Consider the following 57166-nt stretch of genomic DNA (forward strand, 5'->3'; position numbering starts at 1 on the left):
CGGTTCAGCGAAGCCATCGTGGTCACCACGTCGTTGTGCACCTCGGTGGCGACGCCGCCGAGGCCGACGACGACGGCCGCGCCCAGCTGGGGGTCGCGGCGTGCGCCCACCAGGATCTCCAGGCCGCGCACCTGCTGCTGCATCACCAGGGGGAAGGCGCCCTCGCCGAGGCGGGCGACCATGTCCTCCGCGGAGTCGGTCACCGCAGCGATGCTGCGCAGGCCGAGTACGACGCCGCCGGCGTCGGTCTTGTGCAGCAGGCCACCGGCCTTCAGCACGATCGGCGTGGTCCCGAGACCGGCGAAGGCGCCCGGGACCTCGTCGAGCGCGGCGACCGACGCGCTGCGGGCCTGCGGGATGCCCGCGCCCTCGAGGAGAGCGGTGACCTGGGCGGGGGGCAGAGCCTGAGGCTGCACGTCGGTTCTCTTTCCGTGACCGGGGGAGGATGCGGCGTAATCGACATTCTATACAGTGTGGCAATGCCGGGAAGCCAGTCAGCTTCGGACGAATCCGTTCCGTTACGGGTGGTGCCGGACGCTCGGTCGGTGACCGTGCTCTTCGACCGGCCGGACCGGCGCAACGCCCTGACCGTCGAGATGAGCCGGGCCCTCGCCGCGGTGCTCGAGCAGCACGCCGCGACGCCGCGGCCGCTCGTCCTCCGCAGCGCCACCCCGGGCATGTTCGTGGCCGGCACGGACGTGGCGTCGCTCAAGGCGCGCACCGTCGAGGACAGCCTGGGCCGGATCAACAGCGGGCTGTTCCAGCGTCTGCACGACCACCCGTGGCCCACGGTCGCCGTCGTCGACGGCGCGGCGCTCGGAGGCGGGTGCGAGCTGGCGCTCGCCTGCGATTTCCGGCTCACCACCGAGGACGCGCAGTGGGGGCTGCCCGAGGTACGGCTGGGCATCATCCCCAGTGCCGGGGCGCTCACCCGGCTGGCGGCGCTGGTGGGCACCGGGCCCGCCACCGACCTGGTGCTCACCGGGCGACGGATCCGGGGTCGCGAGGCCGGCCCTCTGGGGCTCGCCTCGCGCGTGACCACCCCTGACGGGCTGGACGGCGCGCTCGATGCCCTGCTCACCGACCTGGCTGCCGCGGCGCCCCTGGCCCAGCGGCTGGCCAAGGAGGCCATGCGGGTGGACGGCGACCGCCACCGCCTCGTCGACGCCGCTGCTCAGGCTCTCTGCCTCGGCACCGAGGACGCCCAACGCCGCCTGCAGGCACTGGTCGACCGAACCGGCTGACGCCGCGTCAGCGGCTCGGGCGAGGGAGACTCACGACGGCGGCGCCGAGGCGGGCGGCGGCGTGAGTGCGGTCGACGCGCTCGGCGGCGGGGTCAGCAGCAGGTCGTAGTCGTCGGCGGTCAGTGGCTCCGGGGTCAGTTCCCCCGAGGGCAGTGGAGCCTCCACGCGCTGCCCGTCCATGGTGAGGACGACGGCGCCGATGCCGGGCACGCTGGTCGCCGAGAGCACGATCTGGGCCACCGCCCGCCGGCCGGCCAGCCCGGTCGGCGCCTCCGACGAGCCGCTGATGTCGACGGTCGCCGTCCCGCCGGAGAACGCGGTGACCGACAACTCGACCTCGGGGGGCAGCGCGGTCGACAGCTGGAGGTCCCGCTCGGCCGTCGTCGGCCCGGCCGCCAGCTCCCCCAGCAGCGCGCCGAGCCGCTCCTCCGGTGACGAACCGGTCACGTCCCGGGGCTGCGGTAGGAGGACGTCGTCGGGGCCGACCAGGTAGACCCGGCTGGGGTCGAGCACCGGCTCGGGAGCGGCGGTGGTCGTCGGTGTCGGCGCCGGCGAGGCCAGCCCGTACGGGACGTCGGACGCCGGGATCGCGTCGGCGGCACCGCCGGTGGGCACCCCGCACGCGGCCAGCAGGGCGAGCAGCAGCCCGGCGAGCAGCGACGCGCACCGGGCGCTCAACGCGACGCCCCCGGCAATGACAGGCTGAATCGGGCGCCGCCGCCGCGTGCCTCGCTGCACCACGCCGCGCCACCGTGCTGACCCGCGGTCTCCGCCACGATGGCCAGGCCGAGCCCGGCGCCGGGCAGCGACCGGCGGGCCGCCCGCGGCCCCCGGGCGAACCGCTCGAACACCCGCTCCCGGTCCTCGACCGGAACACCGGGCCCGGCGTCGTCCACGCTCAGGACCACCGTCCCCTCCCGCCGCTGCACGTGCACGGCGCACGGCCCACCGCCGTGCCGGTCGGCGTTGTCCAGCAGGTTGCGGAGGGCCCGCTCGAGGCTCCTCTTGTCGCCGAGCACCGTCGTCTGCTCGTCGGGGTCGGCGTCGAGCAGCCCGGGGTCCCGGCCGGTGGTGACGAGCACCTCCCTGGCCAGCGCGGTCAGCGGCACGGGGGCCGCCTCCCCGGGAGGTGCGCCGTCGATGCGGGCGAGCTCCAGCAGGTCGTCGAGCATCTGGCGGAAACGGCGCAGTTCCCGCTCCACCAGCGTGAGCGCCTGGTCGGCCCGCGAAGAGAGCTCCTGCCGTCGGGCGGCGAGCACCTCGACGCTGGTGACCACGCCGGTCAGCGGGCTGCGCAGCTCGTGGCTGACGTCACCGACGAACCGCGCGTCGCGGTCGATGCGGGCGGCCAGCGCGTCGACCATGCTGTTGAAGCTGGCCACGATCGCCAGCAGGTCGGGGTCGTCGGTCGCCGGCAGCCGGGTGGTCAGCTCGCCGCCGGCGATCCGGGTGGCGGCGCCGGCGACCTGCTCCAGCGGCTGGACCGCCCGCCGGCTGGCCCACACGCCGAACGCCGCGCCCGCCGCTGTGGCCGCTAGCGCGCCCGCACCCAGGACCGCGGCCAGCGTGCGCAGCACCATCTGCAGCTCGGTGAGCGGGGCCAGCTCGTAGAACTCCACCCCGGCGCTGCTGACCGGGACACCGACGAGCAGTGCCGGGCCGTCCGGGGTCTCGACGCGGGCGGTGCCGGCCGAGCCGCCGGCGACGATCGTCCGGAGCCCGGCGGGGACGTCGCGGGCACCGACGTCCAGGCTGGAGGAGTACCAGGAGTCCCCACTGCGGACGACGACGTCGGCCCCGCCGGAGGGGACCAGCTCGCCCAGCGCGTCGCCGACCTCGGTGCCGGCCGTCGACAGCCGGCTGGCCAGCACGTTGGCGTCGGCGAACGCCTGGCGGGTCAGCGACCGCTCCCGCTGGTCGAGCAGGTAGCCGCGGGCCAGCAGCCAGGTGGTGGTCACCAGGACGATGGAGACCAGCAGCGCACCGACGGCGAACCCCATGACGATCCGCGACCGGAGCCCCCGTGACCCGAGGGCCGCCCTCACTGCGGGTCCAGCCGGTAGCCCAGCCCCCGGACGGTCACCACCAGCCGCGGTGCCCCCGCGTCCAGCTCCACCTTGGTGCGCAGCCGCCGGATGTGGACGTCGACGATCCGCTCGTCGCCGAAGAAGCCGTGCTCCCACACCCGCTCGAGCAGCGCCTGCCGGCTGAACACCCGCCCCGGGGTCGAGGCCAGCTCGCACAGCAGCCGGAACTCGGTCAGGGTCAGCGGGACCTGCTGCTCGCCGCGGTGCACGGTGCCGCGCATCTCCCGCAGCACCAGCGGCGCCGGCGGGTGCCGGTCGAGGACGACCTCGGCCGGCCCGGCATCCGGTGTCCCCGTGCCACCGCTGCCCGCCCCTGCCCGCCGGCGCAGGGCCCGCAGCCGCGCGGTGATCTCCTTGACCTCGAACGGCTTGGTCACGTAGTCGTCGGCGCCCGCCTCCAGAGCGGCCACGATGTCGTGCGTGTCGGCGCGCGCGCTGACGACGATGATGGGCAGGTCGTGGTCGCGCCGGACCTCACGGATCACGGCGAACCCGTCCATCGAGCCGAGCATCAGGTCGACGACCATGAGGTCCGGGGTCGCGACGGCCACGTGGGCGAGGGCGTCCTCCCCGCTCACCGCCTCGGCGACGTCGTAGCCCTCGTCCTCCAGTGCCCAGCGCAGGGCGGTGCGGATGGGGTCGTCGTCCTCCACGACCAGCAGACGCAACGCCACTCGCGCCATGCTGCCACCAGCAATCGCACGTACCGCTCCCTTCACAGGATCGCAAAGCAATCCCCGGCGGTATCGCAATCTGCGCCCAGGACTCTGTCAGTAGCCGCCTGCACGCTCGCACCACTGATGGAGGAGGAACGGGGATGACGATGGCGACCGCACGGCCGAGGCCGGACGTCGAGACGGATGCGGACGTGGTGACGATCCACCTCGACGACGATCTGCTCGCCGACGGCCTGGCCGACGTGCGGTGGCTGCTGCACGACGCGCTGCTGGCCGGTGCCCGCCGTCTGGTCGTCGACCTCTCCGGCGTGCAGTTCCTGTCGAGCTCCGCCGTCGCGAGCTTCCTCTGGGCGCACCGCACCTGCCGGGCCCGTGGGGGCGCGGTGGTGCTGCGCGGCGCCAACCGGAAGACGGAGGAGCTGCTGCACCGCACCGGATTGTGGCGCGTCATCCAGCTCGAACCCGCTCGCGACCGGGCGGTGGCCTGACCCACCGACTCGTCAGGCCGGCCGCGGGCGCCCGTCCGCATACCCTCGGAGGAGGAGAACCATGCTCGGCCTGCTGCTCGTCGCTCTGCTTTCCCTCGGCATCTCCGTCGCCGGCATCGTCGTCGACGGCCTGTTCTGGCTGACCCTCGTCGGCATCGCGCTCTTCCTGGGCAGCGCCGCGCTCGGCGAGGCCAAGGGGCTGAGCCGCGCCCGTGACCGCACCCGCACCACAGCGGCGAGAGGATGACGTGCTCGCACCCCACGACCGGTCCCTGTCCGAGATCGTCGACCGCCGCGCCGGGCTCATCCGGGTGAGCGGTCACCTGACACCACTCGGCGCGGACCTGCTGCGCGGCACGGCCGACGGGCTGCGCGGCCACGGGCACGGGCGGGTGGTGCTGGACCTGCGTGGAGTGCGGGCGGCCGACGCCGCCGGGCTGGACATCCTGCACGAACTGCGCCGGGACTTCGCCGCGGACGGCGTCGAGCTGCGCATCCGGACCTGACCGACCCGAGCGGAGGGCGTGGGATTCGAACCCACGAGGAGCTGTGAACTCCTAGCGGTTTTCAAGACCGCCGCCATCGGCCACTAGGCGAGCCCTCCTGGCGGGTCGAGGCTATCCCGTGGCCAGCCCGGTGGCCGCTCCGGTTCCCCGTGTCGATCATGGGGTTGTTGCCGCGCGCCGCACCGGGACGCGGCGTGTCGGCGTGCAACAGTTCCATGATCACGGAGAGGAGTGGGCCGGCGCTCCATCACGCCGGGACAGGTGATGCGGCGGCGGTCAGGGACCGTGCGACGAACGGCAGGATGCCGCCGTGGCGCAGGTACTTCGCCTCGGTCGCGCTGTCCAACCGGACCCGCACGCGGAAGGTGCGCGTCCCCCGGCCCGACTCCGCGCGGACGGTCACCTCACGCGGCCAGCCGTCCTCGCCCAGGCCGGCCAGCCCCTCGACGGCGAAGGTCTCCCGACCCGTGAGCCCGAGGGTCGCGACGCCGTCGCCGTCCAGGAACTGCAACGGGAGCACGCCCATGCCGATGAGGTTGGCGCGGTGGATCCGCTCGAAGCTCTCGGCCAGGACGGCGCGGACGCCGAGCAGCGCCGTCCCCTTCGCGGCCCAGTCGCGCGAGGATCCGGTGCCGTACTCCGTGCCGGCCAGGACGAGCAGCGGCGTCCCGGCGGCGCGGTAGTGCTCCGCGGCGTCGAACACCGTCCGCTCGCGGCCGTCGAGGTGGTCCAGGGTCCACCCGCCGCGCCGGTGCGGGACCAGCCGGTTGCGCAGCCGCTGGTTGCCGAACGCGCCGCGCAGCATGACCTCGTGGTTGCCCCGCCGCGAAGCGTAGGTGCTGAGGTCGGTCTCGCCGCGGGCACGGAGGAACTCCCCGGCGGGGCTGTCCGCGGGGATGCGCCCCGCCGGGCAGATGTGGTCGGTGGTGACCGAGTCGCCGAGCACGGCGAGGACCCGGGCGCCGGCGATGTCGGCGACCTCGCCCGGGGTGGGTGACAGCCCGTCGAGGAAGGGTGGACGGCGCACGTACGTGGATTCCGGGTCCCAGTCGAAGGTGGCGCTCCCGCCCACCGACAGGTCGGCCCACCGCTCCTCGCCGGTGAAGACGTCGGCGTAGCGCGCGGCGAACATCGCCGGGTCCAGGTGGGCCCGGACGACGTCCTCGACCTCGGCGTCGGAAGGCCACAGGTCGGCCAGGTACACCGGCTCGCCGGACGCGTCCGCCCCCAGGGAGTCGTGCAGCAGGTCGACGTCCATCGACCCGGCCAGGGCGTACGCGACCACGAGCGGCGGCGAGGCCAGGTAGTTCATCGCGACGTCGTTGTTGATGCGCCCGTCGAAGTTGCGGTTGCCGGAGAGGACGGCGGCGACGACGAGGTCCCGGTCGGCGACCTCCCGGACCACCTCGGGGGCCAGCGGCCCGGAGTTGCCGATGCAGGTCATGCAGCCGTAGCCGACGGTGTGGAAGCCGAGCTGCTCGAGCGGGCGGTCCAGGCCGGACCGGGCGAGGTAGTCGGTCACCACCTTCGAACCCGGGGCCAGGCTGGTCCTGACCCACGGCTTGGTCGCCAGGCCCGCCCGGACGGCGTTGCGCGCCAGCAGACCGGCCGCGACCATCACCGCCGGGTTCGAGGTGTTCGTGCAGGAGGTGATGGCGGCGATGGCCACCGCTCCGTGCCGCAGCCCGCCGCCGTCCCGCGGTGGCGGGGCGACCGCGGTCAGCGCCGACGCGTCGCTGGCCGGGAAGGACTCCCGGCCGGCCTCGTCGACGGCGTCGCCCGGCGCGCGGTCGGCGAGCAGCTCGGCCAGCGCGCTCTGGAAGCGGCCACGCGCGCTGGCCAGCGGGACACGGTCCTGCGGACGGCGTGGTCCGGCGAGCGAGGGCTCCACGGTGGAGAGGTCCAGCCGGACCAGCTGGTCGAAGCGGGGGCGGGCGGCCGGGTCGTGCCAGAGCCCCTGCTCCTTGGCATAGCGTTCGACGGCCTGCACGTGGTCGGCCTCCCGGCCGGTGAAGCGCAGGTAGTCGACGGTCACCCGGTCGATCGGGAAGATCGCGCACGTGCTCCCGAACTCGGGGCTCATGTTCGCCAGCGTGGCGCGGTCGGCGAGCGGGACGGCGCCCACCGAGGGCCCGGTGAACTCGACGAAGCAGCCCACGACGCCGCGGGCGCGCAGCATCTCGGCGATGGTCAGCACCAGGTCGGTCGCCGTCACCCCGGGCTGCCGCTCCCCGATCAGCTCCAGCCCGACGACCGGCGGCACCAGGGTGCTCACCGGCAGGCCGAGCATCGCGGCCTCCGCCTCGATGCCGCCGACACCCCAGGCGAGGACGCCCAGGCCGTTGACCATCGTGGTGTGCGAGTCGGTGCCGACCAGGGTGTCGGGAAAGGCCCGCCCGTCCCGCCGGACGACGACGTCGGCGAGGTACTCGAGGTTGATCTGGTGCATGATCCCGGTCCCCGGCGGGACGACGGCCAGCCGGCGGAACTGCTGCTGCCCCCACTTGAGGAACCGGTAGCGCTCCTCGTTGCGCTCGTACTCCCGTGCCACGTTGCGGGTCATGGCGTCCGGGCGCCCGGCCACGTCGGTGACCACCGAGTGGTCGACGGTCAGCTCGGCGGGGATGACCGGGTCGACCGCGTGCGGGTCGCCGCCCAGGTCGCGCACCACCTCGCGCATCGCCGCCAGGTCGGTCAGCACCGGGATGCCGTTGGTGTCGTGCAGGAAGACGCGGGCCGGGGAGAAGGAGACCTCGTCGCCCGTGCCGGCCCCCTGCGCGAGGCACGCGATCGCCTCGGCGGTCACCGTGACGCCGTCCTCGTGGCGCAGCAGGTTCTCCAGCACGATCTTGAGCGAGAAGGGCAGGTCCTCCGCACCGGGGACGGCGTGCACCGACCACGTCTCGGCGGTACCGGACCCCAGGTCGAGCAGCCGCCGGGCACCGAAGCTGTCTGCCTTGGCCATGCCCACCTCCATCGGATTCCTCGCTTATAGGCTACAGCCTGCCAGGACCGGTACAGTCACCGCACGAGTTCTCGGGAATCTCGGGGAGAGGGGGCCGGGTGGCCGCGCCTGTGTCGCGCCCTGCGCTGACCAAGGCGGACTACGCCTACGGCGAGGTCCGCGAGCGGATCATGTCCGGTGCGCTGCCGCAGGGGGCGACCGTGAGCCAGGAGGCCCTGGCCGCCGAGCTCGATGTCAGCACCACCCCGCTGCGCGAGGCGATGCGCCGACTGTCGGCCGAGGGCCTGGTGGTCCTCGACGCGCACCGGGACGCCCGGGTCGCCCCGCTGACCGCGGAGGAGGCGCGCAGCCTGTTCGAGATCCGCCAGCAGCTGGACCCGCTCGCCGTCCGGCTGGCCGCCGAGCGCCGCGACGACACGGACACCGCGCGCATCCGGGAGGCGGCCGCGTCCCTGGAGCCGCTGGACGCCGGCAGCGGCCTGGCCGCTCTGGAGGCGCACCGCGCCTTCCACGCCGCGCTCTACCGCGCCTCCCACAACGACCTGCTCATCGGCCTGCTCGACGGGCTGTGGGACAAGGCCGACCGCTACCGCCGCGCGGCCCTCGAGACCCGCGAGGACTCCCCCGACGACCGCGCCCGCGTGCGCGCCGAGCACCAGGCCATGATGGCCGCCGTGCTCGACGGGGACCCCGACGCGGCCGAGGAGCACATGCACCGCCACGTGGCGGGCAGCCTGGGTCGCCGCGCCATCGCCGTCCTCGGCGGCGACTGAGGGCCTTCCCCTGCCGGGCGCCCCTCTCGACCCCTTCTCGAGTCGATCATGGGCTTCTTGCCGCTCGACCCGCCGGGTCACGGCATGTCCGCGTGCGACAACCCCATGATCAACTCTGGAGGGTGACCGTCGACGTGGCTACGTGAGCGCGACCTCCCCACGGACGACGTGCGCGCCGCCCAGGGGCTCGACGTCCAGTCCGCGCACGGCCAGCACCTCGCCCAGCGCCCGGTTCATCACCTGCTGCACGAGCGCGTCGGCCGCCGCGCCGTGCACCTGCTCGCGGCTCACCCGGTCGTGCTGGCGCCAGCTGACGACGACGCCGTCCAGGGCCGGCTCGGGCGTCAGGCACACGCCGCCGAGCTCGCCGTCCACACCGGACGGGTCGTAGAGGAACAACCCTGCTTCGGCCAACGCCGAGACCACCTCGGCGACCAGGCCGGGGAGCGGGTGCTCGTCGTCCAGGTCGGCGTCCCAGCCCTCGGGCAGCCGGTCGAGCTGCTCGCCGAGGTAGGTCCACCAGGCGCGGTCCTGCGGCGAGGACCGGCGGCGCAGCAGGCCGTCGGCCCGGCGGGCACCGTAGACGGGATGCAGGCCGGCGGGCGCTCCGTCGAGGCCACCCGCGGCCCAGGCCGCCTCGTCGCGGTCGCCGAAGGGCCCGGCGAGGACGAACCCGGGGCCGTCCTCCTCGTCGACGACGAGCCACCAGCCCTGGCGGACCACACCGCCGAGGACGACCTCGCTGAACCGCGTGCCCACGCCGCTCACCGATCACCACCTCCCCCGAGGACGGGCCCGCCGCCGGGGAAGGGCGGCGGTCTCCCGTACGCCGCCGGACGACCGGCGGCGATGAGGCAACCGTAGGTGCCCGAGGCCGTTTCCCCGTGCTCCCGCGAGCGGGTCCCGGCAGCCGCGACGCCGAATCGTTGCCAAGCGCCCCATCGGCCACGGTGACCCGCCTCAGCGGGCAGCCACATGTCGACCGTCCCGAGCGGAGACCCCGCCAGGGGACGGCCGGTCACGTCCCCGGGCGCGGAGCCGGCGGCGTGTCAGACCGCGACGGCGGTGACGAACGTGCAGATCCCCTCGCCGTGCTGCGCCCGCCGCCGCAGGCCGAGCAGCCCGAGCAGGGCCATCTCGACCCGGTAGGCCAGGCGGGTCGCCCCGGTGTAGAAGGTGTCCCCGCCGCGGGTGACCTCGATGCGGTCGAAGCCGGCGAGCCGGATGTGCTCGGTGAGCATCCAGTCCGGGAGGATCGTGATGTGCCCGGGCTCGTGGTAGTGCCGGGGCCCGAAGATGAACGGCGCGCCGCGGAGGAACATCTTCAGCCGCGAGTGCGGGTGGGTGATGTTGGGCGTGCTGACCAGCAGCTTGTCGCCGGGCCGCAGCAGCGAGCGGATCGAGCGCAGTACCTGCCGCGGGTTCTCCACGTGCTCCAGCGTCTCGACGCAGACGACCATGTCGAACGGGCCGCGGGTCTCGTCGGTCCACTCGGGCTCGTCCAGGTCCAGCCGGTGGATCCAGTCGTGCGGCGGGTCCAGGTCGGTGGGGACGACGTCGAAGCCGGCGTCGCGCAGCCGCAGCGCCAGCGCCCCGCACCCGGCGCCGACCTCGAGCAGCCGGCCGCCGTCCGGCAGGGCCGCTCGCACCAGCTCGACGGCGTACTCGTGCACGCCCGGCGCCGCGTGCACGCTGTGCCCCTGGTAGGACCCGTGTGCCGCCGTCCGCCGGCCGCTCTTCTGCTCCACCTCCACCACGCACCCAGCCTGGCACAGCAACCGGCGGTCCGGCCTGGTAAGGGCGTAGCCGCGGAGGTCCGTGCACCTCTGCTGCGTGACGTCCCGGATGCGGCGCCTGTTGGCAGGGGCCTCAGCGCGGGCGGACGGTCCCGAGCAGGTGGTCGGCGCCGCTCGTCGCGTTGCGGACGGCGAGGTCCCAGCCGCCATCGACCTGGGCCGTGGCCAACTGCACAGTCGACGGCAGGAAGAGAGGCTTCCTGAACACCACGTCGACCGTCATCGCCTCGGGCAACCGGCCCGACAGCGCGGCGAGCGCCCGGGCCTTGACCCACATGCCGTGCGCGATGGCCCGCTTGAAGCCGAACGCCTTGGCAGTGAGCGCCGACAGGTGGATCGGGTTCACGTCGCCGGAGACCCTGGCGTAGCGGCGTCCGGCGTCGTCTGGTACTCGCCAGGTGGCGACGGGACGCGCCAGGTCCGCCACCTCGACGGCGAGGTCGGCTTCCGGCGCGCCCTCGGGCGCCCGGGCGCCGCGGGCGAGGTACGTCGACCGCGAGCGCCACACCTCGGCGCCGCCGGTCGACACCGACGCGCACAGGTCGACCGTCGCCCCGCTCCGGTGCCGGGCGAACCGCTCGGCCCACACCTCCAGGTCGAGGACCTCGCCGGCACGGACGGGCCGCAGCGCGTCGACGCGGTTGCGCACGTGCACCATCCCGGGCAGCGCCAGCGGGAACGACCGGTCGCTCATCAGCGCCAGCTGCAGCGGGAAGGTCAACATGTGCGGGTAGGTCGGCGGCAGCGTGTCGGCCAGCGGGAAGCCGCACACCCGGGCGTAGGCGGCGAGGTCGGCGGCGTCGACCTGCACACCGGTCCGGGTCAGCCGGGTGTCGGGCAGGTCGCCACCGCGGCCGCGGGCGGTGACCGCGGCCTTGGCGAACAGCGCCGGCATCGACGGCGCGGCCGTCAGCTCGAGCCGCGCCATCACGCCCCCAGGAAGGACTGGCCGCACACCCGCACGACCTGGCCGTTCACGCCGGCGGCGCTGGGCTGCGCGAGCCAGGCGATCGTCTCGGCGACGTCGACCGGCAGGCCGCCCTGCTGCAGCGAGTTGATCCGGGACCCGATCTCGCGGGTGCCGAAGGGCATCGTCGCCGTCATCTCGGTGACGATGAACCCCGGCGCGACGGCGTTGATCGTCGCGCCGCGCTCGGCGAAGGCCGGCGCCCAGGCGCGGACCATCCCGATCACCCCGGCCTTGGACGCCGCGTAGTTGGTCTGGCCGCGGTTGCCGGCGATGCCCGACTGCGAGCTGACCGCGATCACCCGCGCGCCGGGCCTCAGCACACCCTCGGCGTCCAGCAGCGCCGAGGTGATGTCCAGCTGCGCCTGCAGGTTGACCGCCATGACCGAGTTCCAGCGGGCGGCGTCCATGTTGACCAGCAGCTTGTCGCGGGTGATCCCGGCGTTGTGGACGACGACATCGACCCCGCCGTGCCGCTCGTGCAGGTGCGCGATCAGCCGCTCCGCGGCGTCGGGCGCGGTGATGTCGAGCTGGAACGCCGTCCCGCCGATCTCGTTGGCCACGTCGGCGAGCGACTGCCCGGCGGCCGGGACGTCGACGGCGACGACGTGCGCGCCGTCGCGGGCCATGACCCGCGCGATCGACGCACCGATGCCGCGGGCGGCCCCGGTGACGACGGCGACCTTGCCGGCCAGCGGGCGCTCGTCGTCCTGGTCACCCGGCACGTCGGCCGCGGTCAGCCGAGCGACCTGGCCGTCGACGTAGGCAGAGCGGCCGGAGAGGAAGAACCGCACCGGGCCGGGCACCGACGCCTCCGCGCCGGCCGGCACGAGCAGCAGGTTCGCCGTCCCGCCGTTGCGCAGCTCCTTGGCGATCGAGCGGACCAACCCCTCCAGCGCCTGCCGGGCGGCGACCTGCGCCGGGGAGTCGGCGTCCGACGGTGGGTCGGCCAGCACCAGCACCCGGCCGGAGGCACCGAGCCGCTTGACCGCCGGCGCGAGGAAGTCGTGCGCCGCGGCCAGGTCGGCCGGGCCGGTCACTCCCGTGGCGTCCAGCAGCACGGCGCCCAGGCGCTCGCCGTCCGTGCCGCCGTCCGCAACGACCGGGGAGAGCACGGGGACCCCGGCGTCCTTCAGGACGGCGGTCAGGGTGTCGCGCAGCCGGCTCTCGCCGGCGGAACCGATCACGGCCGGGCCGTCCAGCAGCGGCGCGCCCGGCTCGTAGCGGCGCAGCACGGCCGGGCGGGGCAGTCCGAGCTGCTTGGTGATCGTGTGGCCGACGCCGGAGTTGGCGAAGTCGCGGTACCAGTCACTCATGAGCGCACTCCTGTCTGAGGGGGCCTCTACCGCGACAGAGGCGGAGAGGACCGCCTCTGTCGCGATGAGGGCGGAGGGGTCAGGACTCGAGGACGGCGACGACGCCCTGGCCGCCGGCCGCGCAGACGGAGATCAGGCCGCGCTTGCCCGGACCCGCCTCGTGCAGCGTCTTCGCCAGCGTCGCGACGATGCGCCCGCCGGTCGCGGCGAACGGGTGCCCGGCCGCCAGCGACGAGCCGTTGACGTTCAGCTTCGGCCGGTCGATGGCGCCCAGCGGGGCGTCGAGACCCAGCCGGTCCTTGCAGAACGCCGGGTCCTCCCATGCCTTCATCGTCGAGAGCACCGTCGAGGCGAACGCCTCGTGGATCTCGTAGAAGTCGAAGTCCTGCAGGGCCAGGCCGTTGCGGGCCAGCAGCACCGGCACCGCGTAGACGGGTGCCATGAGCAGGCCCTCGCCGCCGTGCACGTAGTCCACGGCCGCGGTCTGCGCGTCGACGAGGTGGGCCAGCACGGGCAGGCCGCGCTCGGCGGCCCACTCGTCGGAGGCCACCAGGACGGCGGAGGCGCCGTCGGACAGCGGCGTGGAGTTGCCCGCGGTCATGGTGGCGTCGGGGCCGCCCGTGCCGAAGACCGGCTCCAGCGTCGCGAGCTTCTCGACCGTTGAGTCCGGCCGCAGGCTCTCGTCTCGGGTCAGACCGAGATAGGGCGTGACCAGGTCGTCGAAGAAGCCGCGGTCGTAGGCGGCGGCGAGGTTCTGATGGGAGCGGGCGGCGAGCTCGTCCTGCTCCTCCCGGCCGATCTCCCACTCCGTGGCGGTGATCGCGGCGTGCTCGCCCATCGACAGGCCGGTGCGCGGCTCGGCGTTGCGCGGCATCTCGGGAACCAGCTGCCCCGGACGGATCCCGGCCAGCGCCTTCAGCCGCTGCTGCAGCGTCCTGGCGCCGGCCAGCGAGATGAGCACGCGGCGCAGGTCGTCGCCCACGGCGAGCGGAGCGTCGGACGTCGTGTCGACGCCACCGGCGATGCCGGACTCGAGCTGCCCCAGCGCGATCTTGTTCGCGACCAGGATCGCCGCCTCCAGGCCGGTGCCGCAGGCCTGCTGGACGCCGTAGGCCGGGGTGGCGGCCGACAGCCGCGAACCGAGCACCGCCTCGCGGGTCAGGTTGAAGTCGCGCGAGTGCTTGAGGACGGCGCCGGCGACGACCTCCCCGACCTGCTGTCCCTGCAGGCCGAAGCGGGCGACCAGCCCGTCCAACGTCGCGGTGAGCATGTCCTGGTTGGAGGCCTGTGCGTACGCGGAGTTCGAGCGGGCGAAGGGGATGCGGTTGCCGCCGACGATGGCGGCCTTCCGGGTCTGCGGAGCCATCGGGGACCTCCGGTTCTGGGTCACGGGCCGCCTCTTGCTGGCCTTGTCGCGACAGGGCCAGCAAGAGACGGACGGATGTGCGGCACCGACGGTATCAGGTACCGTAGGTGTCGTGAAATCGGAGACGGCGACCTTCCGGCGCGACCGCCGTGACTCCCGGTGGGACGAGCACCGTCGCGCCCGCCGTGAGCAACTCGTCGACGCCACCATCGCCGCCGTCGGCCGGCACGGCGCCGGTGTCGGCATGGACGAGATCGCCGCCGCGGCCGGCACCAGCAAGACCGTCGTCTACCGGCACTTCGCCGACCGCACCGAGCTGCACGTCGCCGTCTGCGCCCGGGTGGCCGGCCACCTGACCGCCAAGCTGCGCGAGGCGATGGCCAGCAGCACCCGTCCCCGGCAGATGGTGGCCGTCGCGGTCGACACCTACCTGGCGTCCCTGGAGGCCGACCCGGAGCTGTACCGGTTCGTCGTCCACGGGCCGCCGGCGGGCCGCCCGGCCGGCCGGGGCCCTGGTAACGCAGACCCGATCGGCACCCTCTCGCACCTCGTCGGCGACCAGGCGGCGGCGCTGGTCGCCGTCGCCCTCGAGCAGGCCGGCCGCGCCCCGTCCGCCGCGCTCCCCTGGGGCCACGGCCTGGTCGGCCTGGTCCGCGCCGCCGGGGACTGGTGGCTGCAGGCCGACCGCCCGATGCCGCGCGCCGACCTCGCCGCGCACCTGACCGATCTCGCCTGGACCGGACTCTCGGCGATCGGGACCCGCAAGGAGGATGAACCGTGACCACGAGCCTGCCGCACGCTGTGGACCCCAGGGCGCTCACCGGGGTGCTCGACGGACGCTGGAGCCACGTGCGTCGCGACGCACGCGAGAACCTGCACGACCCGGAGCTGCTGCCGGTCTACGGCGAGAGCATGGCGGAGGCGCGGCAGCGGGTCACCCGCATGGCGCGGAAGATCGCGGACTCCGGCCGGGTCTCCCTCGGCTTCCCCAAGGAGTACGGCGGCGAGGGCGACGTCGGGGGCTCGGTCACCGCGATCGAGATGCTGGCCTTCACCGACCTCTCGCTCATGGTCAAGGCCGGCGTCCAGTGGGGGCTCTTCGGCGGCGCCGTCCAGGCGCTGGGCACCCAGCGCCACCACGACGCGTACCTGCGCGACATCATGAGCTTCGAGCTGCCCGGCTGCTTCGCGATGACCGAGACCGGGCACGGTTCCGACGTCCAGCAGCTGCGGACGACGTGCACCTACGACCCCGCGACGCAGACCTTCGACCTGCACACGCCGCACGAGGCCGCCCGCAAGGACTACATCGGCAACGCGGCGAAGGACGGCCGGATGGCGGTCGTCTTCGCCCAGCTGGTCACCCAGGGCACGAACCACGGCGTGCACGCCTGGCTGGTGCCCATCCGCGACGAGCAGGGCGACCCGATGCCCGGCGTCACCATCGGCGACGACGGCCCCAAGGCCGGACTCAACGGCGTCGACAACGGCCGGCTGACCTTCGACCACGTTCCCGTGCCGCGCGACATGCTGCTCGACCGGTACGGCCAGGTCGCGCCCGACGGCACCTACACGTCGGACATCGAGAACGAGACCCGCCGCTTCTTCACCATGCTGGGCACGCTGGTGCGCGGCCGGGTCAGCGTCGGCGGCTCGGCGGCGGCGGCGGCCAAGCTGGCCCTCGACATCGTCGTCCGCTACGGCGACACCCGCCGGCAGTTCTCCGCGCCCGGCGCCGACCGCGAGATCCTGCTCAACGACTACCTCGTGCACCAGCGCAAGCTCCTGCCGGCCCTGGCCACCACCTACGCGCTGCACTTCGCGCAGGAGGAGCTGGTCGGGACGATGCACGACGTCCAGGCCGCGGAGGAGCTCGACGAGGGTGCACAGCGGGAGCTGGAGTCCCGCGCCGCCGGGCTCAAGGCCGCCCAGACCTGGCACGCCACCCGCACCATCCAGATGTGCCGGGAGGCCTGCGGGGGTGCGGGCTACCTGCAGGAGAACCGGCTGCCGCACCTCAAGGCCGACACCGACGTGTTCACCACGTTCGAGGGCGACAACACCGTCCTCCTGCAGCTGGTCGCCAAGGGCCTGCTCACCGGTTACCGCGACGCCTTCGGCTCGCTGGACGGCTGGGGCAAGGTGGGGTTCGTCGCCGACATGGTCCGCGAGACCGTGCTCGAGCGGACGGCGGCCCGCGGCCTGATCGCCCGCCTCGTCGACGCCGTCCCCGGCCGGGACGACGAGGTGCCGCTGCTCGACCGCGGCTGGCAGCTGAAGATGCTCGAGGACCGCGAGAAGCACGTGCTGGAGAGTGCGATCCGGCGGCTGCGCGGCGGCGCGGAGGCCGCGTCCTCCCCCGCCCGCCCGGTCCGGCCGTTCGACGTCTTCAACGACGTCCAGGACCACGTGCTGCGGGCGGCACAGGCGCACATCGACCGCATCGTGCTGGAGGCCTTCGTCGCCGGCATCGAGCGGACGACGGACGCCGACGCGCGGGCCCTGCTCGACCGCGTCTGCGACCTCTACGCGCTGTCGACGATCGAGGCCGACCGGGCCTGGTTCCTCGAGCACGGCCGGCTGACCCCGACCCGGGCCAAGGCGCTCATCGCCGCGGTGAACGCCCTGGTGAAGGAGCTGCGCCCGCACATGGTCACGCTGGTCGACGCCTTCGCCATCCCCGAGGAGTGGAAGGGCGCGGCGATCCTCCGCGAGGAGGACGACCGCCAGGAGGCGATGGCCACGCACGACGTGGCCGCCGGCGATGCCGAGCTGCGCCGGGGGACGGCGACCTCGGTGGAGGTCCCGCCCGGCCAGTAATAAGAAGGCCACCCTCTTCCCACGCCTCGCAAGCTCGGCGCGGGACCCTGCAGGGTGGCCGTTCCAGTACGTCACCAGGCTCGCGGCGAGCCTCCGGGCGGAGCCGCGCGGGGCCCTGGAGGGTGGCCGTTCCCCGCGACCGCACCTGACGCACCGGCCTCCCTCAGCTCGAGGCGCCGGCCTCCGGGTGCACCGCGGGCGCCGGCGCGATGCCCGGCGGCACCACCTGCGGGCCGGCCTCGGTCGGGCGCGGGCGGCCCTGCGGGTGCAGCCGCACGGCGAGCAGCGCGACGTCGTCCTCCGCGTCGGGCAGGAAGAGCCGCTCGAGCACCCGGTCGCAGAGGTCGGCCAGCGGCAGGCCGGCGTACTCGCCCAGCACGGCCACCAGCTCGGCGGTGCCGGTGTCGAGGTCGCGGTCGCGGCGCTCGACCAGCCCGTCGGTGTGCAGGAACACCGTGCTGCCCGCCGGGAGGACGGCCACCCGGTCCTGACGCGACGCCGAGGGGTCGACGCCGAGCAGCAGGTCAGGCAGGTCGTCGCCGAGCACCTGCACCTGCCCGTCGGGCCGGAGCAGGACCGGCGGCGGGTGGCCGGCGCTGGACCAGCGCAGCCGGGTGGAGTCGGCGCGCAGGTCGACGTCGTCCTGCTCGAGCCGGGCGACCAGCGCGGTCGCCATCGTGTCCAGCGCCAGTCCGCGGACGGCGCGGTCGAGCTGGGTGAGCACCTGCGCCGGCGGAGCGCCGCTGGAGAAGCTGATCCCGCGCAGCAGGCCGCGCAGCTGCCCCATGGCCGCAGCGGCCCGGCTGTCGTGGCCGACGACGTCGCCGATGGCCAGCACGGTCGCGCCACTCGGCTCGAGGAAGGCGTCGTACCAGTCGCCGCCGATCTCGGCGCCGGCCGCGGCGGGCACGTACCGGACGACGATCTCGCAGTGGTCCGGCTCCGGCGGGGCGGTGAGCATACTGTGCTGCAGCGCGCCGGCGAGCGCCCGCTGCTGGCCGTAGAGCCGGGCGTGGTGCAGGGCCAGCCCGGCCCGGCGGCCCACCTCGACCGCGGTCTCGACCTCGGCCGGCGTGTGCGGCCCCCGCTCGCCGCCGTTGAACAGGCCCAGGGCGCCGAGTGCCTGCCCGCGGGCGACCAACGGGACGATCGCCCCCGAGTCCAGTCCGAGCCGGCCCAGCAGCTCCCGGGTCGCCGGCTCGGGAATGGCCCGCTCGACCCGTTCGGGGTCGATCCGGGGCAGCACCAGCGGTCGGCCGGTGCGGGCGACCACCGGAGCGGCCGCGTCGTCGGTCATCACGCGGACCATCGAGCCCACGTAGAGCTCGAGCTCGGCGCGCAGTGCGGGGTCGCGGTGCGCCGAAGCCAGCTCGTGCAGCCGGCCCTGCTCGTCGGTGACGACCAGCCAGCACCAGTCGGCGAGGGTCGGGACGACGAGGTCGGCGAGCTGCTCGACCTGCCGGGTGACCTCGAGCGTCCCCGACAGCACCCGGCCCGCGTCGGCGAGCAGCTGCAGCCGCGCGGTGGCCTCGGTCATCGCCGCCACCGCGTCGGCGCGCACGGCGTCGGCCTGCAGCCGCGAGGCGGTGAGCGCGATCTGCGCGGTCAGGCCCTCCAGCAGCTCCACGTCGGCGTCGGTGAAGACGCGGTCGGTCGTCCACACCACGATGAAGCTGCCGATCAACCGCCCCTCCACCCGCAGTGGCAGCGCGGCCAGCGCCCGGGTGCCGAGCACCTCGTTGATCTCGGCCATCCGTGGGAAGCGGGCCTCCGCAGCGGCAGCGTCGACGAACAGCAGCGGCTCGCCGTGTCGGGCGACCCACTGGGTGGGCAGCTCGTCGTCCAGCGGTGTCTCCACCCCGTCCGCGGGCAGCTGGACGTCGGCGGCGCTGGCCACGGTGTCGACGATGCGACGGGTGAGGTGCAGGTAGAGCCGGTCGTCGCGCGGGTCGACCACCGCCAGCCCGATCGACTCGGCACCGAGCACGCCGGCGCCGCGGAGCGCGATCTCGGCCAGCTGGGTCATCCGGGTGGCGCCGGCCAGCTCGGCGGCGACCTCGGCGATCGCGGCGGCGCGGCGGACGGCGTCGAGTTCTCGGTCGGCCTGCTCGCGGGTCTCGGTGACGTCGACGACCGTGCCCAGGATGCGCTGCGGTGTGCCGTCCGGGCCCGCCAGCACCCGGCCGCGGCTGACCGTCCAGCGCACCGCGCCGTCGGCGCGGACGACCCGCAGCTCGACGGTGTACTGGGCCAGGTCGTCGATGGCGGCCTGCATCTCCTCCTGCGCCCGCACCCGGTCCTCGGGGTGCACGTGGTCCCCGAACAGCTGGTGCATCCCCATGCGGACGGTGTCGTCGTAGCCGAAGATCGCCGCGCAGCGCTCGTCCCAGTCGATGGTGCCCCGCCGCAGGTCGACCTCCCAGGTGCCCACGGAGCTGGCCTCCAGCGCCAGCTCCAACCGCATCAGGGAGGCGCCCATGGCCGACCGGGCGGCCGACAGCTCGAGCTCGGCGACCACCGAGGCGGCCAGCTGCTCGAGCGAGAGCACCGCGTCGGCCGGCCAGCTGCGCGGGACCTGGTCGAACACCGCGAGCACCCCGGCGACGTGCCCGGACTGAGCGCGCAGGGGGACGCCCAGGTAGGCGACCAGCGCCCCCTCGACGGCCGCCGGCAGGCCGGCCAGCCGCTCGTCCTGCGCCGCGTGCGCGACGGGGACGGGGACGCCGAGCCGTACGGTCACCGCACACGGGGACCCCTCGAGGGGCAGCGGGCCGCTGACGACCGACTCCGGCAGACCGCAGGACCCGACGGGCACCTCGACGTCGGTGACGAGGCAGACCATGGCCACCGGGGCTCCCGTCAGCCGCGCGGCCAGCTCGGCGAGCCGGTCGTGGACGCCGGGGGAGGCCTCGGCGAGCAGCCGCCGGGTGGCGGCGACGCGCCTCGGATCGGAGAGCACGTCAGGCTCCGGGGACGGGGGTGCCGCCGCCATCCTCGAGCTCCCTCGTCCGCTGTGGCGGCCTGTGCGCCAGCCGCGTCGACATCCTGACACGCCGCGGTACGCGCAGGATCGGATCATCCTCCCGCGCGCCATGCCCGGTTGCGCGGGCCCGTCGCTCACCCCCCGGGGGGAGCGGAGCCGGCTCGGGTCAAGCGGCTGTGGGCGGGAGCCGATGGGCAGGGCATGTCGGCGACGTGCACGAGCACCCTCCCGGACTGCCGGCCGTTGCTCGCCGACCCCGACGACCTGACGATGGTGTTCCAACCGATCGTCGATCTCGCCGCCGCGCGCGTCGTCGGCTACGAGGCGTTCGCCCGCTTCCCCGGCACCGCCTGCCCCGAGGTGTGGTTCGCCGCCGCCGCCGACTGCGGCCTGGCCGCCGACCTCGAGGCCCTGGCCGTCGCCACGGCCCTGGCCGCCGTCCCGCTGTTGCCCGGCGACACCTTCCTGGCCGTCGACGTCAGCCCCCATCTCCTCGGCAGCGCCCCGGTCCAGGACGCCCTCGCCGCCCCTCCGGACCTGCACCGGGTCGTCGTCGAGCTCACCGGGCACACCCCGGTCGACGACCTCGACGCGCTGCGCCGGCAGACCGGGGACCTGCGTGCCCGCGGGGCTCTCGTCGCGCTGGGCGACGCCGGCTCCGGCTACTCCGGTCCGGCGGCGATGGCGGCCGTGCGCCCCCAGCTGGTCACGCTCGACCGGGCGCTGGTGACCGGCGTCGACAACGACCCGGTCCGCACCGCGCTCACCGGGATGGTGGGCGAGTTCGCCGGCCGGATCGGCGCTCGGCTGCTGGCCGAGGGCGTCGAGACCGCCGGGGAACTGGCCGCTCTCGCCCGCCTCGGCGTGCCGCTGGCCCAAGGGTGGCTGCTGGGCCGGCCGGCACCGTCCTTCGCCCCGCTGGCCCCGGAGGTGGCGACGCTGGTGCGCACGCACGTCACCCACGCGCGGCGTCCCGGGAGCGTGGCCGGCCTGCTGCGGCCGGTGCGCCAGTCCGACGTCGCCGAGCCGTTGCCCGCCGTCCCCCCGGCGGTGCTGGTGGCCGAGCGGGGCGAGCCGGTGGCGCTGTGGCTGGCCTGCCCGCGGACGGCCGAGACCTACACCGCACCGGTCTCCCTGCGCGTGCACCGGTCGGACGACGTCGCCGAGGTCCTGCAGCGGGCGCTGGCCCGGCCGCCGGCCCAGCGCTTCGACCCGGTTGTCTGCACCGACTCCACCGGCGCCGTCGCCGGCCTGCTGCGGGTCGAGGACCTCGCCGGCGCGGTCGCCGGCCGCTGAGCGAGGCCCCGTCCCGGGGCCCGCTCCGGGTAGGCCCCGTCCAGGGGCTCGCCGCGAACCTGCGAGCGGTGAGGGGACGGGGTCCTTCCACGAGTGGCGGGGGGCAGGGGGTCCTCTCTCAGGCGGAGGCCTCGTCGAGTGCCTGCGTCTCCTCGTCGGCCAGCACGAGGTCCTGCATGGGCAGCAGGTCGGCCAGCTGCTCCACCGACCGGGCGCTGGCGATCGGCGAGACGACGGTCGGCCGGTCGGCCAGCCAGCGCAGCGCCACGGTCGCCGTCGTGACCCCGTGGGTCTGCGCCACCTGCTCCAGGGCGTCCAGCACCCGGTCGCCGCGCTCCCCCACGTAGGCCGACGCACCCTCCGACCGCGGCGAGTCGACCCGCTCGCCGGCCCGGTACTTGCCGGTGAGGAAACCCCTGGCCAGGCCGTAGTACGGCAGCACACCGATCCCGGAACCGGCCGCGACGTCGCGCAGCCGGTCCTCGTAGGCCGCCCGCTCCATCAGGTTGTAGTGCGGCTGCAGCGCCACGTAGCGGGCCAGACCCAGCCGCTCGGAGGTCTCCAGCGCCTCGGTCAGCCGCTCCGGCGAGTAGTTGGACGCCGCGACGTATCGGACCTTGCCCGCCTGCACCAGCTCGTCGAAGGCGCGCAGCGTCTCCTCCAGCGGCGTCGCCTCGTCGTCGTAGTGGGCGTAGTAGAGGTCGATCCGGTCGGTCTGCAGCCGGCGCAGCGACCCCTCGACCGCCGTCCGGATCTCCGCCGCCGACAGCGGGCGCTCCTTCTCCAGCCGCGAGGCCTTGGTCGCCACCACCATCCGGTCCCGCATGCCCCGCTCGGCCATCCAGTTGCCGAGGATCTCCTCGGAGCGGCCCCTGCCGTAGGACTCCGCGGTGTCGACGAACGGGGCCTGGGTGCTGACGGTGGCGTCGACGAAGCGGTCCAGCAGCGCGAAGGACGTGGGCTCGTCCGCCGTCCAGCCGAAGACGTTGGCCCCCAGGCAGAGGTCGCTGACGGTCAGGTCGGTCCCCGGTATCTGCGGCATCCCCCCACGGTAGGGCGTGTCCGACGGGCCGCCGCGCCGGGAGCGGCGCGCACAGGGACCGGTGGGACGTGGGGGACCCGTTCGACCCCCCTCGGTGGCGGGCTGTCGGGACGGCATGGCACCGTGCCCCCGTTCCGACCTCGCCGTTCCGGCGTGGTCGGAGTACCGCTCTGTTCCCGACACGGAAGGAAACCCGTGAACAAGGCCGAACTCGTCTCCGCCATCGCCAAGCGGGCCGACGTGCCCGCCTCGACCGTGGACTCGGTGCTCACCGGGCTCCAGGACGAGCTCGTCGACGCCATCACCCGCGGCGAGAAGGTCGCCGTCTCCGGCCTGCTCACCGTCGAGCGCACCCAGCGCTCCGCGCGCACCGGCCGCAACCCGCAGACCGGCGAGTCGATCGACATCCCTGCCGCCAACACGGTCAAGGTCACCGCGGGCTCGAACCTGAAGAAGGCCGCGAGCAACGTCCCCGTCTGACCGTCGGCCTCCTGGCGACGTCCCGGTCCGGCCCCGCCCGGCCGTCCGCGTCGGGGCGGCGACTGCCCCCGTGTGGTCCGGCCCACAGCGCCGTGGGTGAGGATGCCCGGGCAGTCGCCGTCCGACGGCGGACGGCACGAGGGACGGAGGACCCGTGACGACGGCACTCGAGGTGGACACCGACCCGGCCGAGGTCGGCTTCGACGCCGGCCGGCTGGCCCGGCTGGACCGGCGGCTGGCCCGCTGGGTGGACGACGGACAGCTGCCGGGCTTTCTCGTGACGGTGGCCCGGCACGGACGGCTGGTGCACGTGGGCCGGTACGGCTCGCGGAACGTGGAAGAGGGCCTGCCGGTCGAGACCGACACCCGCTGGCGCATCTACTCGATGACCAAGCCGGTCACCTCGGTCGCGGCGATGATGCTCTACGAGGAGGGCGCCTTCGAGCTCTCCGACCCGATCACGAAGTGGTTGCCGGAGTTCGCCGACACCCGCGTCTACGTGGCCGGTTCGGCACAGAAGCCGGTGACCCAGCCACAGGTCGAACCGATCCGGGTGCGACACCTGCTCACCCACACCTCCGGGCTCACCTACGGCTTCCACCACGCCTCCCCGGTCGACGCGATGTACCGGGCCGCCGGGCACGAGTGGGGCACCCCTGCCGGCGCGGACTCCGCCGAGGTCTGCCGGCAGTGGGCGGCGATCCCGCTGGTCTTCCAGCCGGGGTCGGAGTGGAACTACGGCGTCTCCACCGACGTCCTGGGCCGGCTGGTCGAGGTGGTCTCCGGCCTGCCGCTCGACGAGTTCTTCGAGCAGCGCATCTTCCGCCCGCTGGGCATGACCGACACCTCGTTCGGCCTGCGGGAGGGAGACGACGTGGATTCGCTCGCCCGGCTCTACTCCGCCGTCCCGGGGCAGCCCGGCGGCGCGCCCACCGGCTTCGCGCCGCTGGACGCCATGGGGACGGCCGCACACCGCAAGCCGGCGTTCCTGTCCGGCGGCGGCGGGCTCGTCTCCACCGCCGCGGACTACCTGCGGTTCGCCGAGCTGCTCCGCCGCGGCGGCTCCTACGACGGCGGCCGGCTGCTCAACGCGCGCACCATCGCGTACATGACCCGCAACCACCTGCCGGGCAACGCCGACCTGGAGACCTTCGGCCGGCCGCTGTTCGCCGAGACGCCGCTGCGCGGAGTGGGTTTCGGCCTCGGGTTCTCCATGGTCATCGACCCGGTGCGCTACGGCGTGCTGTCGAACGTGGGCGACTACAGCTGGGGAGGGGCGGCGTCCACGGCGTTCTACGTCGACCCGGTCGAGGACGTGACCGTCGGCTTCTACACCCAGCTGCTGCCCTCGAGCACGCTGCCGATCCGCAACTACCTCCGGTCGCTCGTCAACCAGGCCCTGATCGACTGAGAGGGCCTCCCTGCCCGCGCCACTCGCGAGCTCGCGGCGGGACCCTGCAGGGAGGCCGCCGGCCTCCCCATCCTTCGTAGAAGGACTGTCCTTCCCTCCCTTCCCTCGCGAGCTCGGGACGGGGCCCGGGACGGGGCCGCTGGAGGCCCCGTCCCGGCTGGGGGAAGCGTCCGCTCTCAGAGGTAGCGGCGGTAGACGACGGTGGCGACCATCGCCGGCTTGCTGGCGCCCTCCACCTCGACGGTGACGTCCATGTTCATCGCGATGCCGCCGTCGAACGGCGTCGCGGAGGCCAGTGTCGCGCCCGCCCGCACCCGGCTGCCGACCGGCACCGGTGACGGGAAGCGCACCTTCTCGGTGCCGTAGTTGACGCCCATCCGGAAACCCTCGATCTCCACGATGTGCGGCAGCAGCGAGGGGATGAGGGACAGCGTCAGATAGCCGTGCGCCACCGGCCCGCCGAACGGGCTCTCCCGCCTCGCGCGCTCCGGGTCGACGTGGATCCACTGGTGGTCGCCGGTGGCGTCGGCGAACTGGTTGACCTGCTCCTGGGTGATCTCGACCCAGTCGCTGTAGCCGAGGTGCTCCCCGACGAGGCCCTGCACACCCTCGACGCCCTGCACCGTCGTCGTTGCCATCGCGCCGTCTCCTTCCGTCGTGCGGTCTGGTTGGCAGACTCCACCACACGTGTACCGGACGGGAGAGGGCGGCGTGCTGCGACTGGGGTCCGTGGACGTGCCGCCCGGCCGGCTGGTGGTCATGGCCATCGTCAACCGCACCCCGGACTCGTTCTACGACCGCGGCGCGACCTACGAGCTCGCCGCCGCCGTCGAGCGGGTGGACCGGGTGGTCGCCGAGGGCGCGGACATGGTGGACGTCGGCGGGGTCAAGGCCGCGCCCGGCGAGGAAGTGGACGCCGCCGAGGAGATCCGTCGCACCGTCGACCTGGTCGCCGCCGTCCGCGCCGCCCACCCGACCCTGCCCATCTCGATCGACACCTGGCGGGCGGAGGTGGCCCGGGAGGCGCTGGCCGCCGGCGCCGACGTCGTCAACGACGCGTGGGGCGGCGTCGACCCGGAACTCGCGGCGGTGGCGGCCGAAGCCGGCGCCGGGATCGTCTGCACCCACGCCGGCGGGCTGCCACCGCGCACCCGGCCGCACCGGGTGACCTACGGCGACGTCGTGGCCGACGTGGTCACCCGGACGACGGCGCTCGCCGAGGCCGCGGTCGCCGCCGGCGTCGCCCCCGAGCGGGTGCTGGTCGACCCGGGGCACGACTTCGGCAAGAACACCCGGCACTCGCTGGAGGTCACCCGCCGGCTCGACGAGCTGGTGGCCACCGGCTGGCCGGTGCTGGTGGCGCTGTCGAACAAGGACTTCGTCGGCGAGACCCTCGACGTCCCACTGGAAGCGCGGCTCACCGGGACGCTGGCGGCGACCGCGGTGAGCGCCTGGCTGGGGGCGACGGTGTTCCGTGCCCACGACGTCGCGGCGACCCGCCAGACGCTGGACATGGTGGCGTCCATCCGCGGCGACCGACGGCCGGCCCGCACCACCCGCGGCCTCGCCTGAGGCGCCTGGCTGCCCAGCAAAGATCAGCTGAGCTGGTCGTTCCCGCTCCTGGCTCACCACTGGTCGTGAGCCAGGAGCCGAAACGACCAGCTGACCTGATCATCGGGGCCGCTGGAGGCCCGGCTACCTTGCCGGCCATGGCCGCTACCGGGTTCCTCACCGTCGACGAGCTCAACGACCTGCTGCCGGGCACCTTGCCGGGACTGCTGGGCATCGTCATCGACACGCACGAGCGCGGGCGGCTGACCTCGCACCTCGACGTCCGCCCCGAGCTGCTGGCGCCCAACGGGTACCTGCACGCCGGCACGGTGGTCACCCTCGCCGACACCAGCTGCGGGCTGCCCACCCGCGCGCTGCTGCCGGAGGGGTCCAGCGGGTTCACCACCATCGAGCTCAAGAGCAACCACCTGGGCACCGCCCGCGAGGGGCGGCTGAGCTGCGACGCGACGAACGTGCACGCCGGCCGGACGACGCAGGTCTGGGACGCCGTGGTGCGCAACACCGACACCGGCAGGACCATCGCGCTGTTCCGGTGCACGCAGTCGGTGCTCTGGCCCCGCTGAGGGGAACCGGTCCACAACCGGCGGGTAACCCCCTTGTGGCCCCGGCCACCGGAGATGTGAGACTGGCGCCACACCGACGCGAGAAGGAGCTGCACCCGTGGCGCTGGCCAGCCGATACCCCGACGTCGAGATCCCGGACGTCTCCGTCCCCGAGTTCGTCCTCGCAGCCGGCCGGGACAGGCCCGACGCTCCCGCGCTGATCGACGGCCTCAAGGGCGACGTCATCACCCACGGCCAGCTGGCCGGGCACGTCGACCGGGTGGCGGCCGCGCTGCACGCGCGAGGCCTGCGCAAGGGCGACGTCGTGGCGGTCTTCTGCCCCAACACCCCCTGGTTCCCCGTGGTGTTCCACGGCATCGCCGCCGCCGGCTGCGTCATGTCGCCGATCAACTCCCTGTACACGCCCGACGAGATCGCCTTCCAGCTGCGTGACTCCGGCGCGAAGGTCCTCATCACCGTCTCGCCGTTCCTCGACCGCGCGATGGCCGCCGTCGAGAAGTCGCCGGTCGACGAGGTCGTCGTCATGGACGGCGCGGAGGGCCACGCCTCGCTGCTCGACCTGCTGACCACCGACGCGCCGTCGGTCCAGGTCGACATCGACCCGGCCAACGACCTGGTCACGCTGCCCTACTCCAGCGGGACCACCGGGCTGCCCAAGGGGGTCATGCTGACCCACCGCAACCTGGTGGCCAACGTGGCCCAGTGTCGCCCGCTGATCGAGCTCGGCGAGGACGAGCGGATCATCGCCGTCCTGCCGTTCTTCCACATCTACGGGCTCACCGTGCTGATGAACCAGGGCCTGGCGTGGGGCGGGGCAGTCGTGACGCTGCCGCGGTTCGACCTCGAGGACTTCCTCCGCACCATCCAGGACCACAAGATCACCCGGGCCTTCGTGGCGCCGCCCATCCTGCTGGCCATGGCCAAGCACCCGCTGGTCGACCAGTACGACCTCTCCTCGCTGACCGCGATCCTGTCGGGCGCCGCGCCGCTCGACGAGCAGCTCGCGCTCGCCGCCGAGCAGCGGCTGCGCAAGGGCGCCGACACCGGCGTGAGCGTGGCCCAGGGCTACGGGATGACCGAGCTGTCCCCGGTGTCGCACACCACCCCCGACGAAGGCCGCGAGCCGGAGGGTGCGGCCCCCGACTCGGTGCCGAAGGGCTCGGTCGGCTTCGCCATCCCGAACACCGAGTGCCGGCTGGTCGACCCCGGCACCGGCGAGGACGCCGCGCCCGGTGAGCGCGGCGAGCTGTGGGTCCGCGGCCCGCAGGTCATGAAGGGCTACCTGAACAACCCCGAGGCGACCGCGGACACGGTCGACGCCGAGGGGTGGCTGCACACCGGCGACGTCGCGGTCGTCGACGACAACGGCTGCTACACCGTCGTCGACCGGGTCAAGGAACTGATCAAGTACAAGGGCTACCAGGTGGCCCCGGCCGAGCTCGAGGCCGTGCTGATCGGCCACCCGGAGATCGCCGACGCCGCGGTCATCGGTGTCCCGGACAAGGAGAGCGGCGAGGAGCTGCCCAAGGCCTTCGTCGTCCGCGCCGCGGACTCCGCGCTCACCGAGGACGCCGTCATCGAGTACATGGCCGGCAAGGTGGCGCCGCACAAGAAGATCCGCTTCGTCGAGTTCCTCGAGACGGTGCCGAAGTCCGCGGCCGGCAAGATCCTGCGCAAGGAACTCCGGGCGCAGGGCTGAAGGAGGACCCCGCCCCCAACCCTTCGTAGCAGGAGCCGGGGCGGGGCCGCCGGAGGTCTCAGCCGGCCGCACCCGTTGCGGCCGGCGCCGCGCCGCGTCCGGGGTCCCGCCACGACCTGTCGCCCCAGGTGATCAGGAGGCAGCCGCCGGAGCGACGTCAGCGGGCCGTCGCGAGCTCAGGAGTCCCCGCTGCGCGCCCGGCGGTCGCCGCGCGCGCGATAGCCCGCAGGTCGAGCTCCGGCAGCAACCGGGTGTGCGCGCCGACCCGCACGAGCGGCGCCGTACGCAGTGTCGCGCCACGTTCCTCGGCGGATCCCCGGACCTGCTGCCCCTCGTCCCGCCAGGTCAGCGGGTCGATCGAGCGCAGCACGTCCACGGCGAAGGCCGCCAGCTCTCCGTCGACGCTGACCAGCAGGACGCAGGACGTCTCCGTCGGGGGCCGCTGCCCGCGTCCGAGCAGAGTCGACAGGCAGAAGACGGGGACGGCGGTGCGCCGGTGCACGATGGTCCCCAGCAGGCCGTCGACCGCCGTGTCGGTGAGCGAGGCCGGATGCGGCAGGATCTCGACGATCTGTTCCAGCTGGACCGCGACGTCCACACCCACGGAGAAGGTCAGGTAGCTCGGCGCCCCGGTGGCCGTCGCGGCCGCTACGGCGGCGGCCGTCGCAGCGCCGTCGCCGCGGTCCGTCGTGGAGGCGACGGCGGTGTTGACCGACGCGAAGCCGGACATCTGCGGGTCCGCCAGCAGCGCGTCACCGGCCAGCACCAGACAGTCCCCGACACCGTCGACCTCGACCATGCCGGTCACCAGCTCCGGCCGCGCCACGGCGTAGGAGGGCAGCGGCAGGACGTCGGCGGCGGGCACCTCGGCGAGTTCGAGCAGCGCGGTGAGCGCGAGGACCACGTAGCCGGTTCCCAGGTCGAGGACCAGTCCTGCGCCGGTCTGGTCCCGGCCGAGCCGGCCGAGCCCGAGCAGGGCCAGCGGGTCCACGACCGGCACCTCCCGCTCGGCGTAGGTGATCACGCCCGGGCAGGTCGGGCCCGACAGCACCGAGGCGCGCAGGTCGGGCGTGGGCAGCGTCGTGTGGACGTGGGCCGCGTCGATGGCGAAGCGGTGGTCGCCACAGCGGACGACGGTCAGCATCCGCGCCGCCCCGCTGCCCCGGCCCCGGCTGTGGACGGCTGCGGTCTTCCGCGTGACGTCGTCCACGGTCGGCACGCCGGGGCGGCTGAGCACCGCAGCGGCGTCCAGCACGCTGTGCGCCCGCCCGGTCTCCGGGTGACGGAAGGTGTGCGAGAAGAGCAGCCGCTCGCCGTGCGCCCGGGCCGCCACCAGCGCGGACGACGGCAGCTGCGTCACCCCGCGGACCTCGTCGGCCAGCAGGCCGAGCACCTGGCCGTCGTGGGCGACGACCACGACGACCTGGTCCGGACGCCGCTCGTCGGGCCGGCCGATGATCGGCCGCAGGTCGACGACCGGCAGCACGAGTCGGCGCAACTCGATCGCGCCGAGCAGGCCGGGCGCAGACGCCGGTAGCCCGGCCAGCTGCAGCGGACACGGCACGACCTCGCGCAGCGCGGAGAGCGGCAGCGCGACGTCCATGCCGGCCAGCCGCAGCAGGCCGTAGACGACGTCGCCGGCGGCGTCCGCCGCCTCGTCGGTCACCCCTGCCCCTCAGGAGCCCGAGCGGGCGAGTTCGGCGATGAGCTGGTCGACGGCGCGGGAGGTCGTCTGCTGGGCGCGGGTGGCCTCCGAGATGCTCCGGATGGCGTCGTTGGTGCGGGTGACGCTCCCGACGATCTGCTCGAAGGCGGTCTCGGCCCGCCGCGACACCTCCGATCCCTGCTGCACCCGCTCGGCCGACTCGTCGATCAGCTTGCCGATCTGCTGCGCTGCCTCGAAGGAGCGCTCGGCGAGCTTGCGCACCTCGCCGGCCACGATGGAGAAGCCGACGCCGTGCTCACCCGCCCGCGCCGCTTCGATCGAGGCGTTGAAGGCCAGCAGGTTGGTCTGGTTGGCGATCTCCCCCATGACGCGGACGATCTCGGTGATCGCCACGGAGGACTTCTGGATCAGGCCGATGGCCTCCAGCGAGGCGCGCAACGCCTCGACACCGCGCTCGGCGTTGCCCTGGGTCTCCTCCGCCAGCCCGGTGGCGGTCTGCGAGTTCCGCACGACGCTCTCGATGGATGCCGACAGCTCGCCGACCAGATCTGTCATCTCCTGCGCGCCCGCCTCGACGCGCCGCTCGCGCACGACCTGTTCGGTGACGTCGTAGGCGTACTTGACCACCTTCACGGGCTTGCCGTCGAGGTCGAGGATCGGGTTGTAGGTCGCCTGGATGTACACGTCGCGGCCAAACTTGCCGCGGCGGTGGAAGCGCCCGGCGATGACCTCGCCCTTGCCGAGGGCCAGCCAGAAGTCGCGGTACTCCTGCGAACGGATGTAGTCGTCGTCGCAGAACTCGCTGTGGTGGTGCCCGACGATCTCCCGCGCCGAGTAGCCCATGGTGCGCAGGAAGTTCTCGTTGGCGCCGAGGACGTTGCCCTCGAGGTCGAACTCGATGACCGCCTGGGCGCGGTCGACCGCGTCCACCCGCGCCGCGACCTCCGCCCTGCGCAGCTTCTCCTCGGTCACGTCCATGGCGAACTTGACGACCTTGAACGGCCTGCCGGTCTCGTCGAGGATCGGGTTATAGGTCGCCTGGATCCACACGTCCCGGCCGTCCTTGGCCATCCGGCGGTACTCCCCGCTGTGGTAGTCGCCGTTGCCGAGCTTGCGCCAGAACTCGCGGTAGGTGTCGGACGCCGCGTAGGCCGGGTCGCAGAACATCGAGTGGTGCTTGTCCTGGACCTCGCTGGCGCTGTAGCCCATGACCTGCAGGAATTTCCGGTTGGCGGCGAGCACCGTGCCGTCGAGGTCGAACTCGATCACCGCCTGAGCTCGCTCGATGGCGGCCACCTTGCCGAGGTACTCGGCGTTGCGCCGCTTCTCGCGGGTGATGTCCGAAGCGAACTTGACGACCTTCAGCGGACGGCCGTTCTCGTCGAGGATCGGGTTGTAGGTGGCCTGCAGCCACACTTCACGCCCGTCCTTGTCGAGGCGCCTGAACTCGCCGGCCTCGAACTTGCCCTTGCCGAGACGCTCCCAAAACTCCACGTAGGCGTCGGACGCGGCGTGGGTGGGGTCGACGAAGATGCGGTGGTGCTTGCCCCGGATCTCGGGGAGCGTGTACCCCACGGTGTCGAGGAAGTTCTGGTTGGCCGTGAGGATGCGGCCCTTGAGGTCGAACTCGATGACCGCCTGTGCTCGGTCGATGGCCGCGACCTTGCCCCTGTAGTCGGCGCCCTGCAGCTTGGCCTCGGTGATGTCCGTGGCGAACTTGACGACCTTCAGCGGTTTGCCGGTGTCGTCGAGGATCGGGTTGTAGGTGGCCTGCAGCCACACCTCGCGGCCGCCCTTGGCGACGCGCAGGAACTCCCCGCTCTCGAAGGCGCCGCTGGCCAGGCGCTCCCAGAACTGGGTGTACTCCTCGCTGGTGGCCACCTCCGGCTGGCAGAACATCCGGTGGTGCCTGCCCTGGACCTCGTGCAGGGCGTAGCCCATGGTCTCCAGGAAGTTCTTGTTGGCGGCGATCACCGTGCCGTCGACGGCGAACTCGATCACCGCCTGCGCCCGGTCGATCGCCGCGACCCGGCCGCGGAACTCGGCGTCGGCCAGCTTGGCGGCGGTGATGTCGTTGGCGAACTTGACGATCTTCAGCGGGGCGCCGGTGTCGTCGAGGATCGGGTTGTAGGTGGCCTGCAGCCACACCTCGCGGCCGCCCTTGGCCAGCCGCCGGTAGACCCCGCCCTCGAACATGCCCTGACCGAGCCGCTCCCAGAAGTGGGCGTAGTCGTCACCGGCGGCCTGCACCGGGTCGACGAACATCCGGTGGTGCTTGCCCGTGATTTCCTGCAGCCGGTACCCCATCAGGTCGAGGAAGTTCCGGTTGGCCGTCAGCACGGTGCCGTCGAGAGCGAACTCGACGACCGCCTGCGAGCGGTCCATCGCCGAGACCGCGGCGCGCTGCTCGGCGGCCTCGACCACCCGGTCAGTGACGTCGGTGGCCAGCTTGACGATCTTCCGGGGCTTGCCGGCCTCGTCCAGGATGGGGTTGTAGGTCGCCCGCAGCCACACCACCCGGCCGTCCTTGGCCAGCCGCTTGTAGACGCCGGCCTCGAACGCGCCACCGCCGAGCCGGCGCCAGAAGTCGGCGTACTCGGCACTGTCGGCCAGCTCCGGCTCGCAGAAGATCCGGTGGTGCTCGCCGCGGACCTCCGTGAGCTCGTAGCCCATCGTGGACGAGAAGTTCTCGTTCGCGGTCAGCACCGTGCCGTCGAGGCCGAACTCGATCACTGCCTGGGAGCGGTGGATGGCGTCGAGGACGCCGCGCATCTCCAGCAGCGTGAGGTCGTCGGCGGCGGACGAGGTGGCGGCGGACTGCGGCACGGGACGCTCCGAGGGGGCACGGAGGACGAAGACCTCCTCATTTCGGCGCGGAGCCACCCGCCTCAAGCCGAGAGGTGGCATGACTCCAACTTCGGCCCCCTCCAGGGCCTCCGAAGCCTGCGAGGGGGGCCAGGACGGCGGCCCCCCTGCAGGACCCTGTTGGCGAATCTGCATCGGTGATGCCGTGGACTCTCACTGCAGGGCGGCCTCAGGGGACCCGAGCCGGGTGATGTGCAGTTGTGGCGGGTTCTCCCCCCGGCGAAAGGCGCCACGACCGCACATCACCCACGGCGCGGCCACCTGGTGACTCGTCCAGGGGTCTGACCAACAGGGTCCTGCAGGGTCCCGGCGCGAGCCTGCGAGCGGCGAGGGGTGGCCCCGTCCAGGGCACCGCCCCGAGCCTGCGAGGGGTGGGGAGGGCGGGGTCCTTCTAGGGTCGAGGGCATGCGCGCGGTGACGACGAGCGGACCGGGTGGCCCCGAGGTGCTGGGCTGGGGCGAGGTCCCCGACCCGGTCCTGCGACCCGGCGAGGTGATCGTCGACGTCGTCGCTACCGCGGTGAACCGAGCCGACCTGCTGCAGCGGGCCGGCCACTACCCACCGCCCCCGGGGGCCAGCGAGGTCCTCGGCCTGGAGTGCAGCGGGGTGGTCAGCGAGGTCGGCGAGGGGGTGACCGGCTGGGCGGTCGGCGACGAGGTGTGTGCGCTGCTGGCCGGCGGCGGCTACGCCGAGCGGGTCGCCGTCCCGGCCGGGCAGCTCCTCCCCCGCCCGGCCGGGGTGGAGCTGGCCACCGCGGCGGCGCTTCCGGAGGTGGTCTGCACCGTCTGGTCCAACGTCTTCCTGCTCGCCGGCCTGCGCCGTGGCGACACCTTCCTGGTGCACGGCGGGTCCAGCGGCATCGGCACGATGGCCATCCAGCTGGCCGCCCGCGCCGGCGCGCGGGTGTTCACGACCGCGGGCACCGCCGCCAAACTCGACGTCTGTCGCGAACTCGGCGCCGAGGTGGGCATCAACTACCGCGACGAGGACTTCGTCGAGCGGGTGCGGGAGGAGACCGACGGTGCCGGCGTCGACGTCGTCCTCGACAACATGGGCGCTGCGTACCTGGCCCGCAACGTCGACGTGCTCGCCACCGGTGGGCGGTTGGTCTGCATCGGGATGCAGGGCGGCACCAGGGCCGAGATCGACCTCGGCAAGCTGATGCGCAAGCGCGGCTCGGTGCACGCCACCACGCTGCGGTCCCGGCCGCCGACGGGCCCCGGCGGCAAGGCCGAGATCGTCGCAGCCGTGCGGCACGACGTGTGGCCCGACGTCGAGCGCGGCGTCGTCCGGCCGATCGTCGACCGCCGGCTGCCGATGTCGCGGGCCGCGGAGGCGCACCGGGTGGTCGACGCGAGCGAGCACATCGGGAAGGTCCTGCTGGTCACCGACGGCGCATGATCTCGAGGCCTGGCCGCCGTGCAGGGGCCCGCCGCGAGCCTGCGAGCGGTGGGGGGCACGGGGGTCCTTTTCAGCGGGGGCGGAGTGCGGCCACTGCGTCGATCAGGTACCCGACCTCCTCGGCCGTGTTGTAGTGCATCAGCCCCAGCTGCACGGCCCCGCCCTCCTCGTTGACCCCGAGTGCGTCGAACAGCTCCCGGGCGTAGAGGTCGCCGTCCCACGCGCAGATGCCCTGCCGGGACAGCTCGGAGGCCACCTGCCGCGGACGCATGCCGGCGACGGTGAACGACAGCGCCGGCGTGGTGTGCGGGGCCGAGCCGATCACCTGCACGTGACGCATGGCGCGCAGCGCCTGGTCCAGCCAGTCGAACAGCCCGCCCTCGTAGGCGGCCACCGTCGCCATCGAGGCGCGCAGCCGGTCCCGCCGGGTACCGGTCGCGACGTCGTCCAGCGAGGCGAGGTGCTCGACGGCCGCGGTGACCCCGGCCAGCAGCTCGAAGGCGTGCCCGCCGCTCTCGAACCGGTCGGGCACCCGATCGGGCACCGGAACCAGCTTGTCCGGCGCCAGCTCCGCCAGCAGCGCCGGGTCGGCCACCACCGCGCCCACGTGCGGGCCGCACCACATGTCGGCGGCGACGGCGAGGAAGTCGGCGCCCAGCGTGCGGACGTCGAGCAGGTCGTGCGCGGCGGCGTGCGCCCCGTCGACGTAGACCAGGGCGCCCACCGCGTGCGCCCGCCGGGCGATCGCCGCGACGTCCGGGCGGGTGCCGATCGTGGCGCTGGCGGCGGTCACCGCGACCAGCCGGGTGCGGGAGCCGAGCAGCTCGTCGTACTGCCAGTCGGGCAGCTCGCCCGTTTCGATGTCCACTTCGGCCCAGCGCACCTCCACGCCGTGCCGGGCGGCCAGCTCCACCCACGGCCGGATGTTCGCGTCGTGATCGAGGCGGCTGACCACGACCTCGTCGCCGGGTTGCCAGGTACGGGCCAGCGCCCGGGCCAGCGTCCAGGTGAGCGTCGAGGTGTCCGGCCCGAGGACGACGCCGGTGGACACCCCACCGACCAGGTCCGCGACGGCCGTGCGGGCGCTGGCGAGCAACCCCTCCGCCCGGGCGGACGCCGGGAAGACCCCGCCGCGGTCGGCGACCGGCACCCGCATCGCCTGCGCCACGGCGAGCACGACGCTCTCCGGCAGCAGCGCGCCGGCCGACCCGTCGGCGTGGACGAGACCGTCGGAGAGGCCGGGGAACAGGCCCCGGATTCGGGCGACGTCCAGCCGCCCCTCCCCCGGTCCCATGGGCCTCGACCCTAGACGCTGCCCCTGGGCGCCGACCCGCCCCAGGGCCGCCCAGCGCGGCCCCGACGCGGCGGGGAGGATGGAGGACATGACCGCACCTGACAACGGCAGTGGACTCCCTCAGCAGGTCGTCGTCGTCGGGCCCGACGGCCAGCCCGTCGGCACCATGCCCGTGCCGGACGACGGAGCCGTGGGCGGGCGGGGGGACGACGCAGCCGGCCAGGGCGGCGCCATCGGCGACATGGTGGAGCAGCCGGCGAAGGTCATGCGGATCGGCACGATGATCAAGCAGCTGCTCGAGGAGGTCCGCGCCGCGCCCCTGGACGACGCCAGCCGCAACCGGCTGCGCGACATCCACGCCTCCTCCATCCGCGAGCTCGAGCAGGGCTTGGCCCCCGAGCTGCGCGAGGAGCTGGAGCGGATCACCCTGCCGTTCAGCGAGGGCGAGACCCCGTCGGACGCCGAGCTGCGGATCGCCCAGGCCCAGCTGGTCGGCTGGCTGGAGGGCGTCTTCCACGGCATCCAGACCGCGCTGTTCGCCCAGCAGATGGCCGCCCGCGCGCAACTGGAGGAGATGCGCCGTGGAGGCCGGGCACTGCCCAGCGGCCAGGCCCCGCAGCAGCCCGACTTCCGCCCCGGCGGCGGCCAGTACCTCTGAGGCCAGGCGATCGGGGAGGTGTTCGGGTGAGCCCGCGCGACGGCGAGGTGCGCGCGTCGGACGCCGAGCGCGAGGAGACGGTGCGCCAGCTGCAGCGCGGGCTCTCGCAGGGGCGGCTGACCGTCGACGAGTTCGACGAGCGGGTGCGGGCGGCCTACGCCGCCCGGACCCTGGGGGAGCTCGCCGAGCTCACCCGCGATCTGCCCCGGAGTCTGTGGTGACCTGCGGGACGCCGTCCGCCTGACCGTTGCCGGAGATCGCCGACGACGGCAGCGCGGTGGCTCCCCCATCGGACGAGGCCGGTGCGCTCCGCTCGCCGTCCGCGTCGCCTGTCACCGCCGGAGCCTGCCCGCCAGCGCCTGCCGCCTGCTCGAAGAACCGGAGCAGCTCCACCGGGAAGGGCATCACCAGGGTGCTGTTCTTCTCCGAGGCGACGTCGGCGACGGTCTGCAGCAGCCGCAGCTGCAGCGCACCCGGCGTCGCGCTCATCGCCTCGGCCGCCTGCGACAGCTTGGCCGACGCCTGCAGCTCACCGTCGGCGGAGATGACCCGCGCCCGCCGATCCCGCTCGGCCTCGGCCTGTCGTGACATCGACCGGCGCATGCCCTCCGGCAGGGAGATGTCCTTGACCTCCACCCGGTCGATCTTGATGCCCCAGTCCTCGGTGGGAGTGTCGATGACCGCCCGCAGCTCGCTGTTGATCTGCTCCCGGTCCGACAGCAGCGTGTCCAGGTCGGCGCGGCCGATCACCGACCGCAGCGAGGTCTGCGACACCTGGGACGTGGCGACCATGTAGTTCTCCACGTTGATCACCGCACGGACCGGGTCGACCACGCGGAAGTAGACGACGGCGTCGACTCCGATGGTGACGTTGTCCCGGGTGATGGTTCCCTGCGACGGCACGTCCAGGACGAGCGTCTGCACGGGCACCTTCGTCATCTGGTCGACGAGGGGGACGATCAGCCGTAGTCCTGGGTCCCGGACCTCCGGGAGCAACCGACCGAAACGCAGGACCACGCCGCGCTGGTACTGCTGGACCTGCCGGATGCTCCCGCCCAGGACCACGAGGACCAGGACACCGACGACGGCGAGAACGATGAGCAGGATCTCCATGGCCGGCCACCTCCCCGGCCGGCGCGGTGGCGTCAGGACGCTCCCGCGGCACCTCGGAGCGCCGACCCGTCCACAACCATGATCCCCCGGGAGGCCGAATCCTGCCGTGACCAGGCCGTCATCTCCCGTGCGATCACATCGTCGGCCTACCGGCCGACACCGCGGCCACGCACCCTCCCCCAGTCGGGTCGAGCCCCAGACCCCAGCCCCTCGTCGGGGGAGCCCCCGGCTCCCCACTCCCAGGAACCGACACCGCGGCCACGCACCCTCCCCCAGTCGGGTTGAGCCCCAGACCCCAGCCCCTCGTCGGGGGAGCCCCCGGCTCCCCACTCCCAGGAACCGACACCGCGGCCACGCACCCTCCCCCAGTCGGGTTGAGCCCCAGACCCCAGCCCCTCGTCGGGGGAGCCCCCGGCTCCCCACTCCCAGGAACCGACACCGCGGCCACGCACCCTCCCCCAGTCGGGTCGAGCCGCTGCCCGTGTCCCGGTCGGCGGAAGGATCCCCTCCTCCCCACCGCTCGCATGCTCGGGGCGGTGCCCTGGAGGGGGCCGGGGCCCCGCGACCGGTCCACCCGCTGTCGCGGTGTCACAGGGAGGCAAGGAAGGCGGCGACGCCGTCGTCCTCGTTGGTGCCGGTGACGTCGGTGGCCGCGGCGAGCAGGTCGGGATGGGCGTGAGCCATGGCCACGGCTCGTCCCCCGGCCGCGCGTACCCAGTCGAAGGCGGCGATGTCGTTGGGCATGTCGCCGAAGACCACCACGTCCTCCGGCCCGACCCCGTGCCGGGCCGCCACCTTGGCCAGGCCGCTGGCCTTGGTGACCCCCGGCGCGGAGATCTCGGCCAGCGCGTCGCTGGAGGAGTTGGTGACCGTGGCTCGATCCCCGACGACGTCCTCGACCAGGGCGACGAACTCGTCGCGGGGTAGCGACTCGTGCCGGGCCAGCAGCTTGGCCACCGGGGCGGACACCATCTCCTCCAGCGTCGCGACCGCCACGCCGGGCGCGTCGACGTCCCAGCGCGGCTGGTAGACCGGCTCGTGCCGGAACTCCAGGCCGTACTCGACGGCGAACCAGATGTCGGGCTGGTACCGGCGCAGCTCGGCGGTGACCTCCTGCAGCACCGCGGGCTCCAGCGCGTCCTCGTCGAGGATTTCGAACCCGGCCAGGTCCAGCAGGACGGCGCCGTTGCAGCAGACGGCCGTGCCGTACCGCAGTACCTCGCGGATGCGGACCATCCAGCGCGGCGGCCGCCCGGTGGCCAGGACGACCGGGACGCCCCCGCCCCGCCAGCGCTCCAGCTCCGTCACTGTCGCCTCACTGACGGTGTCGTCGCCGCGCAGCAGCGTGCCGTCCATGTCGCTGGCGATGAGCCGCGGTCGCCAGTCAGACACGCTGCACCTCAGCCACCGAGCCGCCGCCCGTCGAGCAGGGCCTCCAGGTAGCGCGCGACGCCGTCGACGTCGTGCCCGCTGGTGACCCGGGGTGTGGCCGCCCGGACGGCGGGGTGCGCGTTGGCCACCGCGACCGCCCGGCCGCCGGCGTCCCGCACCGCCTCGATCATCGGCAGGTCGTTGGGCATGTCGCCGAAGACCAGCACGTCGCCGAAGCCGACGCCGTAGCGCTCCAGCGCGATCGCCAGCCCGGTGGCCTTGGTGATCCCGGGCGGCAGCACCTCGATGAAGCCCAGCCCGGCATGGGTGACCTCGGCGTCGGCCGGGTCGACCACCCGGCGGGCGCGGGCGAGCAGCTGGTCCTGGCCGAGCGTCGACGAGCGCAGGAAGACCTTGAGCACCGCACCGGTGGGCAGCACCTGGTGGCGGGGCAGCAGGTGCGCGGGCTCGGGGTACGGCCACTCGAAGCCGTGCTGCACCCGCAGCGGCGAGTGCACCTCCCCCTGCTCCGCGGCGTCCTCGACGGCGACGATGAGCTCGCCGGCGACCTCCTCGATCCGCTCGATGACCGCTGTCGCCTGCTCCCGCGGCAGGCCGACGGTCCGCAGCACCTCGTCCCGCTCCAGGTCGACGACGAAGCCGCCCTGCGCGAGGACGGCGATGCCGCGGCCGTCGAGGGCCGCCCGCACGCTGTCGAGCAGGCGGGGCCCGCGGCCGGTGACGCCGACGACCGGGATGCCGGCGTCCCAGCAGGCGTCCAGCGCCGTCCGGGTGCGCGGGCTGACCTCGCCGTCGGACGTGAGCAGCGTGCCGTCGAGGTCGCTGGCCACCAGCTTCGGCCGCCAGGTGCCGACGTCGCCCAGCTCGACGACGGCGTCCGCACCCGGGTGGGCGGCGGGCACGGGCAGCACGACCGGCCGGTCAGCGGTCATGCGGGCGGCACCGCGCCCGCCAGGTCCATCCCGGGGGTGAGGGCTTCGGCGCCACCGAGCCAGGGGCGCAACGCCTTGGGCACGGACACCGAGCCGTCGGCGCGCTGGTGCACCTCGAGCAGGCAGGCGATGGTGCGGGCGACGGCGCAGAGCGTGCCGTTGAGCGTGGCCGCGGTCTGGTTTCGCCCGTCGGCGTCCCGGTAGCGGATGCCCAGTCGCCGCGCCTGGAAGGTGGTGCAGTCGGAGGTGGAGGTCAGCTCCCGGTAGGTGCTCTGCGACGGGAACCATGCCTCGATGTCGTACTTGCGGGCGGCGCTGGTGCCCAGGTCGCCGGCGGCGATGTCGACCACCCGGTAGGGCAGCTCGAGGGCCTGGAGGAACTCCTCCTCCCAGGCCAGCAGCCGCAGGTGCTCTGCCGCGGCCTCCGCAGGAGCGCAGAAGCTGAACATCTCGACCTTGTCGAACCAGTGCACGCGGATGATGCCGCGGGTGTCCTTGCCGTAGGAGCCGGCCTCGCGGCGGAAGCAGGACGACCAGCCGGCGTAGCGCAGCGGCCCGGCCGACAGGTCGAGCACCTCGCCCGCGCGCATCCCGGCCAGGGCGACCTCGGAGGTGCCGACGAGGTAGAGGCCGTCGCGCTCGACCCGGTACACCTCCTCGTCGTGCTCGCCGAGGAAGCCGGTGCCCTCCATCGCCTCCGGGCGCACCAGCGCGGGCGCGACGACGGGGGTGAAGCCGGCCGCGACCGCGCGGCTGATCGCCAGCTGGGCCAGGGCGAACTCCAGCAGCGCGCCCGGGCCGGTGAGGAAGTAGAAGCGGGCGCCTGCGACCTTGGCCCCGCGCTCCATGTCGATCGCGCCGAGGGCCTCGCCGATCTCGAGGTGGTCGCGCACCGGGAAGTCGTACTGCGGGACCTCGCCCACGGTGCGCATCGTCACCGCGTCGTCCTCACCACCGGGTGGGACGTCGCCGGCGACGACGTTGGGGATGCGCAGGTGCGCATCGCGCAGCGCCGAGTCGGCGGCCCGGAGCGCCTCCTCGGCCTGCTTGACCTGCGCGGCGAGCGCCTTGGCCCGGTCCAGGACGGCGGGCCGCTCCTCCGGGGTGGCCTTCTTGACCGCCTGCGAGGCGGCCTTCTGCTCGGCGCGCAGGTCGTCGGCGCGCTTGACCGCCTCGCGGCGGGCGGCGTCGGTGGCGAGCAGCTCGTCGACCCGGGACTCGTCGGCCCCGCGGGCGCGCTGGCTGGCCTTGACGAGGTCGGGGTGCTCGCGCGCGAGTCGCAGGTCGATCACTCTGTCCAGTCTGTCATCCTCGGGATGACACCGCGGCCAGGTCCCGTCCCCCTTGCCGCGACGAGCGTGTCCAGCACCCGCGTCGGCGCCCCTCCAGTGTTCCGCCGGCCCCTGCCAGGACCCCGTCCTCATCCATCGCGAACTCGGGACGAGCCTCTGGACGGGGCCGGCGGCGGTGCCCGAAAGGGGTCCTTTCACGAGTGGCGGGGGCAGGGGGCCTTCCTCAGAAGTCGGACGCCATGCGGGCGAGCAGGGTGGGTCCGTCCCAGGTCGGGGGCGGCATGATCCGGCGCACGGTGAGCAGCGGGTGCTGAACGTCCTGGGGGTCGGAGAGCTGGAAGGCCGCGCGGTAACCGGCGGCCGCGGCCCGGTCGAGGGCCTCCGGTGACCACATGCCGTTGGGATAGGCCAGCAGGTCCACCGGGTGGCCGACGACCTCGGCCAGCTCGGCGGCCGGCTCGGCCAGCTGGATGTCCCACTGGTCGGCCGGCAGCCGGTCCAGCCGCTGGTGGTCGTAGGTATGGCTGCCGATCGTCATGCCTGCGCGGTCCAGGTCGCGCACCTGCTCCCGACTCAGCCAGTCCGGCTTGTCCAGGACGACGGTCATCGGGAAGAACGTGCCGACGAACCCGAACTGCTGCAGCGCCGGGAGCGCGACCGAGTGGTGGGTGACCGACCCGTCGTCGAAGGTGAGCAGCACGGGCCGCTCGGGCAGCGGGATGCCGAACTGCAGGTGGTCAATCAGCGCCGGGCCCGGAACGGTCGTGTACCCACCGTCGCGCAGCGCCTGGAGCTGGGCGGTGAACACCGCGGGCGGGGTGATGATGGTGCGGGCGTACGGGCTGTCGTCGGGGCGGAACTCGCGCAGCTGGTGGAAGCAGAGCACCGGCACGGTCGACCGGGCGAGGATCTCCTGCGGCGTGCCCGGGGTCGGCGGCGGTGGCGGCGCCGGTGCGGGGGACGGAGCCGGGAGCTCGCCGGTCCGGGCCGTCGTCCCCGCCCGGGGGCCGGGTGACCGGTCGGCCGAGCACCCTGCCAGGGCGGCGAGCCCGGCGACTCCCGCGGCGAGGAAGGTCCGGCGGTCCATGGCGGCACCATGCCACGACACGGACCGTGTGGTCTCCTCCGCCGCGCGAGGTCTACAGCACCCGGACCACGCACCGGACGCCCGGCGCCTGCGCCAGTCGCGCGTCGGTGGTGAGCAGCGCGGTCGCGCCGATCGACTCCGCCAACGCGACGTAGGTGGCGTCGTACGCAGTCAGGTTGTCGCGTAGTTCCCACATGCGGGGCCGCAGCCAGTCGGCCGGGAAGCGCAGCACCTCGAGGGCCGTGAACGCGACCATCGCTGCATGGCCCTGCGATTCGGACAGCCGCCCGCGCCGCACCAGGCGGCACAGCACATTCGTCACCTCGCTGTCGACGAGATGCGGGGCGGCCAAGCCATCCTCGCCGAGGCGTTCAGGGTCCACAGCCTCGAGCAACACGCCCACCACGACGCCGGCATCGACGACCTTCACTCCCGGCGGCCCTCGTGCAACGCGGCCAGGATCTCTTCACGGGAGACGCCACTCGCGATCTCGGCCTGCGCCCGCCGGATCACCTCGGCGTTGTGCTGCACGCTGCGATGGCGACGCGCCGCCTGTTCCAGCGCGGCGAGCGCGAACTTCGTCAGTGACTGACCACGCGCCTCTGCGGCCTCTCGCAGGGCCTCGTGGAGGTCGTCCGGGACGCCGCGGATCTGGATGACGCGGGACATGAGGCAACTGTAGGCAAGGTGGTGCACTCTGCACCCGCGATGGCGCCGGCGCGGACGATGTGCGGGACAATGCAGCTCATGCGCTTCCTCGGCGGCACCCGGCCGGCCACTGATCTGACCTACGCCGACGTGTTCATGGTGCCCAACCACTCGACCGTCGGATCCCGGCTCGAGGTCGACCTGACCACACCGGACCGGGTGGGGACGACGATCCCGGTCGTCGTGGCCAACATGACCGCGATCTCCGGACGACGGATGGCCGAGACCGTGGCCCGCCGCGGCGGGCTGGCCGTGCTGCCGCAGGACATCCCGGTGGACGTGGTCTCCGAGGTGGTGTCCTGGGTCAAGACCCGGCACCCGGTCTACGACACCCCGATCACGCTGTCCCCGACCTCGACGGTGGCCGACGCGCTGTCGCTGCTCACCAAGCGCGCGCACGGCATCGTCGTCGTGGTGGAGGACGGCGTCCCGGTGGGCGTGGTCACCGACGGGCAGTGCCAGGGCGTGGACCGCTTCACGCAGCTGTCCCAGGTGATGACGGAGGACCCGCTGACCGTCCCCGCGGGCACCGACCTGCCGAAGATCTTCGACGTCCTCTCCGGGGAGCGGGTCAGCGCGGCGCCGGTGGTGGATGGCGACCGGCTGGTCGGCGTGATCACCCGCAAGGGCGCGTTGCGCTCGGCGCTCTACCAGCCGGCGGTGGACGCCGAGGGCCGGTTGCTGACCTCCGCGGCCGTCGGCATCAACGGCGACGTGGCCGGCAAGGCCGCGGCACTGCTGGCCGCCGGTGTCGACGTGCTGGTCGTCGACACCGCACACGGCCACCAGGAGAAGGCGGTCGAGGCGGTGCGGGCGGCCCGCTCGGTGGCGAAGTCGGCGCCGGTCGTCGCGGGCAACGTGGTCACCGCCGAGGGCACCCGCGACCTGATCGAGGCCGGGGCGGACGTCGTCAAGGTCGGTGTGGGCCCCGGCGCGATGTGCACCACGCGGATGATGACCGGCGTCGGCCGGCCGCAGTTCTCCGCGGTCGAGGAGTGCGCGGCCGCGGCCCGGTCGCTGGGCAAGCACATCTGGGCCGACGGCGGGGTACGCCACCCGCGCGACATCGCGCTGGCGCTGGCCGCCGGGGCGGCGAGCGTGATGGTCGGCTCGTGGTTCGCCGGCACCTACGAGAGCGCCGGCGACATCCACGACGACGGCTCCGGCCGGCTGTACAAGGAGTCCTTCGGCATGGCCTCGGCCCGCGCGGTCAAGGCCCGGACGTCGACCCAGAGCGGCTTCGACCGCGCCCGCGCCGGCCTGTTCGAGGAGGGCATCTCCTCGTCGCGGATGTACCTGGACCCGGCCCGCCCGGGCGTCGAGGACCTGGTCGACCAGATCGTCGCCGGGGTGCGCTCGTCGTTCACCTACGCCGGCGCCCGCACCGTCGACCAGTTCCACGAGCGCGCGGTGGTGGGGGTGCAGAGCGCGGCCGGCTACGAGGAGGGCCGGCCGTTGCCCACGTCGTGGTGACCCGGTCCTGGTGAGGCCGCTCCCCCTCCCGGTCTTCGAGAACCTGGTCGCCGACGCCCTCGACCAGGTGCCGCCGGAACTCATGGCGCTGATGGACAACGTCGTCGTCCTGGTGGAGGACCGCAACGAGGACGAGCCCGACCTGCTCGGCCTGTACGAGGGGTACGCGCTGACCGAGCGCGGCTGGGAGTACGGCGGCGCGCTGCCGGACCGGATCATGATCTACCGCGAGGCCATCTGCGACGTCTGCTCGACCGCCGAGGAGGTCGTCGAGGAGGTCACGGTGACCGTCGTCCACGAGATCGCGCACCACTTCGGCATCGACGACGAGCGGCTGCACGAACTCGGCTGGGGCTGACGGCGCACGGTGATCACGCCCTGAGCGGGCCGCGTACCGTGCTCAGGCGTGGCTGAGGGCAAGGGCAGCGGGCTGCCGATCAAGATGCTGCACGACCGCATCCTGGTGGCGCTGCGCAAGGAGGACGGCGAACGGCGGTCCACCGGCGGCATCCTCATCCCGGCGACCGCCCAGGTGGCCAAGCGGCTGATGTGGGGCGAGGCGCGCGGCGTGGGCGCGAGCGTGCGTCAGGTGAAGGTGGGCGACCAGGTCCTCTTCTCTCCCGAGGACCAGCACGAGGTCGAGGTGCACGGCGAGGAGCTGGTCATCCTGCGCGAGCGCGACGTGCACGCGGTGGCCGCCGAGCGGATCGAGGAGTCCACCGGCCTCTACCTCTGAGAATGTGTGCGCTGATGGTGGTCTCGCGGGTGGGTCTCGGGCATCACCTTCTCCGACGCCATCCAGGGCGAGTCGAACGGCGTCGCGGGCCAGGAGGCCCTCGCCCGGCACTTCGACGCCGGCTCGGGCAGCCCGACCGTCGTCGTGACGCCGGAGGAGAGCTGGCCCACGGTGGCCGAGGCGGCCGCGGCCACCGCCGGCGTCGCCTCCGTGACGCCGTTCACGGGAGGACCCCCGGGCGGTCCGCCGGTCGTCGTCGACGGGCTGGTGCGGCTGGACGTCGTGCTCGACGTCCCGGCCGACAGCACCGAGGCCGTCGAGGTCGTGCAGGACCTGCGCACCGCGCTGGACGCCGCCGACCCGGCCGCGCTGGTCGGCGGCGACACCGCCAGCAACCTCGACGCCCGCGAGACCGCGGCCCGTGACCTGCGGGTGATCGTGCCGACCGTGCTCGCGGTCATCACCGTCGTCCTGGCGCTGCTGCTGCGCGCGCTGGTCGCGCCGCTGCTGCTCATGGCGACCGTCGTGCTGAGCGTGGCGGCGACGGTCGGGGTGGCCGCGCTGCTCTTCGACGGCGTCTTCGGCTTCCCGGGCAGCGACCCGACGATCCTGCTGATCGCGTTCGTGTTCCTGGTCGCGCTGGGCATCGACTACAACATCTTCCTCATGACCCGGGCGCGGGAGGAGTCGCTGCGGCACGGCACGCGGGACGGCATCCTGCGGGCGCTGGCGGTCACGGGCGGGGTGATCACGAGCGCCGGACTGGTGCTGGCGGCGACCTTCGGCGCGCTGTCGGTGCTGCCGCTGCTGTTTCTCGTCCAGCTGGCCTTCCTGGTCGGCTTCGGCGTCCTGCTCGACACCTTCGTCGTCCGGTCGCTGGTGGTGCCGTCGGCGGTCGCGCTGCTCGGCGACCGCACCTGGTGGCCCGGCCGGCTGGCGCGGTCGCGCCACAGCCCCGAGCCCGAGCCCGAGTTGGAACGCGTCTGACCCCGTCCGCCGCGTCCGCAGCCTCGTCCCCGACTGGTCCCCGCCGCGTCCCCGAGTTGATCATGGGGGTGTTGCAGGCGACACGCGAAGACACGCCGCAGCAGCCGGCGACAACCCCATGATCATCGGCGGAAGAGGCGGGAGAAGCGGACGACGCAGACGAGCGGCCCCTCTCACACCTGGCCGGCGCGCACCCGCTCGAGCCAGCCGGCGGCCTCGTGGAACGCCGCGTCGGTCGACACCGGCGTCACGGGCTTGTTCTCCCGGCCGTCGGCGCGCGGGTAGGAGCCGAGGAAGCGCAGGTCGTCGCAGACCCGGTGCAGGGCGGCGAGCGCCTCGCCCACCCGGGCGTCGGCGACGTGCCCCTCGCAGTCGAGGGAGAAGGAATAGACGCCCAGCCGCTCGCGGGTCGGCCGGGACTCGATCCGGGTCAGGCTGATCCCGCGGACGGCGAACTCGCCCAGGAGCTCCAGCAGCGCCCCGGTGCGGTCCCCGACGACGGCGACCAGCGAGGTCTTGTCGTTGCCGGTCGCGGCGGGCAGCGGGCCGGGCGGGGCCACCAGCACGAAGCGGGTCACCGCGCCGGGGCGGTCGGCGACGTCGTCGGCCAGCGCGGTGAGCCCGTACCGTTCGGCGGCGATCGGCGCGCAGACGGCGGCGTCGTGCTCCCCGGCCGCAACCTGCCGCGCGGCCTCGGCGGTGGAGGTCGCCGGCAGCGGGACGACGCCGGGCAGCAGCTCGGCCAGCCGCCCGGCGGTCTGCGCCAGCGCGTGCGGGTGGCTGGCCACCGAGCGCACGCCGGACAGCGTCGTCCCCGGCCGGCCGGCGAGGACGAACGACACCGTCAGGAACACCTCGCGCGTGATCAACAGCGGGGCGCCGTCGCCCAGGCCGTCCATGGTGGCCGGCACCGAACCCTCGACGGAGTTCTCCAGCGGGACGAGCGCGGCGTCGGCGTCCCCCGACCGGACGGCAGCCAGTGCCGCCGGCACCCCCGCAGCGGGCCGCCGGGCCCCCTCCTCGGGGGCGACGGCACTGATCAGGGCCGCCTCGGCGAAGGTACCCTCGGGGCCGAGATAGGCGTACCGCGTCGGAGGAGTCCCAGGCACCCGACGAGGGTAGTGCGGTCGGGTGAGGGCGGACGCCCCACCCGGAGGGAGCTGCCACGCTGGCCGCAGGACCCGTCGCCGTGCAGCGGCCGGACACGTCGATGGAGGGATGCGTGGCTCCCGGCCGGGAACGCCTCACCGAGTGTGACCTCGACGATGCGCTGTGGCGTCTGTTGGCGGCCAGTGAGCGGGACGACCTGGCCACCTTCACCACCGAGCACGACCGCGCGGCCGACGCCCTGGACGCCTCGGCCGAGCCGCGGTGGATCGCCTGGCGACACGCACTGGCCGCCCGCCGCGGCCTGGCCGACGGCGACCGCGAGGCCGTGGCGGCCGGGGTGTCCGCGGCCCGCGACGCCCTCGGCCGGTGCCGGCCGTGCGGCCAGATCGGGTTGATCCTGGCCTACCTGGCCCACATCGAGGTCGCCGCCGACCACGTGGACGCGGCGATGATGCTGGCCGTCGACGCCAGCCTGCTGGTCGAGACGGCGGCGTCCGACGGGCCCACCCGCGTCTTGCACCAGGCCCACCTCTGGCTGTCGCTGTCCCTCGGCGCGCTCGACCTGGAGGAGCTCGCGGTCGCGCACGCGCTGCAGGGCTCCCGGGTGGCGGACGAGCTGCCGGAGGTCGCGGACCGGTGGCGGCTGCTGCAGTTGTGCGCCCAGCAGCACGCCGAACTGGCCCAGACGCTGCACCGGCGCGGCCGGGCCGACCGCGCCGGCGCGCTGGCCGGGACCGCCGTCGACTGCGCGGAGGCCGCCCGCGGGCTGGACTGGGAGGCTGAGCCCGGCGACCAGGACCTGCTCGACGTCGTCCAGGCCTGGGCGATGGCCGGCTGCGGCGAGGTGGACGACGCCGTCGGCCCGATGCGCCGCGCGCACGAGCGGGTCCACCGGGACGGCGGCATCTGGCTGCGCGGCTACGCCGACCTGGCGCTGGCCCGGCTGCTGACCCGCCTGGCGCAGAGGCAGTCCGGCGGCGGGCACGACGCCGAGGCCACCGACCTGCTGGTGGACGCCGCCGGGGCCTTCGCCGCCACCGGCGACCGTCGTCGCTACCGCCAGTGCCTGCTCGAGCTCGGCCAGAACACCGCGGCGATGGGCCGCCCGGCCGAGGCGCTGCACTGGCTGGAGGCCTACCGCGCCGACACGGGCCGGGCACACGCCCGCGGCCGGGAGCTGTGGGCAGAGATGTTCGTGCGGCGCAGCCGGCTGCGGGAGGCCGAGCGGCAGACGGCGCACCTGCGCCGGGTCGCCCTGGAGGACCCGCTCACCGGGCTGGGCAACCGGCGCAGCGCCGAGCGGCGGCTGGGCAGCATGCGCCTGGGCGAGGAGCCGTTGTCGCTGGCCGTCGTCGACATCGACCGGTTCAAGGAGGTCAACGACGACACCTCGCACTCGCACGGGGACGAGGTGCTGCGCCGGGTGGCCGACCTGCTGCGCGAGCACAGCCGCACCGGCGACGAGGTGTACCGCTGGGCCGGCGACGAGTTCCTCGTCGTCCTGCCGACGGCGACCGAGGGCCAGGCGCTGGCCGCCATGGACCGGCTGCGCGCCGCCGTCGCCGACGCCGACTGGGGCGACCTCCAGCTGCCCGAGCCGGTCACCGTGAGCATCGGGGTGGCCACGGCACCGGCGAGCGACGACGAGCCGCCGGGCTGGCGCTCGCTGTTCGACACCGCCGACCTGCACCTGTTCTCCGCCAAGCGCGGTGGCCGCAACCGGGTCCGCGCCCCGGGTGGCCGGATCCCGGGAGAGGGAACGCCGTGAGAGCGCAGGCCGGATGGGGCGGCTGTGACGGGACGGACGGGAGTCGCTCCGGCACCCGGCGCGCCTCCCGACCGGTGCTCGACTCCGCCGACGACGCCATGCACAGTGCGCTCGTGCCTCCGGGAGCCCTGCACCACCGGGTGACCGCTGCCCTCTCCAACTGGCAGCTCGACGACGCCGAGGAGCTGCTGGCCGACGTCGGCACCGACTCCTCCCCCTACGTGGCACCCGCCCCACGCGACGGCACCGCCGACCGCCCCGCCGACCTCGGCCGGGCGTGGACCGACACGCTGCGCGCCGAGCTGCTCGTGCGCCGGCTGCGACGGGCCGGCTTCACCCTCGTCGGCGACCCGGTCGAGCCACCGCACGGGCCGGGGTCGGCGCCCGCCCTCGACCTGCACGCCGGCGTGGCAGGCCTCTTCGACGGCCCCCCGACCGGCAGCGAGGACGGCGGCCCCCGCGCCGAGTCGGCGTCCCACGCGGCACTGGCCATCGCGCTGGTGCGCTCGGCGAAGGCGGCCTTCGACGCCACCGAGGACGAGCTGCAGCGCGCCGCCGGCCTGGCCCGGCACGCCCGTATCGAGCTGCTCTCCCGCCGCATCGACGCCGCCATGGACGAGGCGGTGGAGGCGGCCAGCCTGCTCGACCCGGCGCTGCCGGCCTCGGCGTTGCTGGTGGAGACCCTCACCACCCTCGCCGGCGTGCTCGCCGACCTCGAGCTCATGCCGCTGGCCCTGGACTACCAGCGGCGGGCGCACGAGACCGCGGTCGCGGCCGCCGCCGTCCCGGGCGCGCTCGGGTCCGAGGACGGCGACCCCGACGTCCTCGTCGCCCGTGCGGCCACCGGCCTCGGCGAGCTGTGCGCCGAGCTCGGGGAGGCCCTGCTGGACGACGGCGTGCCGGCCTCGGCCGAGCCGCACTTCACCGAGGCGCGCGAGCTCGCCGAGCAGGCGCTGGCCCTGCTGCCGCCGGAGTCGTCCGGTGCCGTCGTGGCCGCGCAGGTCGTGCACGGCTGGGCACTGGTCGGCCTGGGGGCGCACACCGCGGCCACGGGGCCGCTGCGCGCCGCCGTCCGGGCCACCACCGCCGACGGCGACCTGGCGGTGCAGGCCGCGGCGCTGCTCGCGCTGGGCCGCGCGCTGCGTCGACAGGGCGACGAGCGCGGCGCGGACGAGCAGCTGACCCGGGCGCTGGCGACGGCGACCGAGCACGGCCTGCTCCGCCTGCGTCGGGCGGCCCTGCGCGAGCTGTGCACGCTGCACGCCGAGCGGGACGACGCCGGCCGCGCGCTGCCCTACCTGCAGGCCTACCTCGCCGACGAGCTGGACCGGGTCGACGAGCGGCGCACCCGCTGGGTGGAGCTGTTCGGCCGGCGCAAGAGCCTGCTGGAGACCGAACGGGCCGCCGGGCAGCTGCGACGGCAGGTCTACGAGGACCCGCTCACCTACCTGCCGAACCGGCGTTACGCCGAGGCCCGGCTCGACGGGCTACTGGGCAGCGGTGGAGTGCCGGCTCTGGCCGTCGTGGACGTCGACCGGTTCAAGGAGGTCAACGACGCCATCGGCCACGCCGGCGGGGACGAGGTCCTGCGTCGGGTCGCCGAGCTGCTGATGGCCGGGTGCCGCGACACCGACGAGGTCTGCCGCTGGGCCGGGGACGAGTTCGTCGTCCTGCTGCCCGACACCACCGCCGAGCAGGCCGAGCGGGCGCTGGAGCGCTGCCGGCGGGCACTGGCCGCCTCCGACTGGGCCGCCCTCGGGCTGGACCAGCCGGTGACGATCAGCGTCGGCATCGCCTCGGCCACCCGCGGCGACGACCGGCGCACCCTCTTCGCCGCCGCCGACGGTGTCCTCTACGACGCCAAGCGCAGCGGCCGCGACCGCGTCGTCCGGTTGTCGGCGGTGACCCAGACCCGGGCCGCCGACAGCCCGCCGGACACGCTGTTCGGCCCGGCTGGGACTGCTGTGACGGACGGGTCCCCCCGGGGCGACACGGCTCCGGCCGGCTCCCCGGAGAGGGCCGGAGCGGCCCCTAGGGTCCCTGCCGTGCAGCCTTCCCCGCTGGACGACGCAGCCGGTCCGACCGGCGGTTTCGCCCCTCTCCTCGTCGAGCCCGCCGTCCCGCCGCTCGGGCTGGGGAGCGCTGCGGAGCCGGCGCTCGGCCCGGTCCCGGGAGCCGCCGCGCTCCCCGTCGAGCCGCCCGTCCCACCGGTGCGCGAGGCGCCGGCCGAGCCCGACGTCGTCTGGGGCACCGGCCGCAGCACCGAGCAGGTGCTCGCGCTGGTCCGCGAGGCGCGCCGGGAGTTCCCGGACCGCCCGGCGGTCGTCGTCCGCGCCACGGCCGAGACCCTGGTCGCGCTGGCCGGCGAGCACGACGCCTACACGACCGTCGACGTCGCGTCGATGTCCGCGGCGGTCGGGCCGCTGCCCGAGCCGGCCGGCCGCATCGGCGTGCTGTGCGGGGTCGGTGGCGACCTGACCGTGGCCGCCGAGGCCGCCTTCGCCGCCCGGGTGACCGGTACCGCGGTGGCCCGGGTGGACGACGTCGGCGGCAGCCGGTTCCGCTCAGGGCTGCCCGCGGGCGTCCTGCCCGAGGACGTGGACTGCCTGGTGGTCGTCGCGGGGCTGGACGCCTCCCTGGCCGGCCTGATCGGTGTGCTGACCGACCTGCCGATCGTCGCCGTCCCGACGTCGACCGGACAGCCGGGCTCGTTCGGCGGGTTCAGCGCGCTGCTCGCGATGCTGAACTCCGCCTCGCCCGGCGTGGTGGTGAGCAACATCGACGACGGCCACGCCGCCGGCGTCTTCGCCGCCCGGATCGCCCGGAGGGCGCGCCGGTAGTTCGCTCTGCCGCTCTTCCTGTGGCGTACGGGAGACGGGCCGAGGCCGCCCCGACCTGCGCACAGGTGCGGACCGTGGCCCGGCCGGAGATCGTGAGCTGGAGGTCGCTGTCGTGGCCGCCGCACCCTCGTTCCCGTGTCGACCCGGTCGTCCCCGAACGGCGCTGTCCGCATGACGTCCGGTCACCGGACACCTGACCGGGCGGTCTTCCGGGACTGTCTCTACCGTGCGCTCTCGCTGACGTGCGCCGTTCCCGCTGGAGGTTCCACCTACGGACACCGTGTCCGGTTGAGGGTCCGCTATCTAGCGCCGCTGGTGGGAGGTCCCGCGTCTACGCCCACCTCGAAGATGATCTCTAAGCCGTCCTCGTCGTCCCATTGTTCGCCGACGTCTTCGAACCCATAGCCCTTGACAAGAGAGCGTGACGCGACGTTGTCCGGACTGATGGTCGCGCGGACAACCCGCACGTCAGGGTGGGCGCGCGCAACAGCGAGCAGAGTTTCGAGGGCTTGCCTCGCGTAACCCTTCCGCCGTTGCTTCGGGTCGATCCGATAACCGACCTCGACCATCCCGGCCTCGTCAGGCGGCCCGTGGAACCCGGCGACGCCGACCGGAGCATTCTCGCCGGGAACGTACACAAAACGCGTCACCCAGGGTGCATCCGTTGGCGTGTCAGCAGTCTGCCTACTTCTCATACGCCAGAGACCGGCACACTCGTTACCCGTAATGTAAGACGTCATGGGGTGCCCGCCGGTGTCGACAGCCTCACCTCGCGCCAATGCATGCAGAACAGCGGCGGGTACTTCGACCAGGCGCAGCTGCGACTGCTCGGGATCCGGGTACTGCCACGGGTCGCTGCTGATTCTCACTCTGACCATCCTGGCAGGCGAACTCAGGTTCCCCCAGGACCATAGAGGCATCCCCTATCGGGTATCGCTACCGAGTCGGTCAGGGCTATAGGCCGGAACTCAGGACCCTTAGGGCGTTCATCCAGTGTTGAGGGAGATCACCGGATTGAGGAGCCACGCCGCCTACGTCCCGCCCCGATCGGTTTGCCGCACGGCGGCGCGCCGGCGGACGACCTCGACCAGGAATGCAAGAAGGAGCACCACGGTCAGCGCGATGCCCCAGCGGACCAGCATGGGCAGGTCGAAGGCGACGTCGAGGACGAGGTTGATCAGGAATGCGACGACCACGGTCGCAAGCGTGCGGATCGTGCCCTCGTGTCTCCTCATGCTTCGACCGTATCGGTCACTCTCCGCCGATCTTGGGAGGCGAACGCATCCCTTGCCTCCGGTTCGGGACCGACCAGTGGAGCGCCCGAGGCGGCGGAGAAGAGGACTGTTGGACCTTCACCGTGACCGGCCGGAGGATCCTCTTCTGGAACGCGGGCTCGGCCAGCCTCCATCGCACCCGCGAGGACGACCTCGACAGCATCGGCATCCCCGGACAACACCTTCCACGGCCGCCGGCCGCGGATCCGAGAACTTCCGGCTCAGCTCCCAGGAACGCCCTCACTGTCAGGCGTCGTTCGTCGAGGCGGCGCATTCATTCCTTCAGCGGTCCGTACCGGCATCCCGTTCGGCGCCCGCGCTTGTCGTCGTTAGCGCCGCCGATGATGAAGACGTCACCGCGAGGACGAGGAAGGCGCGCATCTCCGTTCGCCCCGTCCCCTCGTGTTGCGCGGCTCGTGATCGCCGCCGAAGGGTGGCCTGGCGGCCGCCGTACCACCACGGCAGAGCCCCGGTCCGGCCTGAAATGCCATGGTCGGCGATGATGGCGTGGGCCGCCCGGTGAAGAATCGCTTGCGGGACAGCGGGACAGCGGGACAGCGGGACAGCGGGACAGCGGGCCGCTGGCGGGTCAAGGAAGCCGGGGTCCCCGGCTGAGGTGTGTGCCGGACATGCGGTAGGCCAGCGCGAACAACCGGCCCCGTGCGACCTCGAACGCTTCGGTCGTCGACGGCACAGCCGGGCACTCCTGGGATCCGGTGTCGGGTAAGCCTCGCACGGACCGGCGCGACCCCCGTTCCACCCCACCACCGGGAGCCGTGTCACATGATGATCGGGTGCCGTGCTTCGCACTGCACCCTCGAAGCACGTCCCGCGAGCCGAACCCGCTGCGGCGAAGGTCACGCGGTCTCGGCAGCCTGGCGCCGGTGTCTCGCGAGCCGACCGGCATACGAGGACGACCCCTCGTGCTCAAGCGGCGACGGGCTGGGCATGCTGTACATGTGAGCCTGCCGGTGCAGCTGCCCCTACGGGACTCCACGGTGATGCTCCGCGAAGCCGTGGTAGACGACGTGCCCGCCATCGTGGCGCTGCTGGCTGCCGACCAGCTCGGCGCTACCCGCGACGGCATGACGGGCAACGAGGACCTGCAGCCCTACCTGCACGCGTTTGACGCCGTGAACGCGGACCCCGCCCATCTCCTGCTCGTCGCCGACGACGGCGAGGCGTTGATCGCCACCATGCAGCTGAGCTTGCTGCCTGGACTGGCGCGTCGCGGCGCGCTGCGCGCTCAGATCGAGGCAGTGCGGGTGGGAGAGGACCACCGCGGCCGGGGGCTCGGAGCCGCGATGTTCGAGTGGGCGATCGCCGAAGCGCAGCGCCGCGGTTGCGCCCTGGTGCAGTTGACCACCGACCGGTCACGCACTGACGCGCACCGGTTCTACGCCCGGCTCGGGTTCGTGGCCTCGCACGAGGGTCTCAAGCTGCACCTGTGATCTCCTGCTCTTCCCAGTACAGGATGGCCCTGCGGGACGCTCAGCCCGGTTCTCTCAGCGCCGCCTCGATGTCGGAGACCTTCTGGACCAGCAGCGAGCTATCGGGAATGCGGCGGAAACCGAGCAACTCGTAGAACCGGGCGATCCGCTCGTACAGGGCATCGACGACGAGTCGCGTTGCCACCGTCTGGGTCGCATCGCCGACCCGCTGGAGCGCGTCGGCGACGAGCACTGCACCGAGCTCCTGTCCGCGTAGTGACTCGGACCGGGCGAGGCGAGCCAGCAGCACCGCCGGGATCTCGACGAGTCCGCCCCGACCGATCCTGTTCGGAACGTCTTCGCGAGCGACCTTGTGAGCGGCCAGTGCGCAGTAGCCCACGACCGCATTGCCCTCATCCACCCAGACCCACGTTCGAGCTGTGCAGCGAGCGGCGGCGGGAACGGCCTGCTCCCGCCGCCACGTGTCCAGCGACGGCTCACCGCAGCTGAAGCCACGGACGTCGTGCTGCTCGGGGTCGAGCCGCTCGGACCAGAAGTGCACCGTCAATCGCGCGTGAGCGTCTCGCGCGCCTGCTCAACCGCACGAGTGAGTGCTGCGTTGATAGACGAGCACCCGGTCGCTGCAGCGGCTTTTCGCCCCCTACGTCGGCCTGCCGGAAGGCCGTGCTCGCTGGGTACCGCCTGCAGGACGCGGCGGCCGCGATCGACGACGGGACCGACGACCTGGCGGGACTGGCGGCGTCGCTGGGCTGGTTCGACCAGGCGCACTTCAGCCGCGACTTCCGGGCGGTGGTCGGCACGACCCCGTCGGCGTACCTGCAGCAGGCCGGGGCGGCGCGCGAGGCCGGCGCGGCCCACCCGGTCGGCTGAGGGCCGGATCGGACGACCGACACCTCGCGCGGCTCCTCGACCGCACCCGCCGCCGCAGTGGTCACCTGAGCGCCGGTCGCCGCAGCCCGATGGCGACCACCGGGACGACGGCCATCACGAGCACCGCCACCGCGACCACGCCGCCCACCGCCCAGACGGCGAAGACCAGGAGGCCGCCGAGCTCGACGCCCAGGCCGGCGACCGAGGTGACCGTCGTCCGGCGGGTGCTCTCGATCCGCGCCTGCAGCCGCGCCTCCGCGACGACCAGCACGACCAGGTAGAGCCCGTAGGCGACGGCCACCACGGCCAGCGCCGCCGGGCCGGGGACCACGGCCACCGCCCCGAGCAGCACGCCGGCGAGGGTCAGCAGCGCCGCCAGCGCGCGGTCGGGCAGCCGGTCGGCCCGGCCGCCCAGCGCCGCGCCGAGCGCCCCCGCCAGCGCGATGCCCAGCACGACCACCGGGACGGCGACCGTCGGCACCCCGCCGTCGCCGGCCAGCACGGGGAAGTACTCCTCGACGGCATCCAGCCCTCCGACCAGCGCGACCGCGAGCACGGTCAGCCGGAGGACCGGAACGTGCACGACGTCGGCCACCCCCCGGCGGAGGGTGGCGAACAGCGACCCGCCGTCCGGCTCGCGCGGGGGCTCCGGGAACCGCAGGGCCAGCACCGCCCAGGCCAGGCAGACGGCCGCACTCACCCAGCCCACCAGTGGGTACCCGCCGAGGGCGTAGAGCAGGCTGGCCGCGGCGGCCGTCGGCACCTGGACGAGCAGCTCGGCCGAGGTCATCCAGCCGTTCACCCGGGCGAAGGCCGCCTCGGCGCCGACGTCGGCCAGCCCGTCGTAGACCAGCGCCTCGACCGTGCCCGAGACCAGCGCGCTCGCGATCCCCCAGACGGCGAAGCCGGCGGCGAACCCGGCGAGCGAGGGTGTCACGGTCCACACGACGAAGGCAGCCGCCTCCAGGACGCCGCCCACGACGAGAGCCCCGCGGCGGGACCACCGGTCGGCCAGCGCACCGGCCGGCACCTCGGTGAGCACCGCGGAGACCGACCAGAACGCGAACAGTAGCGAGACGTCGGCGGCGGAGAGCCCCGTGTCGAGGAAGAGCAGCGCGTAGAGCGGGTAGAAGGGCACCAGCTCCGACAGCGCGGTCCAGCCCACGGCCAGCCGGGCCAGCGGCCGGGCGGCGGGCGGCAGGGCGGTCATGGCCGGGCGTCAACGGAACGGCATGGCGCGGACCGTAGCGCGGGTCACCCCCCGTCCGCACCGGGTTCCCCGGCTGCGCTCGACTAGGCTCTCCCGCCAAGAAGGGGAGTAGCCCCTCGACCGCCGGTCGACATGCTGGCGCCCCTGGGCGCCCGGCCGGCGGGCCCACGCACCGGCGTGGGTGGGCGAGACCTTCGACCAGAGCAGCGTGCCCACGCTGCCGGTCGGAGGCTGCCCGCACCCGCCCGGCAGTGCCGAGCGGAAGAGAGACCACCCGTGCTGTCCCTGACCGTCGTCGCGACCGCGTTCGTCCTGGTGCTGCCCGTCGAGCTGCCGGACAAGACGCTGTTCGCCAGCCTGGTCCTGGCCACCCGCTTCCGTCCGCTGCCGGTCTTCGTCGGCGTCGGGACGGCGTTCGGCCTGCAGGTGGCGATCGCGGTCACCGCCGGCAGACTGCTCTCCCTGCTCCCCGAGGCGCTGGTCAGCGGGGTCGTCGCGGTCCTCTTCCTCGTCGGCGCGGTGCTGCTGTGGCGTAGCGCGGCCAGCGGCCCGGAGGACGTCGAGGAGGCCGCCGACACCCACGAGAACACCTCCTTCCTGCGCGCGGCGGCAATCTCGTTCGGCGTCCTGTTCGCCGCGGAGTGGGGCGACCTCTCGCAGCTGGCCACCGCCGGGCTGGCCGCGCGCCTCGACGCTCCGGTCTCGGTGTTCGTCGGGGCCTGGGCCGCGCTGCTCACCGTCTCGGGGCTGGCCGTGTTCCTCGGCAGGAAGCTGGCCGATCGGTTGCCGGTGGCGCTGATCCGCCGGGTGGCCGCGGTGCTGTTCCTCGCGTTCGCGGTGGTCGCCGCGGTCGAGACCGTTCGCATCCTGGCCGGTTGAACAAGGACCCCGTCTTCCCCACCCCTCGGAGAAGGACCCCGCCCCCCTCACCGCTCGCAAGCTCGCGGCGAGCCTCTGGACGGGGCCTGCCCGGGACGGGGCCGCGCCG

53 protein-coding genes and 1 tRNA gene (1 of these 54 cut by a window edge) are annotated in these 57166 nt (G+C 73.8%); 25 read left to right on the plus strand and 29 right to left on the minus strand.

Going from position 1 to position 57166, the window contains the following annotated elements; genetic code table 11:
- A protein-coding gene (locus tag E4P41_RS00530) for an acetate--CoA ligase family protein (protein ID WP_135138925.1) crosses the window boundary here: on the minus strand, positions 1-416 show its start. The gene continues 1654 nt to the left of window position 1, outside the view; the window shows 416 of its 2070 coding nt (coding positions 1-416); its start codon is at positions 414-416; its stop codon lies beyond the left edge, outside the window.
- A gap of 129 nt (positions 417-545) precedes the next feature.
- On the opposite strand from E4P41_RS00530, the gene E4P41_RS00535 reads away from it, so the two are divergent.
- Positions 546-1244 (plus strand): enoyl-CoA hydratase/isomerase family protein, encoded by a 699-nt coding sequence (locus tag E4P41_RS00535; RefSeq protein WP_167760851.1) that lies wholly within the window; start codon positions 546-548, stop codon positions 1242-1244.
- A gap of 30 nt (positions 1245-1274) precedes the next feature.
- On the opposite strand, the gene E4P41_RS00540 is transcribed toward E4P41_RS00535, so the two are convergent.
- Genes E4P41_RS00540 through E4P41_RS00550 form a run of 3 tightly spaced genes read right to left on the minus strand, consistent with a single transcriptional unit; the run spans position 1275 to position 4014 of the window.
- A complete protein-coding gene (locus E4P41_RS00540; protein ID WP_167760852.1) occupies positions 1275-1922 on the minus strand; it encodes a GerMN domain-containing protein in 648 nt (215 codons plus the stop codon).
- On the minus strand, positions 1919-3244 hold the full coding sequence (locus E4P41_RS00545) for a HAMP domain-containing sensor histidine kinase (protein WP_245177009.1): 1326 nt from the start codon (positions 3242-3244) through the stop codon (positions 1919-1921). The genes E4P41_RS00540 and E4P41_RS00545 overlap by 4 nt, the downstream gene beginning before the upstream one ends.
- A gap of 41 nt (positions 3245-3285) precedes the next feature.
- Positions 3286-4014, minus strand: coding sequence for a response regulator transcription factor (locus E4P41_RS00550; protein ID WP_135138929.1), 729 nt, complete (start codon positions 4012-4014; stop codon positions 3286-3288).
- Between the two features lie 134 nt (positions 4015-4148).
- Here E4P41_RS00550 and E4P41_RS00555 point away from each other — a divergent pair, with 134 nt between their 5' ends.
- The 3 genes from E4P41_RS00555 (at position 4149) to E4P41_RS00565 (ending at position 5002) form a co-directional block, all read left to right on the plus strand.
- Positions 4149-4496: an STAS domain-containing protein gene (locus tag E4P41_RS00555; protein WP_135138930.1), complete on the plus strand. Its 348-nt coding sequence runs from the start codon at positions 4149-4151 to the stop codon at positions 4494-4496.
- Between the two features lie 61 nt (positions 4497-4557).
- On the plus strand, positions 4558-4743 hold the full coding sequence (locus tag E4P41_RS00560; protein WP_135138931.1) for a hypothetical protein: 186 nt from the start codon (positions 4558-4560) through the stop codon (positions 4741-4743).
- Between the two features lies 1 nt (position 4744).
- Positions 4745-5002, plus strand: coding sequence for an STAS domain-containing protein (locus tag E4P41_RS00565; protein WP_167760853.1), 258 nt, complete (start codon positions 4745-4747; stop codon positions 5000-5002).
- A 10-nt stretch (positions 5003-5012) separates the two neighbouring features.
- Here E4P41_RS00565 and E4P41_RS00570 read toward each other — a convergent pair.
- Positions 5013-5100, minus strand: a tRNA-Ser gene (locus E4P41_RS00570).
- A 149-nt stretch (positions 5101-5249) separates the two neighbouring features.
- Complete coding sequence (gene acnA / locus E4P41_RS00575) at positions 5250-7967, minus strand: aconitate hydratase AcnA (RefSeq protein WP_135138933.1); 2718 nt, start codon at positions 7965-7967, stop codon at positions 5250-5252.
- Between the two features lie 98 nt (positions 7968-8065).
- On the opposite strand from acnA, the gene E4P41_RS00580 reads away from it, so the two are divergent.
- A complete protein-coding gene (locus E4P41_RS00580) occupies positions 8066-8740 on the plus strand; it encodes a GntR family transcriptional regulator (RefSeq protein ID WP_135138934.1) in 675 nt (224 codons plus the stop codon).
- 138 nt (positions 8741-8878) lie between these two features.
- Here E4P41_RS00580 and E4P41_RS00585 read toward each other — a convergent pair whose 3' ends face one another.
- The 5 genes from E4P41_RS00585 to E4P41_RS00605 form a co-directional block, all read right to left on the minus strand.
- The gene (locus tag E4P41_RS00585) at positions 8879-9508 is read right to left on the minus strand and encodes a hypothetical protein (RefSeq protein ID WP_135138935.1); all 630 of its coding nucleotides are present in this window, start codon (positions 9506-9508) and stop codon (positions 8879-8881) included.
- A 281-nt stretch (positions 9509-9789) separates the two neighbouring features.
- Positions 9790-10497 carry a class I SAM-dependent methyltransferase gene (locus tag E4P41_RS00590; RefSeq protein ID WP_245177010.1) on the minus strand — a complete coding sequence of 236 codons (708 nt, stop codon included), beginning with the start codon at positions 10495-10497 and terminating at the stop codon, positions 9790-9792.
- A 112-nt stretch (positions 10498-10609) separates the two neighbouring features.
- Positions 10610-11464, minus strand: a complete 855-nt coding sequence (locus E4P41_RS00595) for a MaoC/PaaZ C-terminal domain-containing protein (protein WP_135138982.1) — start codon at positions 11462-11464, stop codon at positions 10610-10612.
- Complete coding sequence (locus E4P41_RS00600) at positions 11464-12819, minus strand: 3-oxoacyl-ACP reductase (protein ID WP_135138936.1); 1356 nt, start codon at positions 12817-12819, stop codon at positions 11464-11466. Before E4P41_RS00600 ends, E4P41_RS00595 begins: the two co-directional genes overlap by 1 nt.
- Positions 12820-12898: 79 nt before the next feature.
- A complete protein-coding gene (locus E4P41_RS00605) occupies positions 12899-14185 on the minus strand; it encodes an acetyl-CoA C-acetyltransferase (RefSeq protein WP_135138937.1) in 1287 nt (428 codons plus the stop codon).
- 112 nt (positions 14186-14297) lie between these two features.
- Between E4P41_RS00605 and E4P41_RS00610 the strand changes: the two genes are divergently transcribed.
- Positions 14298-14966, plus strand: a complete 669-nt coding sequence (locus E4P41_RS00610; protein ID WP_135138938.1) for a TetR family transcriptional regulator — start codon at positions 14298-14300, stop codon at positions 14964-14966.
- On the plus strand, positions 14963-17005 hold the full coding sequence (locus E4P41_RS00615) for an acyl-CoA dehydrogenase (RefSeq protein ID WP_135138939.1): 2043 nt from the start codon (positions 14963-14965) through the stop codon (positions 17003-17005). The genes E4P41_RS00610 and E4P41_RS00615 overlap by 4 nt, the downstream gene beginning before the upstream one ends.
- A 163-nt stretch (positions 17006-17168) precedes the next feature.
- Here E4P41_RS00615 and E4P41_RS00620 read toward each other — a convergent pair whose 3' ends face one another.
- Complete coding sequence (locus tag E4P41_RS00620) at positions 17169-19964, minus strand: SpoIIE family protein phosphatase (protein ID WP_245177011.1); 2796 nt, start codon at positions 19962-19964, stop codon at positions 17169-17171.
- A 225-nt stretch (positions 19965-20189) separates the two neighbouring features.
- Here E4P41_RS00620 and E4P41_RS00625 point away from each other — a divergent pair, with 225 nt between their 5' ends.
- On the plus strand, positions 20190-21284 hold the full coding sequence (locus tag E4P41_RS00625) for an EAL domain-containing protein (protein ID WP_135138941.1): 1095 nt from the start codon (positions 20190-20192) through the stop codon (positions 21282-21284).
- Positions 21285-21402: 118 nt separating this feature from the next.
- Here E4P41_RS00625 and E4P41_RS00630 read toward each other — a convergent pair whose 3' ends face one another.
- Positions 21403-22326 carry an aldo/keto reductase gene (locus E4P41_RS00630; protein ID WP_135138942.1) on the minus strand — a complete coding sequence of 308 codons (924 nt, stop codon included), beginning with the start codon at positions 22324-22326 and terminating at the stop codon, positions 21403-21405.
- A 195-nt stretch (positions 22327-22521) separates the two neighbouring features.
- Between E4P41_RS00630 and E4P41_RS00635 the strand changes: the two genes are divergently transcribed.
- Together E4P41_RS00635 and E4P41_RS00640 are read left to right on the plus strand one after the other, a co-directional pair.
- Positions 22522-22806, plus strand: a complete 285-nt coding sequence (locus tag E4P41_RS00635; protein ID WP_135138943.1) for an HU family DNA-binding protein — start codon at positions 22522-22524, stop codon at positions 22804-22806.
- 154 nt (positions 22807-22960) lie between these two features.
- Positions 22961-24217, plus strand: a complete 1257-nt coding sequence (locus E4P41_RS00640) for a serine hydrolase domain-containing protein (protein ID WP_135138944.1) — start codon at positions 22961-22963, stop codon at positions 24215-24217.
- A 176-nt stretch (positions 24218-24393) separates the two neighbouring features.
- On the opposite strand, the gene E4P41_RS00645 is transcribed toward E4P41_RS00640, so the two are convergent.
- Entirely contained in the window at positions 24394-24855 is a 462-nt protein-coding gene (locus E4P41_RS00645; protein WP_135138945.1) for a MaoC family dehydratase, read from the minus strand.
- A gap of 73 nt (positions 24856-24928) precedes the next feature.
- On the opposite strand from E4P41_RS00645, the gene folP reads away from it, so the two are divergent.
- The 3 genes from folP to E4P41_RS00660 all read left to right on the plus strand — a co-directional run bounded on the left by folP (position 24929) and on the right by E4P41_RS00660 (position 28051).
- Positions 24929-25789, plus strand: a complete 861-nt coding sequence (gene folP, locus E4P41_RS00650; protein ID WP_135138983.1) for a dihydropteroate synthase — start codon at positions 24929-24931, stop codon at positions 25787-25789.
- A 137-nt stretch (positions 25790-25926) separates the two neighbouring features.
- Positions 25927-26352 (plus strand): PaaI family thioesterase, encoded by a 426-nt coding sequence (locus tag E4P41_RS00655; RefSeq protein WP_135138946.1) that lies wholly within the window; start codon positions 25927-25929, stop codon positions 26350-26352.
- A 97-nt stretch (positions 26353-26449) separates the two neighbouring features.
- Complete coding sequence (locus E4P41_RS00660; protein ID WP_135138947.1) at positions 26450-28051, plus strand: 4-coumarate--CoA ligase family protein; 1602 nt, start codon at positions 26450-26452, stop codon at positions 28049-28051.
- A 157-nt stretch (positions 28052-28208) separates the two neighbouring features.
- Here E4P41_RS00660 and E4P41_RS00665 read toward each other — a convergent pair whose 3' ends face one another.
- Both E4P41_RS00665 and E4P41_RS00670 read right to left on the minus strand, forming a co-directional pair.
- A complete protein-coding gene (locus E4P41_RS00665) occupies positions 28209-29717 on the minus strand; it encodes a chemotaxis protein CheW (protein WP_245177012.1) in 1509 nt (502 codons plus the stop codon).
- A gap of 9 nt (positions 29718-29726) precedes the next feature.
- Positions 29727-32543, minus strand: a complete 2817-nt coding sequence (locus E4P41_RS00670) for a PAS domain-containing methyl-accepting chemotaxis protein (protein WP_280658696.1) — start codon at positions 32541-32543, stop codon at positions 29727-29729.
- A 444-nt stretch (positions 32544-32987) separates the two neighbouring features.
- Here E4P41_RS00670 and E4P41_RS00675 point away from each other — a divergent pair, with 444 nt between their 5' ends.
- Positions 32988-33983 (plus strand): NAD(P)H-quinone oxidoreductase, encoded by a 996-nt coding sequence (locus E4P41_RS00675; protein WP_135138948.1) that lies wholly within the window; start codon positions 32988-32990, stop codon positions 33981-33983.
- Positions 33984-34053: 70 nt separating this feature from the next.
- On the opposite strand, the gene E4P41_RS00680 is transcribed toward E4P41_RS00675, so the two are convergent.
- The gene (locus tag E4P41_RS00680) at positions 34054-35277 is read right to left on the minus strand and encodes a cysteine desulfurase-like protein (protein WP_135138949.1); all 1224 of its coding nucleotides are present in this window, start codon (positions 35275-35277) and stop codon (positions 34054-34056) included.
- 88 nt (positions 35278-35365) lie between these two features.
- Here E4P41_RS00680 and E4P41_RS00685 point away from each other — a divergent pair, with 88 nt between their 5' ends.
- Together E4P41_RS00685 and E4P41_RS00690 are read left to right on the plus strand one after the other, a co-directional pair.
- A complete protein-coding gene (locus E4P41_RS00685) occupies positions 35366-35935 on the plus strand; it encodes a bacterial proteasome activator family protein (protein ID WP_135138950.1) in 570 nt (189 codons plus the stop codon).
- 26 nt (positions 35936-35961) lie between these two features.
- On the plus strand, positions 35962-36156 hold the full coding sequence (locus tag E4P41_RS00690) for a DUF1707 domain-containing protein (RefSeq protein ID WP_135138951.1): 195 nt from the start codon (positions 35962-35964) through the stop codon (positions 36154-36156).
- On the opposite strand, the gene E4P41_RS00695 is transcribed toward E4P41_RS00690, so the two are convergent.
- The 7 genes from E4P41_RS00695 to E4P41_RS00725 form a co-directional block, all read right to left on the minus strand.
- Positions 36125-37048, minus strand: coding sequence for a slipin family protein (locus E4P41_RS00695; protein WP_135138952.1), 924 nt, complete (start codon positions 37046-37048; stop codon positions 36125-36127). The two genes, E4P41_RS00690 and E4P41_RS00695, sit on opposite strands and share 32 nt — an antisense overlap.
- A 588-nt stretch (positions 37049-37636) precedes the next feature.
- Positions 37637-38440 carry a Cof-type HAD-IIB family hydrolase gene (locus E4P41_RS00700; RefSeq protein WP_135138953.1) on the minus strand — a complete coding sequence of 268 codons (804 nt, stop codon included), beginning with the start codon at positions 38438-38440 and terminating at the stop codon, positions 37637-37639.
- A gap of 8 nt (positions 38441-38448) precedes the next feature.
- Complete coding sequence (locus E4P41_RS00705) at positions 38449-39372, minus strand: HAD family hydrolase (protein WP_135138954.1); 924 nt, start codon at positions 39370-39372, stop codon at positions 38449-38451.
- Positions 39369-40664 carry a serine--tRNA ligase gene (gene serS / locus E4P41_RS00710; RefSeq protein WP_135138955.1) on the minus strand — a complete coding sequence of 432 codons (1296 nt, stop codon included), beginning with the start codon at positions 40662-40664 and terminating at the stop codon, positions 39369-39371. Before serS ends, E4P41_RS00705 begins: the two co-directional genes overlap by 4 nt.
- Positions 40665-40887: 223 nt before the next feature.
- A complete protein-coding gene (locus tag E4P41_RS00715) occupies positions 40888-41751 on the minus strand; it encodes a polysaccharide deacetylase family protein (RefSeq protein ID WP_135138956.1) in 864 nt (287 codons plus the stop codon).
- Between the two features lie 52 nt (positions 41752-41803).
- Entirely contained in the window at positions 41804-42181 is a 378-nt protein-coding gene (locus E4P41_RS00720; protein ID WP_135138957.1) for a type II toxin-antitoxin system VapC family toxin, read from the minus strand.
- Positions 42178-42420, minus strand: a complete 243-nt coding sequence (locus E4P41_RS00725) for a hypothetical protein (RefSeq protein WP_135138958.1) — start codon at positions 42418-42420, stop codon at positions 42178-42180. The genes E4P41_RS00720 and E4P41_RS00725 overlap by 4 nt, the downstream gene beginning before the upstream one ends.
- A 78-nt stretch (positions 42421-42498) precedes the next feature.
- Between E4P41_RS00725 and E4P41_RS00730 the strand changes: the two genes are divergently transcribed.
- From E4P41_RS00730 to E4P41_RS00745, 4 genes are all read left to right on the plus strand, one after another.
- Complete coding sequence (locus E4P41_RS00730; RefSeq protein ID WP_135138959.1) at positions 42499-43932, plus strand: GuaB1 family IMP dehydrogenase-related protein; 1434 nt, start codon at positions 42499-42501, stop codon at positions 43930-43932.
- Between the two features lie 10 nt (positions 43933-43942).
- Entirely contained in the window at positions 43943-44290 is a 348-nt protein-coding gene (locus E4P41_RS00735; RefSeq protein WP_135138960.1) for a metallopeptidase family protein, read from the plus strand.
- 48 nt (positions 44291-44338) lie between these two features.
- Complete coding sequence (locus tag E4P41_RS00740) at positions 44339-44668, plus strand: co-chaperone GroES (RefSeq protein ID WP_245177013.1); 330 nt, start codon at positions 44339-44341, stop codon at positions 44666-44668.
- Between the two features lie 171 nt (positions 44669-44839).
- Positions 44840-45655 carry an MMPL family transporter gene (locus E4P41_RS00745; protein WP_245177014.1) on the plus strand — a complete coding sequence of 272 codons (816 nt, stop codon included), beginning with the start codon at positions 44840-44842 and terminating at the stop codon, positions 45653-45655.
- A 173-nt stretch (positions 45656-45828) separates the two neighbouring features.
- Here the strand turns inward: E4P41_RS00745 and pheA are convergent, their stop codons facing one another.
- The gene (gene pheA / locus E4P41_RS00750; protein ID WP_135138961.1) at positions 45829-46764 is read right to left on the minus strand and encodes a prephenate dehydratase; all 936 of its coding nucleotides are present in this window, start codon (positions 46762-46764) and stop codon (positions 45829-45831) included.
- 113 nt (positions 46765-46877) lie between these two features.
- Here pheA and E4P41_RS00755 point away from each other — a divergent pair, with 113 nt between their 5' ends.
- The gene (locus E4P41_RS00755; RefSeq protein WP_135138962.1) at positions 46878-48533 is read left to right on the plus strand and encodes a GGDEF domain-containing protein; all 1656 of its coding nucleotides are present in this window, start codon (positions 46878-46880) and stop codon (positions 48531-48533) included.
- A 113-nt stretch (positions 48534-48646) separates the two neighbouring features.
- Positions 48647-51373 (plus strand): diguanylate cyclase, encoded by a 2727-nt coding sequence (locus tag E4P41_RS00760; protein WP_245177015.1) that lies wholly within the window; start codon positions 48647-48649, stop codon positions 51371-51373.
- A gap of 299 nt (positions 51374-51672) precedes the next feature.
- Here E4P41_RS00760 and E4P41_RS00765 read toward each other — a convergent pair whose 3' ends face one another.
- Both E4P41_RS00765 and E4P41_RS00770 read right to left on the minus strand, forming a co-directional pair.
- Positions 51673-52242: a GNAT family N-acetyltransferase gene (locus E4P41_RS00765; protein ID WP_209307451.1), complete on the minus strand. Its 570-nt coding sequence runs from the start codon at positions 52240-52242 to the stop codon at positions 51673-51675.
- A gap of 162 nt (positions 52243-52404) precedes the next feature.
- Positions 52405-52608, minus strand: coding sequence for a hypothetical protein (locus tag E4P41_RS00770; RefSeq protein WP_135138965.1), 204 nt, complete (start codon positions 52606-52608; stop codon positions 52405-52407).
- 998 nt (positions 52609-53606) lie between these two features.
- Here E4P41_RS00770 and E4P41_RS00775 point away from each other — a divergent pair.
- On the plus strand, positions 53607-54098 hold the full coding sequence (locus E4P41_RS00775; RefSeq protein ID WP_245177016.1) for a GNAT family N-acetyltransferase: 492 nt from the start codon (positions 53607-53609) through the stop codon (positions 54096-54098).
- 40 nt (positions 54099-54138) lie between these two features.
- Here E4P41_RS00775 and E4P41_RS00780 read toward each other — a convergent pair whose 3' ends face one another.
- Positions 54139-54645, minus strand: coding sequence for a GNAT family N-acetyltransferase (locus E4P41_RS00780; RefSeq protein WP_135138966.1), 507 nt, complete (start codon positions 54643-54645; stop codon positions 54139-54141).
- 116 nt (positions 54646-54761) lie between these two features.
- Here E4P41_RS00780 and E4P41_RS00785 point away from each other — a divergent pair, with 116 nt between their 5' ends.
- Complete coding sequence (locus E4P41_RS00785; protein WP_209307452.1) at positions 54762-54968, plus strand: helix-turn-helix domain-containing protein; 207 nt, start codon at positions 54762-54764, stop codon at positions 54966-54968.
- Between the two features lie 61 nt (positions 54969-55029).
- On the opposite strand, the gene E4P41_RS00790 is transcribed toward E4P41_RS00785, so the two are convergent.
- A complete protein-coding gene (locus E4P41_RS00790) occupies positions 55030-56178 on the minus strand; it encodes an MFS transporter (protein ID WP_245177017.1) in 1149 nt (382 codons plus the stop codon).
- A 276-nt stretch (positions 56179-56454) separates the two neighbouring features.
- On the opposite strand from E4P41_RS00790, the gene E4P41_RS00795 reads away from it, so the two are divergent.
- Positions 56455-57057, plus strand: a complete 603-nt coding sequence (locus tag E4P41_RS00795; RefSeq protein WP_245177018.1) for a TMEM165/GDT1 family protein — start codon at positions 56455-56457, stop codon at positions 57055-57057.
- Positions 57058-57166 lie beyond the last annotated feature (109 nt).

Source organism: Geodermatophilus sp. DF01-2 (assembly GCF_004571065.1).
In the GTDB taxonomy this organism is placed as follows: Bacteria; Actinomycetota; Actinomycetes; order Mycobacteriales; family Geodermatophilaceae; genus Geodermatophilus.

What these genes read in the sequence shown, in the direction of transcription:
- E4P41_RS00770 (WP_135138965.1), bottom strand. Translation starts at nt 52,608, where the DNA reads ATGAGGAGACACGAGGGCACGATCCGCACGCTTGCGACCGTGGTCGTC.
- E4P41_RS00705 (WP_135138954.1), bottom strand. Translation starts at nt 39,372, where the DNA reads ATGACCGCTGACCGGCCGGTCGTGCTGCCCGTGCCCGCCGCCCACCCG.
- E4P41_RS00715 (WP_135138956.1), bottom strand. Translation starts at nt 41,751, where the DNA reads ATGGACCGCCGGACCTTCCTCGCCGCGGGAGTCGCCGGGCTCGCCGCC.
- E4P41_RS00730 (WP_135138959.1), top strand. Translation starts at nt 42,499, where the DNA reads ATGCGCTTCCTCGGCGGCACCCGGCCGGCCACTGATCTGACCTACGCC.
- E4P41_RS00555 (WP_135138930.1), top strand. Translation starts at nt 4,149, where the DNA reads ATGACGATGGCGACCGCACGGCCGAGGCCGGACGTCGAGACGGATGCG.
- E4P41_RS00645 (WP_135138945.1), bottom strand. Translation starts at nt 24,855, where the DNA reads ATGGCAACGACGACGGTGCAGGGCGTCGAGGGTGTGCAGGGCCTCGTC.
- E4P41_RS00545 (WP_245177009.1), bottom strand. Translation starts at nt 3,244, where the DNA reads ATGGGGTTCGCCGTCGGTGCGCTGCTGGTCTCCATCGTCCTGGTGACC.
- E4P41_RS00550 (WP_135138929.1), bottom strand. Translation starts at nt 4,014, where the DNA reads ATGGCGCGAGTGGCGTTGCGTCTGCTGGTCGTGGAGGACGACGACCCC.
- E4P41_RS00595 (WP_135138982.1), bottom strand. Translation starts at nt 11,464, where the DNA reads ATGGCGCGGCTCGAGCTGACGGCCGCGCCGTCGATGCCGGCGCTGTTC.
- E4P41_RS00695 (WP_135138952.1), bottom strand. Translation starts at nt 37,048, where the DNA reads ATGGAGATCCTGCTCATCGTTCTCGCCGTCGTCGGTGTCCTGGTCCTC.
- E4P41_RS00790 (WP_245177017.1), bottom strand. Translation starts at nt 56,178, where the DNA reads ATGACCGCCCTGCCGCCCGCCGCCCGGCCGCTGGCCCGGCTGGCCGTG.
- E4P41_RS00630 (WP_135138942.1), bottom strand. Translation starts at nt 22,326, where the DNA reads ATGCCGCAGATACCGGGGACCGACCTGACCGTCAGCGACCTCTGCCTG.
- E4P41_RS00725 (WP_135138958.1), bottom strand. Translation starts at nt 42,420, where the DNA reads ATGTCCCGCGTCATCCAGATCCGCGGCGTCCCGGACGACCTCCACGAG.
- E4P41_RS00605 (WP_135138937.1), bottom strand. Translation starts at nt 14,185, where the DNA reads ATGGCTCCGCAGACCCGGAAGGCCGCCATCGTCGGCGGCAACCGCATC.
- E4P41_RS00680 (WP_135138949.1), bottom strand. Translation starts at nt 35,277, where the DNA reads ATGGGACCGGGGGAGGGGCGGCTGGACGTCGCCCGAATCCGGGGCCTG.
- E4P41_RS00655 (WP_135138946.1), top strand. Translation starts at nt 25,927, where the DNA reads ATGGCCGCTACCGGGTTCCTCACCGTCGACGAGCTCAACGACCTGCTG.
- acnA (WP_135138933.1), bottom strand. Translation starts at nt 7,967, where the DNA reads ATGGCCAAGGCAGACAGCTTCGGTGCCCGGCGGCTGCTCGACCTGGGG.
- E4P41_RS00685 (WP_135138950.1), top strand. Translation starts at nt 35,366, where the DNA reads ATGACCGCACCTGACAACGGCAGTGGACTCCCTCAGCAGGTCGTCGTC.
- E4P41_RS00675 (WP_135138948.1), top strand. Translation starts at nt 32,988, where the DNA reads ATGCGCGCGGTGACGACGAGCGGACCGGGTGGCCCCGAGGTGCTGGGC.
- E4P41_RS00560 (WP_135138931.1), top strand. Translation starts at nt 4,558, where the DNA reads ATGCTCGGCCTGCTGCTCGTCGCTCTGCTTTCCCTCGGCATCTCCGTC.
- E4P41_RS00600 (WP_135138936.1), bottom strand. Translation starts at nt 12,819, where the DNA reads ATGAGTGACTGGTACCGCGACTTCGCCAACTCCGGCGTCGGCCACACG.
- E4P41_RS00625 (WP_135138941.1), top strand. Translation starts at nt 20,190, where the DNA reads ATGTCGGCGACGTGCACGAGCACCCTCCCGGACTGCCGGCCGTTGCTC.